This window comes from Pseudonocardia kongjuensis (assembly GCF_039526905.1).
GTDB classification, from domain to species: domain Bacteria; phylum Actinomycetota; class Actinomycetes; order Mycobacteriales; family Pseudonocardiaceae; genus Pseudonocardia; species Pseudonocardia kongjuensis.
Window position 1 is genome coordinate 1 of the sequence record NZ_BAAAJK010000022.1, and the last position, 44146, is coordinate 44146.

42 protein-coding genes are annotated in these 44146 nt (G+C 74.8%); 16 read left to right on the forward strand and 26 right to left on the reverse strand.

Features of this window, described 5'->3' with window-relative positions:
- Positions 1-360: 360 nt before the first annotated feature.
- Entirely contained in the window at positions 361-1284 is a 924-nt protein-coding gene (locus tag ABD160_RS19825) for an intradiol ring-cleavage dioxygenase (protein WP_344024621.1), read from the reverse strand.
- A gap of 84 nt (positions 1285-1368) precedes the next feature.
- Between ABD160_RS19825 and ABD160_RS19830 the strand changes: the two genes are divergently transcribed.
- Positions 1369-1914 carry a GNAT family N-acetyltransferase gene (locus ABD160_RS19830; RefSeq protein WP_344024623.1) on the forward strand — a complete coding sequence of 182 codons (546 nt, stop codon included), beginning with the start codon at positions 1369-1371 and terminating at the stop codon, positions 1912-1914.
- Between the two features lie 34 nt (positions 1915-1948).
- Here the strand turns inward: ABD160_RS19830 and dapB are convergent, their stop codons facing one another.
- The gene (dapB, locus tag ABD160_RS19835; RefSeq protein WP_344024625.1) at positions 1949-2698 is read right to left on the reverse strand and encodes a 4-hydroxy-tetrahydrodipicolinate reductase; all 750 of its coding nucleotides are present in this window, start codon (positions 2696-2698) and stop codon (positions 1949-1951) included.
- 68 nt (positions 2699-2766) lie between these two features.
- A complete protein-coding gene (locus ABD160_RS19840; protein WP_344024627.1) occupies positions 2767-3246 on the reverse strand; it encodes a DUF456 domain-containing protein in 480 nt (159 codons plus the stop codon).
- A 224-nt stretch (positions 3247-3470) separates the two neighbouring features.
- Between ABD160_RS19840 and ABD160_RS19845 the strand changes: the two genes are divergently transcribed.
- From ABD160_RS19845 to ABD160_RS19865, 5 genes are all read left to right on the forward strand, one after another.
- Entirely contained in the window at positions 3471-5150 is a 1680-nt protein-coding gene (locus ABD160_RS19845) for an ABC transporter family substrate-binding protein (protein WP_344024629.1), read from the forward strand.
- Between the two features lie 66 nt (positions 5151-5216).
- Positions 5217-6200 (forward strand): ABC transporter permease, encoded by a 984-nt coding sequence (locus ABD160_RS19850; RefSeq protein WP_344024631.1) that lies wholly within the window; start codon positions 5217-5219, stop codon positions 6198-6200.
- Between the two features lies 1 nt (position 6201).
- Complete coding sequence (locus tag ABD160_RS19855; protein ID WP_344024633.1) at positions 6202-7098, forward strand: ABC transporter permease; 897 nt, start codon at positions 6202-6204, stop codon at positions 7096-7098.
- Positions 7095-9185, forward strand: a complete 2091-nt coding sequence (locus ABD160_RS19860) for an ABC transporter ATP-binding protein (protein ID WP_344024635.1) — start codon at positions 7095-7097, stop codon at positions 9183-9185. Before ABD160_RS19855 ends, ABD160_RS19860 begins: the two co-directional genes overlap by 4 nt.
- Before the next feature lie 15 nt (positions 9186-9200).
- Complete coding sequence (locus ABD160_RS19865; protein ID WP_344024637.1) at positions 9201-10895, forward strand: ABC transporter family substrate-binding protein; 1695 nt, start codon at positions 9201-9203, stop codon at positions 10893-10895.
- Positions 10896-10926: 31 nt separating this feature from the next.
- Here the strand turns inward: ABD160_RS19865 and ABD160_RS19870 are convergent, their stop codons facing one another.
- The 4 genes from ABD160_RS19870 to ABD160_RS19885 all read right to left on the reverse strand — a co-directional run bounded on the left by ABD160_RS19870 (position 10927) and on the right by ABD160_RS19885 (position 15866).
- Positions 10927-12237 (reverse strand): M16 family metallopeptidase, encoded by a 1311-nt coding sequence (locus ABD160_RS19870; protein ID WP_344024701.1) that lies wholly within the window; start codon positions 12235-12237, stop codon positions 10927-10929.
- 70 nt (positions 12238-12307) lie between these two features.
- Positions 12308-14614, reverse strand: a complete 2307-nt coding sequence (locus ABD160_RS19875) for a polyribonucleotide nucleotidyltransferase (RefSeq protein WP_344024639.1) — start codon at positions 14612-14614, stop codon at positions 12308-12310.
- A gap of 228 nt (positions 14615-14842) precedes the next feature.
- Positions 14843-15112 carry a 30S ribosomal protein S15 gene (rpsO, locus tag ABD160_RS19880; RefSeq protein ID WP_093337181.1) on the reverse strand — a complete coding sequence of 90 codons (270 nt, stop codon included), beginning with the start codon at positions 15110-15112 and terminating at the stop codon, positions 14843-14845.
- Positions 15113-15269: 157 nt separating this feature from the next.
- Positions 15270-15866 carry a hypothetical protein gene (locus ABD160_RS19885; RefSeq protein WP_344024643.1) on the reverse strand — a complete coding sequence of 199 codons (597 nt, stop codon included), beginning with the start codon at positions 15864-15866 and terminating at the stop codon, positions 15270-15272.
- A gap of 110 nt (positions 15867-15976) precedes the next feature.
- On the opposite strand from ABD160_RS19885, the gene ABD160_RS19890 reads away from it, so the two are divergent.
- Entirely contained in the window at positions 15977-16981 is a 1005-nt protein-coding gene (locus tag ABD160_RS19890; protein WP_344024645.1) for an ABC transporter substrate-binding protein, read from the forward strand.
- A gap of 3 nt (positions 16982-16984) precedes the next feature.
- On the opposite strand, the gene ABD160_RS19895 is transcribed toward ABD160_RS19890, so the two are convergent.
- The 5 genes from ABD160_RS19895 to ABD160_RS19915 all read right to left on the reverse strand — a co-directional run bounded on the left by ABD160_RS19895 (position 16985) and on the right by ABD160_RS19915 (position 20765).
- The gene (locus tag ABD160_RS19895) at positions 16985-17521 is read right to left on the reverse strand and encodes a 2'-5' RNA ligase family protein (RefSeq protein ID WP_344024647.1); all 537 of its coding nucleotides are present in this window, start codon (positions 17519-17521) and stop codon (positions 16985-16987) included.
- A gap of 39 nt (positions 17522-17560) precedes the next feature.
- Positions 17561-18094, reverse strand: coding sequence for a helix-turn-helix domain-containing protein (locus ABD160_RS19900; RefSeq protein WP_344024649.1), 534 nt, complete (start codon positions 18092-18094; stop codon positions 17561-17563).
- A gap of 88 nt (positions 18095-18182) precedes the next feature.
- Complete coding sequence (locus ABD160_RS19905; RefSeq protein WP_344024651.1) at positions 18183-19145, reverse strand: bifunctional riboflavin kinase/FAD synthetase; 963 nt, start codon at positions 19143-19145, stop codon at positions 18183-18185.
- Between the two features lie 38 nt (positions 19146-19183).
- Positions 19184-20080: a tRNA pseudouridine(55) synthase TruB gene (gene truB / locus ABD160_RS19910; protein ID WP_344024653.1), complete on the reverse strand. Its 897-nt coding sequence runs from the start codon at positions 20078-20080 to the stop codon at positions 19184-19186.
- A gap of 25 nt (positions 20081-20105) precedes the next feature.
- Positions 20106-20765, reverse strand: coding sequence for a response regulator transcription factor (locus tag ABD160_RS19915; RefSeq protein WP_344024655.1), 660 nt, complete (start codon positions 20763-20765; stop codon positions 20106-20108).
- A gap of 116 nt (positions 20766-20881) precedes the next feature.
- On the opposite strand from ABD160_RS19915, the gene ABD160_RS19920 reads away from it, so the two are divergent.
- Both ABD160_RS19920 and ABD160_RS19925 read left to right on the forward strand, forming a co-directional pair.
- Positions 20882-22324, forward strand: coding sequence for a cation:dicarboxylate symporter family transporter (locus tag ABD160_RS19920; protein ID WP_344024657.1), 1443 nt, complete (start codon positions 20882-20884; stop codon positions 22322-22324).
- Between the two features lie 70 nt (positions 22325-22394).
- Positions 22395-24086: a sensor histidine kinase gene (locus tag ABD160_RS19925; protein WP_344024659.1), complete on the forward strand. Its 1692-nt coding sequence runs from the start codon at positions 22395-22397 to the stop codon at positions 24084-24086.
- Between the two features lie 46 nt (positions 24087-24132).
- Here the strand turns inward: ABD160_RS19925 and ABD160_RS19930 are convergent, their stop codons facing one another.
- The 9 genes from ABD160_RS19930 to rimP form a co-directional block, all read right to left on the reverse strand.
- Positions 24133-25497 (reverse strand): MATE family efflux transporter, encoded by a 1365-nt coding sequence (locus ABD160_RS19930; protein WP_344024661.1) that lies wholly within the window; start codon positions 25495-25497, stop codon positions 24133-24135.
- Positions 25498-25500: 3 nt separating this feature from the next.
- The gene (locus tag ABD160_RS19935) at positions 25501-26130 is read right to left on the reverse strand and encodes a class I SAM-dependent methyltransferase (RefSeq protein WP_344024662.1); all 630 of its coding nucleotides are present in this window, start codon (positions 26128-26130) and stop codon (positions 25501-25503) included.
- 119 nt (positions 26131-26249) lie between these two features.
- The gene (locus ABD160_RS19940) at positions 26250-27257 is read right to left on the reverse strand and encodes a DHH family phosphoesterase (RefSeq protein WP_344024664.1); all 1008 of its coding nucleotides are present in this window, start codon (positions 27255-27257) and stop codon (positions 26250-26252) included.
- Positions 27254-27700 carry a 30S ribosome-binding factor RbfA gene (gene rbfA, locus ABD160_RS19945; RefSeq protein ID WP_344024666.1) on the reverse strand — a complete coding sequence of 149 codons (447 nt, stop codon included), beginning with the start codon at positions 27698-27700 and terminating at the stop codon, positions 27254-27256. Before rbfA ends, ABD160_RS19940 begins: the two co-directional genes overlap by 4 nt.
- Before the next feature lie 211 nt (positions 27701-27911).
- The gene (locus ABD160_RS19950; RefSeq protein ID WP_344024668.1) at positions 27912-28202 is read right to left on the reverse strand and encodes a DUF503 domain-containing protein; all 291 of its coding nucleotides are present in this window, start codon (positions 28200-28202) and stop codon (positions 27912-27914) included.
- 77 nt (positions 28203-28279) lie between these two features.
- Positions 28280-31324: a translation initiation factor IF-2 gene (gene infB / locus ABD160_RS19955; RefSeq protein WP_344024670.1), complete on the reverse strand. Its 3045-nt coding sequence runs from the start codon at positions 31322-31324 to the stop codon at positions 28280-28282.
- A gap of 97 nt (positions 31325-31421) precedes the next feature.
- Positions 31422-31799: a YlxR family protein gene (locus ABD160_RS19960; protein WP_344024671.1), complete on the reverse strand. Its 378-nt coding sequence runs from the start codon at positions 31797-31799 to the stop codon at positions 31422-31424.
- A gap of 29 nt (positions 31800-31828) precedes the next feature.
- Positions 31829-32869 carry a transcription termination factor NusA gene (gene nusA, locus ABD160_RS19965; RefSeq protein ID WP_344024673.1) on the reverse strand — a complete coding sequence of 347 codons (1041 nt, stop codon included), beginning with the start codon at positions 32867-32869 and terminating at the stop codon, positions 31829-31831.
- Positions 32866-33429, reverse strand: a complete 564-nt coding sequence (rimP, locus tag ABD160_RS19970; protein WP_344024675.1) for a ribosome maturation factor RimP — start codon at positions 33427-33429, stop codon at positions 32866-32868. The genes nusA and rimP overlap by 4 nt, the downstream gene beginning before the upstream one ends.
- A gap of 275 nt (positions 33430-33704) precedes the next feature.
- Here rimP and ABD160_RS19975 point away from each other — a divergent pair, with 275 nt between their 5' ends.
- On the forward strand, positions 33705-34187 hold the full coding sequence (locus tag ABD160_RS19975; protein WP_344024678.1) for a hypothetical protein: 483 nt from the start codon (positions 33705-33707) through the stop codon (positions 34185-34187).
- Between the two features lie 55 nt (positions 34188-34242).
- Positions 34243-34725 carry a ferritin-like domain-containing protein gene (locus tag ABD160_RS19980; protein WP_344024680.1) on the forward strand — a complete coding sequence of 161 codons (483 nt, stop codon included), beginning with the start codon at positions 34243-34245 and terminating at the stop codon, positions 34723-34725.
- A 69-nt stretch (positions 34726-34794) separates the two neighbouring features.
- On the opposite strand, the gene ABD160_RS19985 is transcribed toward ABD160_RS19980, so the two are convergent.
- Positions 34795-35859, reverse strand: coding sequence for an aminotransferase class V-fold PLP-dependent enzyme (locus tag ABD160_RS19985; RefSeq protein ID WP_344024682.1), 1065 nt, complete (start codon positions 35857-35859; stop codon positions 34795-34797).
- Positions 35860-35896: 37 nt separating this feature from the next.
- Between ABD160_RS19985 and ABD160_RS19990 the strand changes: the two genes are divergently transcribed.
- Both ABD160_RS19990 and ABD160_RS19995 read left to right on the forward strand, forming a co-directional pair.
- Entirely contained in the window at positions 35897-36307 is a 411-nt protein-coding gene (locus tag ABD160_RS19990) for a secondary thiamine-phosphate synthase enzyme YjbQ (RefSeq protein WP_344024684.1), read from the forward strand.
- A gap of 81 nt (positions 36308-36388) precedes the next feature.
- Complete coding sequence (locus tag ABD160_RS19995) at positions 36389-37159, forward strand: hypothetical protein (protein WP_344024686.1); 771 nt, start codon at positions 36389-36391, stop codon at positions 37157-37159.
- Positions 37160-37270: 111 nt separating this feature from the next.
- Here ABD160_RS19995 and ABD160_RS20000 read toward each other — a convergent pair whose 3' ends face one another.
- Complete coding sequence (locus tag ABD160_RS20000; RefSeq protein ID WP_344024688.1) at positions 37271-39016, reverse strand: proline--tRNA ligase; 1746 nt, start codon at positions 39014-39016, stop codon at positions 37271-37273.
- A 98-nt stretch (positions 39017-39114) separates the two neighbouring features.
- On the opposite strand from ABD160_RS20000, the gene ABD160_RS20005 reads away from it, so the two are divergent.
- Positions 39115-39534 carry a PPOX class F420-dependent oxidoreductase gene (locus ABD160_RS20005; protein WP_344024690.1) on the forward strand — a complete coding sequence of 140 codons (420 nt, stop codon included), beginning with the start codon at positions 39115-39117 and terminating at the stop codon, positions 39532-39534.
- A 33-nt stretch (positions 39535-39567) separates the two neighbouring features.
- On the opposite strand, the gene metX is transcribed toward ABD160_RS20005, so the two are convergent.
- Together metX and ABD160_RS20015 are read right to left on the reverse strand one after the other, a co-directional pair.
- Positions 39568-40698 (reverse strand): homoserine O-acetyltransferase MetX, encoded by a 1131-nt coding sequence (gene metX, locus ABD160_RS20010; protein ID WP_344024692.1) that lies wholly within the window; start codon positions 40696-40698, stop codon positions 39568-39570.
- Between the two features lie 13 nt (positions 40699-40711).
- A complete protein-coding gene (locus tag ABD160_RS20015) occupies positions 40712-42022 on the reverse strand; it encodes a bifunctional o-acetylhomoserine/o-acetylserine sulfhydrylase (protein WP_344024693.1) in 1311 nt (436 codons plus the stop codon).
- A 418-nt stretch (positions 42023-42440) separates the two neighbouring features.
- Between ABD160_RS20015 and yaaA the strand changes: the two genes are divergently transcribed.
- Positions 42441-43190 (forward strand): peroxide stress protein YaaA, encoded by a 750-nt coding sequence (yaaA, locus tag ABD160_RS20020; protein WP_344024695.1) that lies wholly within the window; start codon positions 42441-42443, stop codon positions 43188-43190.
- Between the two features lie 12 nt (positions 43191-43202).
- On the opposite strand, the gene ABD160_RS20025 is transcribed toward yaaA, so the two are convergent.
- Positions 43203-43673 (reverse strand): hypothetical protein, encoded by a 471-nt coding sequence (locus tag ABD160_RS20025; RefSeq protein WP_344024697.1) that lies wholly within the window; start codon positions 43671-43673, stop codon positions 43203-43205.
- Positions 43674-43966: 293 nt separating this feature from the next.
- Between ABD160_RS20025 and ABD160_RS20030 the strand changes: the two genes are divergently transcribed.
- Positions 43967-44146 (forward strand): hypothetical protein (locus ABD160_RS20030; protein WP_344024699.1); only part of this gene is annotated, 180 nt, incomplete at its 3' end.

The window sequence follows — 44146 nt, forward strand, 5'->3', positions numbered from 1 at the left end:
CCGAGCCGGGGTGCGGGGAACCAGCCAGGGTGCGACACCGCACCCCGAGGCCGACGCCGCACCCCGGGGACGACTTCGCACCAGCTCGAAGTGGTGCGGGGACCGAGCCGGGGTGCGGCAACCCAGCCGGAGGGCGGCAACGGAGCCGGGGGGCGGCGACCGAGCCGGGCTGCGGGGAACCAGCCAGGGTGCGACACCGCACCCCGAGGCCACCGCCGCACCCCGGGAGCGACGCCGCACCCGCTCGAAGCGGTGCGGCGACCGAGCCGGGGTGCGGCGACCGAGCCGGGGTGCGGCAACGGAGCCGGGGTGCGGCGACCGAGCCGGGGTGCGGCGACCGAGCCGGAGGGAGCGGACGGGTCAGTTCCGGGCCGGCGGCCCACCCTGCCCCCCACCGGGCGGCGCACCACCCCCACCCCCGGCCGGCGCCGATCCGCCGGACGGCTCGGTGCGGGTGTCCACCGGCGCGGTCAGCGCGACCGTGAAGCCGGAGGTCACGTCGCCGGTGACGGTCGCGAGCTGGGAGACCCCGCCGTCGTCGCCGAAGACGTTGTCGCTGTCCAGGGTGACCTGGGACAGCGTCCGCACGGACGACTCGTAGCCGGTGGTGGCGTAGACCGCGGTGCAGGTGTCCTCGGGCAGCGCGACCTGCGAGGTCGCGATCGCGTTCGCCGAGTCGGTGATCGACGCCTGGTCCGGGTAGACCTCGAAGTGGATGTGCGGCCAGCGCCCGGAGTAGCAGGCCGGGACGATGCTGGTGAACCGGACGAGCCCGGAGGCGTCGGCGATCTGGACGCCGCGCAGGTAGTTCTCGCCCTCCAGGCCGTCGGCGTACATCGAGTAGTTGCCGTCGCGGTCGCAGTGCCACACGTAGACGGCGGTCCCGGCGAACGGGATCCCGCCGTTCGCGAGATCGGTGATCGTCAGCTCCAGGGTCATCGGGACGCCCTGCGCGACCGCGCTGCCGGTGCCGAAGCTGGAGCGGATGTCGCTGCGGACGATCCCGCTGTCGGCGAGCGCGTTCGGCCCGTTGGACCCGTCGCCCGGGTAGGGGCCCGCGGTCTCGTCCGGGATCTCCCCCTCCGACGTCGTGGCCGCCGCGCTCGACGTCGTGCCGGACGAGCAGGCGGCCAGCCCGACCGTGACGGCGCCGAGGCCGAGCGCGGTGAGCATCCGGCGGCGGGACAGCAGGGTGCCGAGGTCGAAGCCGAGGCCCTGGTCGACCAGCTCGTCGTCGGGGCGGGGCAGCGAGCGGCCCTGGTAGCGATTGCGTGGTTCGGTCACGGACACCAGGTTCGTCCGCCCGGCTGGGCGGGACCCCGGAACCCGCTGTGCGTCCGCTGTGCGTGCACAGGGTAGGCATGGACCATGGCCACCGCGACCGTCCGCCCCGCCACCGACGACGACGTCGACGCCATCGTGGGCATCCAGGACCGGACCTGGCGCACCGCGTACGCCGGGCTGCTGCCCGAGGAGGCGTTCGCGAGCCTCACCTCGGACGCGGCCCGCGGCCACTGGACGGACGCGGTGCACGCCGGCGACGACTTCCATCTGCTGGTCGCACAGGAGGGCGGCGAGATCGTCGGGTTCGCCGCGGCCGCCCGCTATCCGGGCGCCGACGGGCTGTCGATCGCCGAGATCTCGACGTTGCTGGTCGAGCCGCGGTGGGGGCGCCGCGGGCACGGCGGGCGGCTGCTGGCCACCGCGGCGGCAGCACTGCGCGCCGCGGGAGAGGAGACCGGCCGGGCCTGGGTGCCGGAGACCGATCCGGCGTCGCGCGGGTTCTACGCCCGTGCCGGCTGGCAGCCCGACGGCGCGGTCCGCACCCTGGACACCGGCAGCGGCACCCTGCGGGAGGTCCGGATGTCGGGCTCCCTGGACCTGCGGCTGATCGGCCTCGACGACGACAGCTGAGGACCCCCGGCCGGGCGCGAGCGACCCGGGCCACTCAGGCCAGGCCGAGCAGCGGTTCGAGCCCGATCGTCAGTCCGGGCCGCTCCCGCACCGCGCGCACGGCGAGCAGCACGCCGGGCATGAACGACGTCCGGTTCATCGAGTCGTGGCGCAGCGTCAGGACCTCGCCGTCGGTGCCGAGGATGACCTCCTGGTGGGCGATCAGCCCGGGCATCCGGACGGCGTGCACGTGCACCCCGTCGACGACGGCGCCGCGGGCCCCGCCGGGATCGGTGGTGGTGGCGTCCGGGACCGGGCCGAGCCCGGCGTCGGCGCGCGCGGCGGCGACCACCGACGCGGTGCGCGCCGCGGTGCCGGACGGGGCGTCGACCTTCCCCGGGTGGTGCAGCTCGACGATCTCGGCGGAGTCGAAGAACCGCGCCGCCTGCGCGGCGAAGTGCATCATCAGCACCGCGCCGACGCCGAAGTTCGGGGCGACGAGCACGCTGCCCGAGCCGCGCTCGTCGAGCAGCGCGCGGACCTCGTCGAACCGGGCCTCGTCGAACCCGCTGGTCCCGACGACCGGGGCGACCCCGCGGCCGAGGCACTCGCGGATGTTGTCCAGCGCCGCACCGGGATGGGTGAAGTCGACGGCGACGTCGGCGCCGTCCAGCGCGGACAGGTCGTCGCCGGCGTCGAGGGCGGCCACCAGCTCGGTGTCCGGCGCCTGCTCCACCGCCCGGCAGACCTCGCTGCCCATCCGGCCCTTCGCACCGAGCACCGCCACCCGGATCGTCCCGCTCACCAGCACACCCCGTTCCGCCGTCGTCGTGACCGGGCGAGTCTAGGCGCCGGGCGCACCGGCCGCCCCGATCACCCGACGACCAGGCCGCCGATCCACACCGCGGTCGCGAGCAGCCCCGCGGCGAGCTCGATCAGGATGCTCCACCCGACGGCGGTGAGCGCCTCGCGGGCCGACCGCCAGGCCGTCGCCGCGTCCGGCAGCCGGACCAGCTCGGCCAGCCAGACCCCCAGCACGAAGCCGATGAACAGGCCGATCACCGGGATCACGAAGAACCCGACCACGCCGAGCACCAGACCGGCGAGCAGGGTGCGGGTCGGCACGCCGGACGCCTTGAGCCGCCGGCCCGGCAGCAGGTACTTCGCGACCTGCCCGATCACCGTCACCGCGACCGCGATGCCGAGCACCCACCAGCCGACGGCGTCACCGCGCGGTACCGCCCACACGGCCACCCCGCCGACGATCAGCAGCGGACCGGGCAGCACCGGGAGCACGATCCCGGCCAGCCCGACGGCGATCATCAACCCGGCCAGTACCGCGAGCCCCGTCATGGGCACAGCCTGCCAGACCAGCAGATCCCGCTCTGCGTGGTCGGCACGTCACGCAAAGATCATCACGACTGTGTAAAACACTGGAACAGCATCTGGCTGCGGGACGGGCCCGGGTGTCAGCCTCTGGGCTCCCGGCCGATCCACCCCCGTCGTCGTGCCGGGATCGGGTGCGTCGCCGCACCCGGACTCCCCTGCCCCCATCCGGGGCCCCCTGAAGGAGCACGATGTACAGATCCGCCCGCAGCGGGGCACTGACCGTGTCCGCCGCGGCCCTCACCCTCGTCCTCGCCGCCTGTGGGAGCGGCCAGGCACTCGGGATCGGGACCGGCGCCGAGCTGTCCACCCAGCCGTCGTTCAACGAACAGCCCTACGAGAACCTGCGCGACGGTGGCACCCTGCGCACCCCGATCGGTGCCCTCAACCCGCAGTTCAACCTCTTCCACACCAGCGCGACGGGCGAGACCCGGGACCTGTGGGAGTGGTACAACCCGCGCCTGGTCACCTTCACCCCGGCCGGTGAGGCGGAGATCAACCCGGACTACCTCACCGACGCGACCGCCGAGCTCGTCGGCGGGGCCACCCGGGTCACCTACACGATCAACCCGCGTGCCGTGTTCAACGACGGCACGCCGATCGACTGGCGGGCGTTCGAGGCCACCTGGCGGGCGAACGACGGTTCCGACCCGGCCCGGACCTCGCGCTCGGTCGCCACGTTCGGCCGGATCGCCTCGGTCACCCGCGGCGCCGACGACCGGCAGGCCGTCGTCACCTACGACGGCGTGGACGTCTGGTGGCAGGGCACCTTCACCACCCTGCTGCACCCGTCGGCGGCCGCGGTCGACGCGTTCAACACCGGCTACGTGAACAACCCGCGACCGGAGTGGGGGGCCGGCCCCTACACGGTCGCCGCGACCGACCTGGAGACCGGGAGCATCACCTTCGAGCGCAATCCCGCCTGGTGGGGTCGCCCCGGCCGGCTGGACAGCCGCACGTTCACCGTGATGGAGCCGCAGGCCGCGGTGAACGCCTTCCGCAACGGCGAGCTGGACGCCACCCGGGTCGCCGGCGCCGAGCTGCTCACCCAGGCAGGTTCGGTGCCCGAGGCCGAGATCCGGATCAGCGGCACGACGGCCGTCTCGCTGTTCACCCTGAACAGCACCGCCCCGGCGCTGCGCGATCCCGCCGTGCGGCGCTCGGTGCTGGAGGGCATCGACCGCGAGCAGCTCATCGAGATCGCCTTCCAGGGCATGGGCTACACCGAGGAGCTGCCCGGGTCGCTGGTCCTGCAGCCCAACCAGCCGGGCTACCGGGACAACCTGGCCGAGGTGCTGCAGTTCGACCCGGCGGCCGCCCGCGCCGGGCTGGACGCCGCGGGCTGGGCCCCCGGGCCGGACGGCATCCGAGTCTCCGGCGGGGAGCGGCTGACGCTGTCCTACGTCCGGTTCGCCGACACCCCGACCAGCCGGGCCTTCGGGATGGCGCTGACCGCGATGATGCGCGAGATCGGCGTCGAGCTGCAGGACCGCCAGGTCCCGATGAGCGAGTACCCCGCCGTCCTGGCCGAACGCGACTTCGACATCGTGACGAGCGGCTTCGGCGCCGAGACCCCCTACGGCGTCGCGACGCTCTGCCAGCTGTACTGCTCAGACAGCCAGCTGAACAAGTCCGGCACCGGCAACTCCGGGCTGGACGCCGAGCTGCAGGCGGTCGGCGGGCTGCCCACCGCGGAGGAGCAGCTGGCCGCCGCCAACGAGGTGGAACGGGTCGCGCTGGCCAACTACGGCGTGCTCCCGCTCGGGTCCGGCCCGACCGCCTGGGCCGCCCGGCAGGGGCTGGCGAACGTCGGTGCCTCGCTGTTCGCCCGTCCGCTGCCCGAGACGGTCGGCTGGCAGTCCGGTAGCTGACATCACCCGGCCCCGGCGACCGGTGGGTCGCCGGGGCCCGGGCACCACCACCAGAAAGGGAGCACCGTGCTCCGCTACCTCCTGCGCCGGGGCGCGGGCTGGCTGGCGATGATCGTCGTCGCCACCAACCTCACCTACCTCCTGGCGAACACCTTCCTCGACCCGCGGGTCAACTACTTCCAGCTGCGCCCGCCGCGCACCGACGAGGAGATCGCCCGCGCGCTGGCGCAGTACAACCTCGATCCGGGCACCCCGCTGGCGCAGCGCTGGTGGACCTGGATCACCGGGATCCTCACCCGCTGGGACTGGGGCTCCTCCCCCGTCGGGGACAGCGTCAACGACCAGGTCGCGTTCCGGGTGGTGATGTCGGGCCAGCTGGTGTTCGGGGCGCTGGTGCTCTCGATCCTGGTCGGGGTGGCGCTGGGGGTGTACTCGGCGCAGCGGCAGTACCGGCTCGGCGACCGGGTCGCCCAGCTCGTCTCGGTGATCACCCTGAACACCCCGGTCGCGGTGGCTGGTCTGGTGGTGGTCGTCGCGGCCATCACGGTCAACCAGGCCGTCGGCAGCACGCTGTTCTCGGTGGCCGGGGCGCAGACGCCGGGCGTCACCGGGTTCTGGCCGGTGCTGGTCGACCGGGTGCAGCACCTGGTCCTGCCGACGATCTCGCTGCTCGTCACCAGCTACGCCGGCTACCACATGCTGCAGCGCGCGATGCTGCTCGACGTCGTCGGCTCCGACTTCGTCCGCACCGCACGCGCCAAGGGGCTCACCCGCGACCAGGCGATCCGCCGGCACGGCCTGCGCAGCTCGCTGATCCCGGTCGCCACCCAGGTCGCGTTCGCCATCCCGGCGCTGTTCACCGGCTCGGTGCTCACCGAGAAGATCTTCGCCTGGCAGGGCATGGGCGACTACCTGGTGCGGACGGTCTCCGAGAACGACGTGCACGGCGTCGTCGCGACGGCGGCCTTCGCCGCGCTGGCCACCGCGATCGGCGCGATCCTGGCCGACGTCGCCGTGGTCGCCCTCGACCCGAGGGTGCGGGTGAGCTGAGATGACCACGATCCGCACCGCACCGCGCCGCGGGCGGGCCGCCCTGCTGTGGCGCCGGTACCGGCGCAGCACGCCCGCCGTGGCCGGGCTCGCGATCTTCGCGACGCTCGTCTCGTTCACGCTGGTCGGCGGCCTGTTCACGCCCTACGACCACACCGACGTCGACTTCACCGCGCTCACCCAGGGACCGTCCGCGGAGCACCCGTTCGGCACGACCGCCGGCGGGAACGACGTCTACGCCCAGGCCGTGCACGGGCTGCAGCGCTCGCTGCTGATCGCCGTCTCGGTGTCCCTGCTGACCACGCTGACCGCGGCGGTCGTCGGCTCGACGGCCGCCTACCTCGGCGGCGGTGGTACCTGGGGCCGGCGCGGCGAGCGCGCCGTGCTCGGCGTCGTGCACTTCCTGATGGTGGTGCCCGCGTTCCTGATCCTCTCGCTGGCCTCGCAGTGGGGCTCCGGCGACTACCGGATCCTGATCCTGGCGCTGTCCGCGCTCGGCTGGATGACCGGCGCCCGGGTGGTGTGGACGGTCGTCACCGCGTTGCGCGAGCGCGAGTACGTGCAGGCCGCACGGTTCATGGGTGTGCGCGGCCCGGTGATCGTGCTCCGCCACCTGATCCCGAACATCGGCTCGCTGCTGATCGTCAGCTTCACGATCACCGTCGTCTCCGTCGTCCAGGCCGAGACCGCGCTGTCGTTCATCGGCTTCGGCGTGCAGGTCCCGGACGTCTCGCTGGGCACGATGCTCGCCGACGGCGCCTCCTCGATGACGACGGCGCCGTGGCTGCTCACCGTCCCCGCGACGCTGCTGGTGCTCACCACGGTCTCGCTGGCGCTGGTCGGCGACGGCCTGCGCGACGCCCTCGATCCCACCTCGCAGGCCGGAGGCCGTGCATGAACCCGGTGCTGTCGGTCCGCGACCTGCACGTCACGTTCCCCTCCGAGGCGGGCCCGGTCCGGGCGGTCCGCGGTGTCGACTTCGACCTGCTCCCGGGGCGGACCCTCGGTGTCGTCGGCGAGTCCGGTTCCGGCAAGTCGGTCACCTCGCTGGCGGTGATGGGCCTGCTGCCGGGCACCGCGGACGTCACCGGGTCGATCCGGCTCGGCGGTGACGAGCTCGTCGGGCTCGGCGACCGCGCCCTCTCCCGAGTCCGCGGCCGGGACATCGGCATGGTCTTCCAGGACCCGCTGTCCTCGCTCACCCCGATCTTCACCGTCGGCGACCAGCTGGTCGAGGCGATCCGCACGCACCGCGGCCTGAGCCGCCCGGCGGCCCGCTCGCGCGCCGCCGAGCTGCTCGACATGGTGGGCATCCCGGATCCGGAGCGGCGGTTGCGCTCGTTCCCGCACGAGTTCTCCGGCGGGATGCGGCAGCGCGTGATGATCGCGACGGCGATCGCCAACGACCCGAAGGTGATCATCGCCGACGAGCCGACGACGGCCCTGGACGTCACCGTGCAGGCCCAGGTGCTCGACGTCCTGAAGCTCGCCCGGGACGAGACCGGCGCCGCCGTCGTGCTCATCACGCACGATCTCGGCGTCGTCGCGGGCACCGCCGACGACGTGCTCGTCATGTACGCCGGCCGCCCGGTCGAGACGGCGCCGGTGCAGGACCTGTTCGACGCGCCCCGGATGCCCTACACGCTGGGCCTGCTCGGCGCGGTGCCGCGGGTCGACTCGGTGGACCGCAGGCCGCTCGTCCCGGTGCCGGGCAGCCCGCCGACCCCGGTGGCGCTGCCCGCCGGCTGCGCGTTCGCGGACCGCTGCCCGGTCGCCGTCGACGCCTGCCGGGGCGCCGAGCCGCCGCTGCTGCCGCTGCCCGGCTCCCCGGCGCACGCCGCCGCCTGCGTCCGCACCGGCGAGATCGTCGACGGCGCGATCGGCGGGCGGCCCGTCTTCGGGGTCCCGGAGGCGCCCGCCGCCGGTCCGGACGACCGGGACCGGCGGGAGCCGGTGCTGTCGGTGCAGCACCTGCGCCGCAGCTACCCGCTGATGACCGGCTCGCTGATCCGGCGCCGGATCGGCACCGTGCACGCGGTGTCCGACGTGGACCTCGACATCCGGCGCGGCGAGACGCTCGGGCTGGTCGGCGAGTCCGGCTGCGGCAAGACGACGACGCTGCTGGAGCTGATGAACCTGCGGCCGCCGGAGGGCGGGCGGATCGAGATCGCCGGCACCGACGTCGCCACGGTGCGGCGCAGCGCGGACCGCGCCGCGCTGCGCCGGGAGATCCAGATCGTGTTCCAGGACCCGATGGGCGCGCTGGACCCGCGGATGACCGTCGCCGACATCCTCGCCGAGCCGCTGCGGGCCGCCGGACGGCCGGGCCGGGACCGGATCGCCGCCCGGGTGGACGAGCTGATGGCGATGGTCGGGCTCGATCCGGCGCACGCCGAGCGGTTCCCGGCGGCGTTTTCCGGCGGGCAGCGGCAGCGGATCGGCATCGCCAGGGCGCTGGCCTGCGAGCCGTCGCTGCTGGTGCTCGACGAGCCGGTGTCCGCGCTGGACGTGTCGGTGCAGGCCGGGGTGCTGAACCTGCTCGCCGGGCTGCAGCGGGAGCTCGGGCTGAGCTACCTGTTCGTCGCGCACGACCTGTCGGTGGTCCGCCACGTCGCCGACCGGGTCGCGGTGATGTACCTGGGCCGGATCGTCGAGTCCGGCTCGGTCGCGGACGTGTTCGGAAACCCGCGGCACCCGTACACCCAGGCGCTGCTGTCCGCGGTCCCGGTGCCGGACCCGCGGGTCGAGCGCAGCCGCGAGCGGATCGTGCTGACCGGGGACCTGCCGAGCCCGACCGGGGAGCCGGCCGGGTGCGCGTTCGTCGGCCGGTGCCCGCTGGCCCGCACCCTGTCCGGCGCCGAGCTCGACCGCTGCCGGACCGAGATCCCGCTGCTCGCCGCGAAGGACGACGGCGGCGACCACACCGGCGGCGTCCCCGCCAGGGGCGACCACCGCAACGCCTGTCACCACGCCAACGGCTCCTGACCCCCGAGGAGAACCATGCCCGGACCCCTGCCCGGACCGCGACCCGGACCGATGCTGACCGCGGCGCTGTCCGCACTCGCCCTGGTGCTGACCGCCTGCGGTGCCGGGGCGGGCACCGGTGAGGTCCGCACCGGGGCGGAGCTGTCGGCCGTCCCCGCGTTCAACGAACAGCCCTACGAGAACGTCCGCGACGGCGGCACGGTCACGCTGCCGCTGCGCTCCGACCTGAACCCGCAGTTCAACCGGCACCAGGGCGACACGACGCTGGACACGCTGACCGTGTGGCGCTGGTACAACCCGGTGCTGGTCACCTTCACGCCGCAGGGCGAGCCGCGGTTCAATCCCGACTACCTGGTCTCCGCGGTCGACGAGCGGATCGGCGACGACACCCGGATCACCTACACGATCAACCCGCGGGCGGTGTTCAACGACGGCACGCCGATCGACTGGCGGGCCTTCGAGGCCACCTGGCGGGCCCGCAACGGCCGGGACACCGCCTACATCGCCCAGTCCACCGACGGGTACGACCGGATCGCCTCGGTCACCCGGGGCGCCGACGACCGGCAGGTCGTCGTCACCTTCGACGGCGTGCACGCCTGGTGGCCCGGGCTGTTCCCCGAGCTGGTGCATCCGGCGGTGGCCGCCGATCCGGCCGTGTTCAACCAGGGCTACCTGAACGAGCCGCATCCGGAGTGGGGCGCCGGGCCGTACACGGTCGCCGCGCACGACCGGCAGAACTCGACGATCACCTTCGAGCGCAACCCGGCGTGGTGGGGCCGCCCCGGGAAGCTGGACCGGGTCACCCTGGTCCAGATGGAGCCGACGGCGAAGATCAACGCCTTCCGCAACGGCCAGCTCGACGCCACCGAGGCGGAGAGCGCCGACCTGCTCGCCCAGGCCCGGTCCGCGCCCGGCGCCGACGTCCGGATCAGCGCCCGGACGGCGTCGTTCCTGCTCACCGTCAACAGCGCGGCACCGCTGCTGGGCGACCCGGGCGTGCGCCGGGCGATCATGCAGGGCGTCGACCGCGGGCAGCTCGTGGACATCGCCTTCCAGGGGATGGACTACACCGAGGAGCCGCTGGGCTCGCTGATGCTCAAGCCCTACCAGGAGGGGTACCGGGACAACCTGTCCGCCGTCGTCGACGGCGGGCCGGAGGCCGCCGCCGAAGGACTCGACGCGCTCGGCTGGGTCCCCGGCCCGGACGGGATCCGGGTCAAGGACGGCACCCCGCTGTCGATCACCTTCGTGCAGACCGGGGACACCCCGGCCAGCCGGGCCGCCGCAGGGGCACTGGTCGCGATGATGCGGGCCATCGGCGTCGACCTGCAGGTGCGCCAGGTGCCGGCCGCGGACTTCTCGAGCGTCCTCGCGAACAAGGAGTTCGACCTGCTCATCTCCGGCTTCATGTCGGTCGACCCGTACGGGATCGCCGGCATCTGCCAGCTGTACTGCTCCACCTCGCAGCTGAACAACTCCGGCACCGGCACCCCGGAGCTCGACGCGCAGCTGCAGCGGGTCGCGACCCTGGCCACCCCCGCCGAGCAGTTCGCCGCCGCCAACGCCGCCGAGCAGAAGGCCCTCGGCAGCTACGGGCTGCTGCCGCTCTACTCCGGCCCGGAGACCTGGGTGACCCGGGCCGACCTGGCGAACTTCGGCGCGTCGCTGTTCCACCGGGCGCTGCCCGAGACCATCGGCCGGACCGGCTGACCCGGTGGGTGGCCGCCCTCGCGGCGGCCACTCACAGGTCGCGCAGCGACGCCGGGAGCGCGTCCACGTCGTCGAACGGCCCGACGACGGCCGCCGTGAGCGGCTGGTCCAGCAGCTCGGCGGCGGCGGCCGCGACCTCGTCCGCGGTGACCGCGGCGATCCGGGCGAGGCTGTCCCCCACCGACCGCTGCCGGCCGTGGTCGAGCTCCGCCCGGCCCAGCCGGTTCATCCGGGACGCGGTGTCCTCGCAGCCCAGCACCAGCCCGCCGCGCAGCGATCCCTTCGCCCGGGTCACCTCGGCCTCGGTCAGGCCGTCGGTGGCGACCTCGCCGAGCACGTCGCGCACCACGGCGACGACCTCACCGAGCCGCTCGGGGGCGCACCCGGCGTACACCGAGAGCGCACCGGCGTCGGCGTACCGGACGGTCGACGAGTACACCTGGTAGGCCAGTCCGCGCTGCTCGCGGACCTGCTGGAACAGCCGTGACGACAGTCCGCCGCCGAGCGCGGCGTTCAGCACCGCCAGCACCGGCCGGGTGTGCGCGTGCCGGCCGGCGGTCGGCACACCGAGCATGACGTGCGCCTGCTCGGACTCGTCGGGCTGCAGGCCGAGCGCGCCGGTGCGGTCCGGCCGCACCCCGGTCGAGGTGCGCGGCGGCACCGCCCGGGCGCCGGCCCGGGCGCGGCTCGCGGACGCCAGCGCGGCGCCGACGAGCTCGACGATCCGGTCGTGCTCCAGGTTCCCTGCGGCGGCGACGACCATCCGCGGCGTCGTGTACTCGCCCTGCCAGAAGGTGTGCAGGGTGTCCCGGCTCATCGCCCGGATCGACTCCTCGGTGCCGATCACCGGGCGGCCGAGCGGATGGTCCCCGAACAGGGTCTGGTCGAACAGGTCGCCGAGCAGGTCCTCCGGGTCGTCGTCGCGCATCGAGATCTCCTCGAGCACGACGCCCCGTTCCAGCTCGACGTCGGTGTGCGCCAGCTCGGCGTCGGTGACGACGTCGGCCAGCAGGTCCACCGCCAGCGCGACGTCGGTGTCGAGCACGTGCGCGTAGTAGCAGGTGTGCTCCTTGGCGGTGAACGCGTTGAGCTCACCGCCGACCGCGTCCATCTCCTCGGCGATCCCGGCCGCGGTGCGCCGCCGGGTGCCCTTGAAGAGCAGGTGCTCCAGGAAGTGCGCGGCACCGGCCTGGGCCGGTGACTCGTCGACCGAGCCGATGCCGATCCAGATGCCGAGCGCCACCGAGCGGACGCCCGGCACCGACTCGGTCACCAGCCGGACCCCGCCGGGCAGCTCGCTGCGCCGCACGGTGTCCGGCGGCCCGCCGATGTCGGCGGGCACGCGGGCGGCGGCCCGGGAACCCTCGGGTCCCCGGGCCGCCGTCACGTCGCCGTTCGTCTCGGCCAACTGATCAGCTCTGGTCGGCCGTGGCCTCGGCCGGCTCGTCGGCCGGGGCCTCCGCGGGGGCGTCCGCCGCGTCCGCGGCCGCAGCGCCCTCCTCCTGCACCGGCACCAGGCTGATCTTGCCCCGGTTGTCGATGTCGGTGACCTCGACGCGCAGCTTGTCGCCGACCTTGACGACGTCCTCGACCTTGGCGATCCGCTTCCCGTTGCCGAGCTTCGAGATGTGGACCAGGCCGTCCTTGCCGGGGACCAGCGAGACGAAGGCACCGAACGCGGCGGCCTTGACCACCGTGCCCAGGAACCGCTCGCCGACCTTCGGCAGCTGCGGGTTGGCGATCGCGTTGATCATGCCGATCGCCTCCTCCGCGGAGGGGCCGTCGTTCGCACCGACGTAGATCGTGCCGTCGTCCTCGATCGAGATGTCGGCGCCGGTCTTCTCGGTGATCGAGTTGATCATCTTGCCCTTCGGGCCGATGACCTCGCCGATCTTGTCGACCGGGACCTTCACCGCGGTGACCCGCGGCGCGTACCTGCTCATCTCGTCCGGGCCGTCGATGGCCTCGCCGATCACCTCGAGGATGGTCAGGCGGGCGTCCTTGGCCTGGTTCAGCGCGGCGGCGAGCACCTCGGACGGGATGCCGTCGAGCTTGGTGTCCAGCTGCAGCGCCGTGACGAACTCCTTGGTGCCGGCGACCTTGAAGTCCATGTCGCCGAACGCGTCCTCGGCACCGAGGATGTCGGTCAGCGCGACGTACTTCGTCTCGGGCTGCCCGGCTGCGTTCTCCACCTGGTCGGACACCAGGCCCATCGCGATGCCCGCGACCGGCGCCTTGAGCGGCACACCGGCGTTGAGCAGCGACATCGTGGACGCGCAGACCGAGCCCATCGAGGTCGAGCCGTTCGAGCCCAGGGCCTCGGAGACCTGCCGGATCGCGTACGGGAACTCGTCGCGCGAGGGCAGCACCGGGAGCAGGGCCCGCTCGGCGAGCGCGCCGTGCCCGATCTCGCGGCGCTTCGGCGAGCCGACCCGGCCGGTCTCACCGGTCGAGTACGGCGGGAAGTTGTAGTGGTGCAGGTAGCGCTTGCGCGTCTCCGGCCCCAGCTGGTCGATCTGCTGCTCCATCCGGAGCATGTTCAGCGTGGTGACACCCATGATCTGGGTCTCGCCGCGCTCGAACAGCGCCGAGCCGTGCGCCCGCGGGACGACCTCGACCTCGGCCGACAGCGGCCGGATGTCGGTCAGCCCGCGGCCGTCGATCCGGACCTGGTCGGTCAGGATCCGGCGGCGGATCAGCTTCTTGTTCAGCGCCCGGAAGGCGTTGCCCAGCTCGGACTCGCGCCCGGTGAAGCGCTCGCCCAGCTTGTCCAGCACCGACGCCTTGATCTCGTCGGTGCGGGTCTCCCGCTCCTGCTTGCCGGCGATGGTCAGCGCCTGCGCCAGCTCCTGCTCGACGGCCTCGGAGACGGCCTCGAAGGCGTCCGGCTGGTAGGCCGGGAACACCGGGTAGTCGGCGGTCGGCTTGGCCGCGACGTCGGCCAGCTGCTGCTGGGCGACGCACAGGCTGCGGATGAACGGCTTGGCCGCCTCCAGCCCGTCCGCGACGACGGCCTCGGTCGGGGCGGCGGCGCCGCCGGCGACGAGATCGATCGTGTTCTCGGTGGCCTCGGCCTCGACCATCATGATCGCGACGTCGTCACCGACGATCCGGCCCGCGACGACCATGTCGAACGCGGCCCGCTCGAGCTGGTCGTGGGTCGGGAAGGCGACCCACTGGGACGACGGCGCGGCGTCGGTGCCGTCGCCCGCGATCAGCGCGACCCGGACGCCGCCGACCGGGCCGGAGAACGGCAGGCCGGCGAGCTGGGTGGACGCCGACGCGGCGTTGATCGCCACGACGTCGTAGGGGTCCTTCGGGTCGAGCGACATGACCGTCACGACGACCTGGATCTCGTTGCGCAGGCCGTCCACGAAGGACGGGCGCAGCGGGCGGTCGATCAGGCGGCAGGTCAGGATCGCGTCGGTGCCCGGGCGGCCCTCGCGGCGGAAGAACGAGCCGGGGATCCGGCCCGCGGCGTACATCCGCTCCTCGACGTCCACCGTCAGCGGGAAGAAGTCGAACTGGTCCTTCGGCCGCTTGGAGGCGGTCGTCGCGGACAGCAGCATGGTCTCGTCGTCCAGGTAGGCGACGACGGATCCGGCGGCCTGCCGGGCGAGCCGGCCGGTCTCGAACCGGACGGTGCGGGTGCCGTGGGCACCGTTGTCGATGACGGCGGTGCTCTCGTGCACGCCGTCCTCAGAGATGACGTCAGTCATACGGGGATGTCTCTCCTCGTCGTTGGGAGTGTGTCTCGGCTCCCCACCACCGACGACGTCCGGCTCGATCCCCTGCTGGGCCGGTCTTCGATCGAAGCCCCCGGCAACGCGTGTTCCCGGGAGCCACTACCGAGGACCGGCGGATGCCCGGTCGTCCCGCGGTGGGTGGGGTTTCAGTTGTGGAACGACCCGGCACCGGGGATCCGGTGCCGGGTCGACGGTGCGGGTCTAGCGGCGCAGACCCAGCTTCTCGATCAGTGCGCGGTACCGCGCGACGTCGACCGCACGCAGGTACTTGAGCAGCCGGCGACGACGACCGACCAGCAGCAGCAGGCCGCGCCGGCTGTGGTGGTCGTGCTTGTGCTGCTTCAGGTGCTCGGTCAGACCGATGATGCGCTGCGTCAGCAGCGCCACCTGGGCCTCGGGGGACCCGGTGTCGGTGGCGTGGGTGCCGTACTTCTCGAGCGTGCTCTTCTTCTCGGCCGTGGACAGGGCCACTGCAACTCCTTCATCGTGTCGACGGTCCGTGGTGCCGTACCACCTCGGAACGGGTGGCAGGTAGTCGGTCGCGGCCGCCACGGACTGCAGCCGGACCCGGGTGAAACGGTACCAGCGCCCCACTTCCGGACCGTCGCCGACCCGCGGGGCGGGCGGCTCAGCGGGGCAGCCGGGCGGCCAGGCCGTCCAGCACGATCGCCAGCTTGACCGGATAGGCGCCGCGCGGCGCGGCGATCAGCCCGCGCATGCCGGGATCGTCCCGCCAGGCCCGGTCCTGCGCGGCCCGGTCGAGCCCCTCCAGCGCGGCCGCGGTGTCCAGCGCCAGGTCGGCCACCATGTCCAGGGCGACCAGCGCGTCCGCCGGGGCGAACCCGTGGCCTTCGAGATCCGCCCGGACCCGCCCGACCTCGGCGACCACCGCGGCCGGCGGCGCCGGCAGGCTCCTGATCAGCCCGGCCGCCCCCGGCCGGCGCCCGGCCAGCTCCCAGAAGGTGTCCCCCCAGGCGGTGAGCAGCTCCCGCCAGCCGGTCCCGGCCCGGGGCCAGTCGGCCTCCCGGGCGAGCCGGTCGGCGGCCGCGGCGAGCAGGTCGTCCCGGTCGCGGACGTGCCCGTAGAGCGTCGAGTGGTGCACGCCCAGGTGGGCGGCGACGGCGGTGAGCGTGAGCGAGCCGGGCCCGACCTCCAGCGCCGCGACGGCGATCCGGTCCCGGTCGACGACCGCCGGCCGGCCGCGGCGACGCCCGGGAGGAGGCATGCCGTCATCGTCGCACGGTGGCCGGTTGACCTTCCGGCACATTTTCCCACAGACTGTGAATTAGCTGAGCCTCACCTCATCACCGGCTCCCCGAACCGAGGATCGGACCCATGCGCCCCCTCCCCCGCGCGGCCGCCGCGCTCGTCCTCCTGCTGCTCGCCGGGTGCTCGGGCGGGACCGTCGCCGCCGCGCCGGAACCCGCCGGCACCCGCACCGTCACCCACGAGCGCGGCACCGTCGAGGTCCCGGCCGACGCCCGGTCGGTCGTCGCGCTCGACGAGTACGCCGGGCTCAACCTGCTCACCGTCGGCGTCCGGCCGGCCGCCGTGTTCGGCGGCCTGTCCTCCGAGCTCGCGGCGACCGTCCTGGGCGACGCCGGGATCGCCGTCACCCCGGCCCCGACGATGATCACCAGCCCGGACCTGGAGGCGATCGCCGCCGCCGCGCCGGACGTCATCGTCCTGACCTCCCCCGGATCGCTGCTCGACACCACCTACCCGCAGCTGTCCGCCGTCGCACCGACCGTCGTGCTGCCGTTCGAGGGCGACTGGCGGGAACCGGTCCGGGTGGCCGGGGCCGCGTTCGGCGTCGAGGACCGGGCCGCGGCCGTGGTCGGCGTCCTGGAGGACCGGCTGGCCGCGCTGCGCGAGGTGACCGCGCGGCAGCCGCTGGAGCTGTCGGTGCTCGGCTCGTTCCAGGACATGCTCTACTCCCCGGCGCCGGCGAACCCGGGCTCCCGGCTGGTCGCCGACGCCGGCATCACCCGGCCGGAACCGGAGCTCGCGGCCGCCGCGGGGGCCTCGGCGTCGACCGTCCCGGTGTCCGCCGAGACCCTCCCCGGGCACGACGCGGACGTCGTCGTCGTGCTCGGCGGGTCGATCTACGACGCCGACGCGGTCACCGGGCTGCCCACCTTCGCCGCGCTGACCGCGGCCCGGGCCGGGCGGACCACCGTCGCGGTCGGCGAGATGTGGGCGGGCGGCACCGCGCTGGCGACCTGGTGGGTGCTCGACGACCTCATCGCGCTGACCGGCGGTGAGCTCGCGCTGGGCACCGTCGGCGACGGCCCGGCCCGGGCGGCCGCGCTGCAGGCGGCGGCGGACACCGCGGGCTGATCCTCACCGGCCCAGCGGGACCCGGTGCACGACGCGGTACACCGGGGCACCCGCCGGATCACCGCCCGCCGGGGCACCGTGCGCCGGATCGCTGCGCACCAGCAGCGCCTCGGCAGGCGTCCACCACGGCCCCGGGGCCGGGTCCGGGTCCGTCCGCTCCCCCGGCGGCGCGGCCCGCTCCGCGGTGCGGGAGCGGCGGGCCAGGGTCAGGTGCGCCCGGAACCCGGCCGGCCCGGCCCCGGCCCGGGCCGCCAGGCCGGCCAGGGCGCCCGCGGGCTGCACCCCCGCCCACAGCACGCCAGGGAAGCGGCCGGTCCCGGCGAGCCGCAGCCGCGGCGCCGCGGCCCCGGCCAGTGCCGTGTCGAGCGCACCGGCGAGCCGCGCCGGATCGTCCTCGCCGTGGAAGCACAGCGTGACGTGCCAGTTCTCCGGGGGCACCGGCCGCCATCCGCCCCCCGGCGGCCAGGGCCGCTGCGCCAGGGCCGCCCGGAGGGCCGCCACCACCGGGGCCGGCGGCCACAGCGCCGTGAACAACCGCATCGTCCCTCCAGGGTCGCCGTCCGCTGATCGTCGCACCGCTCAGCGCCGGGACGCGGCCCGGCGCAGCACCTCGGCCAGCTCCGGGAACGAGGTCGCCAGCTCCGCCGCCGCGGCGACCAGCCGGGCCGGGCTGCTCACCCCGCGCAGCGCGTCGTCCGGGTGCGGGGCCGCGTCCCGGCCCGGGGTGCGGGCCCGGGCCGGTGACGGCGACGGATCGGCGCCGCAGCAGCAGCCGGCGTCGGCACCCCACGGGGTGGCCGTGGCCCGGACCCGGTCCAGCAGACCGGCCACCTCGCCGGGCGGCACCGGTCCCCGGGAGACCCGCCGGTCCAGCGCCACCATCCGGCCCAGCACCGCCGGATCGCCGATCTTCACCCGGCGCGCGCCGGACAGCTGGCTGAGCATCGCCGGGCTCAGCCCCAGCGCCGTCGCGAGCCGGGCCTGGGTGATCCCCAGTGCGGTCGTGAGCCGGTGCACCCGCTCCCCCAGCGGCTCGCCGTAGAGCTCGCGCTGCCGGGCGCGGTTCTCCGCCAGCGGGTCGCGATCGGGCCGGTCGGCGGGCACGTCGTCCATGCCCCGATCCTCGGGCCGCAGCCGCCCCCGGCGGAGCGCTTCGAGCCGGGGAGGGGGTTTCCACTCAACGCCCGCCCGGCACGGTGGATCAGGCCGGTTCGTCGTCCGGGCCGAGCGCGCCGCCGGAGGCGGTGAGGATCGTCCGGGTGTCCGCGACGTCCTTGCCCATCTGCGCGATCAGCGGCTCGACGCCGTCGAAGTGCTCCTGACCGCGCAGCCGCTCGACGAACTCGACGCCGACCTCGTGCCCGTAGAAGTTCTCGTCGACGTCGAGCACGTAGGCCTCGACGGTGCGCACCCGGCCGGAGAACGTCGGGTTGGTGCCGACCGAGATCGCGGTCATCAGCCTGCGGTCGCCGATCCGGAACCAGCCGGCGTAGACGCCGTCCGCGGGGATCGCGGTGTGCGGCGGGCAGGCCACGTTGGCGGTCGGGAAGCCCAGGTCGCGGCCGCGCTTGTGGCCGTGCACGATCACCCCGTCCACCCGGTGCCAGCGGCCCAGCGCGTGCGCGGCGTCCCGCACGGCCCCGGCGTCGATGCAGGACCGGATGTAGGTGGAGGAGAAGGTCACGTCGTTCTCCGAGATCAGGTCCAGTGCCTCGCAGGAGAACCCGAACCGGCGGCCCAGCTCCTCCAGCGCAGGCACGTCGCCGGCCGCCCGGTAGCCGAAGGTGAAGTTGCTGCCCACCACGACGACCGCGGTGTGCAGCCGGTCCACCAGGATCTCGTGCACGAACCCGGCGGGCTCGGTCCGGGAGAGCTGCTCGGTGAACGGGATGACGCAGAACACGTCGGCGCCGCGCTCGGCGACCAGCTCGGCGCGCCGGTCCAGGGTGGACAGCCGGGCCGGGTGGGTGCCCGGCCGGATCAGCTCCGCCGGGTGCGGGTCGAAGGTCACCACGACGGCCGGCAGGTCGCGCTCGCGGGCCCGCCGCACGGCCCGGTCGATCAGCTCGCGGTGCCCGCGGTGTACCCCGTCGAACACGCCGATGGTGACGACGCACCGCCCCCAGCCGGGCGGAACGGCCTCCAGACCACGCCAGCGCTGCACGGCCGCGAGCCTACGGAACGGCTCCCCGGCCCCCGCGGTCAGCCCGCCGGTGCCAGCACCACGACCGGGCGGGCGGAGCTGCCGCGGTCGGCCATCAGGGCGAGCGCGGCACCGTCCGGCCCGAACACGCCGTAGGTGCCGGGGATCCCGGCGGCGGGCAGCGACCGGCCGATCCGGACGTCGGTGGCGGCGGTGTCGTCGACGTCCACCCGGGGGAACGCCGTCGTGACCGCGGCCGCGAGGTCCAGCGACAGCCCGGGCGCGGCGGCCAGCTCCTCGACGGTGCGGGCGTGCTCCAGGGTGAAGGGCCCGACCCGGGTGCGGCGCAGCGCCGTCAGGTGCCCGCCGGTCCCGAGCGCGGCACCGAGATCGCGGGCGAGCGCCCGGACGTAGGTGCCCGAGGAGCACTCGACGGTCACGTCGAGATCCAGGAACGGCCCGTCCCGGCGGAGGGCCAGCAGCTCGAAGGCCGACACGGTGACCGGCCGGGCCGGGATCACCACGGTCTCGCCGTCGCGCACCCGCTGGTAGGCCCGCTTGCCGTCGATCTTGACCGCGGACACCGCGCTCGGGACCTGCTCGATGTCCCCGGTCAGCCGGGCCATCTCCGCGCGGACCTCGTCCGCGCCGGCGTCGACCGGCACCGGTTCGCCCAGCGGGTCGCCCTCGGCGTCGTCGGTGTCGGTGCCGAGGCCCAGCCGGACCGTCGCGGTGTAGGCCTTGGTGTCCAGCGACAGGTGGCCGAGCAGCTTGGTCGCCCGCTCGATCCCGACGACGAGCACGCCGGTCGCCATCGGGTCCAGGGTGCCGGCGTGCCCGACCTTGCGGGTGCCCATGATCCGGCGCAGCTTCCCGACGACGTCGTGGCTGGTGGGCCCACGATCCTTGTCGACGATCACGAGGCCGGGCGGCGGGGGCGGGACGCGGGGTGGCACGGGCGACGATCGTAGGAGCAGGCGCTCAGCGCGCCAGCCGGTACCCGACCCCGCGGACGGTCAGCACCACGTCGCGCTCGCCGAGCTTGGACCGCAGCGACGCCACGTGCGCCTCCAGCGTGCGGGCCGCGGAGGCGTCGGCGATCCCCCAGACCTGCTCGAGCAGCTCGGTGCGCGGCAGCACCGCGCCCTCCCGGCGGGCGAGCGCGGCGAGCAGGTCGAACTCCTTGCGGGTCAGCGCGATCTCGGCGCCGCCCGCGGTGACCGCGCGACGGTCCAGGTCGACGATCACGTCGCCGACGGTCACGGTGGCCGCGACCGCCGCACCGGTGGCGCGGCGGAGCACAGCGTCGATCCGGGCCAGCAGCTCCTCGGTGGAGATCGGCTTCACCAGGTAGTCGTCGGCGCCGGAGCGCAGGCCCTGCACCCGGGCCGCGACGTCGCCGCGGCCGGTGATCGCCAGGATCGGCACCCGGGAGCGCTCCCGGATCTCCCGGCAGACGCCGAGACCGTCGCGGTCGGGCAGTCCCATGTCGAGCAGGACCACGTCCGGTTCCCGCTCGGCGACCGCGGCCAGCGCGGCCGTGCCGCTGCCGACCAGCTCGGTCGGGAACCCGTTCCGGACCAGGCTGCGCCGCAGCGCATCGCCCAGGATCGGGTCGTCCTCGACCAGGAGCACGCGCACGTCACCAGCCTAACCGTGCTTCCTCAAGGGTTCCTCAAACCCGGTGCCCGTTCCGTTGCAGCGGCTCACGGTCGGCCCGCAGTGTTCTCGCACCGAACGCGTCGAGGAGGACGGACATGGCCGAGGTTGGCACTGCAGCCGGCTCACCCGGGCAGGGGGCCACCCCCACCCGCCGGAAGAAGAAGGTCTACACCCAGCTCTGGTTCTGGGTGATCATCGGTATCGCCGCGGGCATCGCGCTGGGCCTCGTCGCCCCGGACGCGGCGAAGCAGTTCAAGTGGCTCGCGGACACCTTCATCCAGATGATCAAGGTGATCGTCGGCCCGGTGATCTTCTGCACGGTCGTCGTGGGCATCGCCTCGCTCGGCAACCTGGCCCGGGCCGGCGGGCTGGCGCTGCGGGCGCTGGCCTACTTCCTGCTGATGACGGTGATCGCCCTGTCGATGGGCCTGATCGCCGCGAACGTCTTCCAGCCCGGCGCCGGTTTCGAGGCCGCGCCGACGCCGGAGCAGCTCGAGCAGGCCTCCGAGCAGTTCCAGACCGGCAGCTCGGAGTCCGGCGTCATCCCCTTCATCCAGGACTCGCTGCTCCCGCAGAGCTTCTTCGGCCCGTTCGTCGACAACTCGGTGCTGCAGGTGCTGGTGCTGGCGATCCTGACCGCCTGCGCCATCTCGTCGCTGAACGACGGCCTGCGCACCCGCCTGGTCGGCGGCATCGAGTCGATCGCCCAGGTCATCTTCGGCATCATCAAGATCATCATGTGGGCGGCGCCGGTCGCCGCGTTCGGCGGCATGGCCTACACGGTCGGCCAGTTCGGTTCGGCGTCGCTGGCCAACCTGGCGCTGCTGATGGCGGTCTTCTGGGGCACCTGCGCGGTGTTCGTCGTGGTGGTGCTGGGGATCGTGTCCCGGATCGCCGGGTTCAGCATCTTCAAGGTCATCCGGCTGGTGAAGGACGAGCTGCTGATCATCGTCGGCACCTCGTCGTCGGAGTCGGTGCTGCCGCGGCTGCTCACCAAGCTGCAGTCGGCGGGCGCGTCCAAGCAGACCGTCGGCATGGTCATCCCGACCGGCTACTCGTTCAACCTCGACGGCACCTGCATCTACCTGACCCTGGGTGCGCTGTTCATCATCCAGGCCGGCGGCGCGTCGCTGCCGATCGGCGTGCAGATCGGCCTGGCCGTGCTGATGGTGCTCACCTCGAAGGGCGCCGCCGGCGTCACCGGTGCCGGCCTGGTCACCCTGGCCGCGTCGCTGCAGGCGTTCGGCGGTGAGTTCTTCACCCCGGAGGCGATCGTCGTCGGGCTGGCCCTGATCGTCGGCATCGACCGCGTGATGTCCGAGGGCCGGGCGCTGACCAACTGCATCGGCAACGTCGTCGCGACCCTGGTCGTCGCCCGCTGGAACGGCGAGCTGGACCGCGAGCGGCTCACCGCGGTGCTCGACGACCCGACGCTGGTCGAGGCCGACATGGAGGCCGCGCACGGCAGCTCGCCGGCGCCGGTGGAGCCCGCCGCCGGGGACGAGGAGCCCCGCGAGAAGGTCGGCGCGAACGCCTGACCCGGCGGCCCGCCTCCCCGTGACCGGCTCCCGGACCACCCTGCCACCCCCGCGGTGGCAGGGTGGTCCCGTGCGCCGGCCATCGCGTCCCTCCCTGCGCCGGTCCCGGCTGGTGCGACGGCTGTTCGTGCTGCAGGTGGTGACGGTGCTGCTGACCGTCGGGAGCCTCACCGCGCTCGGCGTCGTCGGGGCCCGGGAGCTGGAGCACGACGCCGCGGCCCGGCTCACCACCGCCACCGCGCTGAGCGTGGCCGCGGACCCGGAGGTCGTCGAGGCGCTGCGGGCCGGCGGCGACGTGGACGCGCTGTCCGCGCGGCTGCAGCCGGTCGCCGAGCGGATCCGGATCGCGACCGGCACCAGCTTCATCGTCGTCATGTCCCCGGACGGCATCCGGTACAGCCACTACGACCCGACCCGGATCGGCGGCCCCTACCAGGGCAACATCGCCCCGGCGCTGGCCGGGCGCACCGACACCGAGATCTACCCGGGCACCCTGGGCCCGTCGGTCCGCACCGTCACACCGGTCGTCATGGACGGGCGGATCGCCGCCGTCGTCTCGGTGGGGGTGCTGCAGACCCGGATCTCAGACCTGGCACTGCGCTGGCTGCCCGCGATCGTCGTCGCCGCCGGGACCGCCCTGCTGCTCGGGCTCGGGCTCGCCGCGCTGCTGGCCCGGCGGCTGCGCCGGCAGACCCTCGGCCTGGAACCCGAGGAGATCACCGCCGCCTACACCCATCACGAGGCGGTGCTGCACGCCGTCGGCGAGGGCCTGCTGGTCGTCGACGGCGACGGCCGGCTGGTCGTGGTGAACGCCGAGGCGCTGCGGCTGCTCGCCCCGGCGGACCCCCGCGACGCCGCCCCGGGGCGGCCGCTGTCCGGGCTCGGGATCGATCCCGCGGTGCTGTCCGTGCTCCGGCGCGGGCTGCGCGAGAACCTGCACGACGCGACCGCGCTCGCCGGGGAGCGGATGCTGCTGGTCAACAGCAGGCACGCCGGTCCGGCCGCAGGCCCCGGCACCCGGGTGTTCACCCTGCGCGACCGCACCGAGCTCGCCGGGGTGCTGCGCGAGCGGGATCTCGCCCGGGACAAGGTCGCCGCGCTGTCCGGTCAGGCACACGAGTTCGCGAACCGGCTGCAGACCGTGCTCACCCTGATCGAGCTCGGCGACACCTCGGACGCCGCCGCCGCGGGTTCCGCGGCGCTCGACCGGACCCGCGGCCCCGGGGCACGGGTCACCGCCGAGGTCCACGACCCGGTGCTCGCCGCCCTGCTCGCCGACAAGGCCTGGCAGGCCGCCGAGTACGACGTCGCCTTCGAGGTCACCGACGCCTGCGATCCCGGCGTGCTGCCCGACCAGCGGCTCCCGTTCGCCGCCGACGATCTCGTCTCGCTGGTCGGGAACCTCGTCGACAACGCCATCGAGGTGGTCGCCGAGCTCCCCCGCGACACCGAGCGCCGGGTCTCGGTCACCCTCCGCACCACCGGCGACGAGCTGCTCGCCGAGGTCGCCGACAGCGGTCCCGGGGTGCCCGAGGAGACCGCGAGCGAGCTGTTCACCTTCGGGTTCAGCACCCGCGCGACGCCGGAGGGCCGGCCGCGCGGGATCGGGCTCGCCCTGGTCGACCGGATCACCCGGCGGCTCGGGGGGACGGCCGCCGTCGGGACCCGGGACGACGGCAGCGGCGCCGTCTTCACCGTCCGGCTCCCGCTGGTGGGGCGGGCCCCGGCGCCCGGTCCCACGGGCTCGCCCTCCGTGCACTGACCGCCGGGTGCGACACCCCGACCGGCCGCCCGGGCCTCCGGTTCGCTCAGCCCCGCACCGCGCCGGGCACCGCCCACCGCCCCGACCAGGTCCGCCACCCCACCGCGACCAGCCGGATCACCATGAAGGCGGCGAGCCCGGTCCAGATCCCGACCAGCCCCCAGCCGAGGAGCAGCGACAGCCAGATCAGCGGCAGGAACCCGCCCAGCGCGGCGAGCAGCGTCGTCGTGCGCAGGAAGGCGGCGTCCCCGGCGCCGAGGAGCACGCCGTCGAGGGCGAAGACCACCCCGGCGATCGGCTGCAGCGCGGTGAAGAACCACCACGCCGCCGGGATCGTCGCGAGCACCAGCGGGTCGGTCGTGAACACCCCCGGCAGTACCGGGTAGAGCGCGGCGAACACGACCGCGAAGACGCAGCCCAGAAGCAGCCCGTAGCGGGTCACCCGGGCGGCGACGGCGCGGGCCCGCACCGTGTCGGCGGCGGTCCGGGCGGCGCCGAGGGCGGATCCGACGAGCGCCTGGGCGGCGATCGCGACGGCGTCGAGCACCAGCGCCTGGAACACCCACAGCTGCAGCACGATCTGGTGCGCGGCGACCGATCCGGCCCCGAACCGGGCGGCCACCGCGGTCGCGGACAGGAAGCACGCCTGGAAGCCGAGCGAGCGGATCACCAGGTCGCGGCCCATCGTGGCCTGGGCGCGCAGCACCGCGGTGTCCGGGGCGAGCCGGACCGGATCGGACGCAGGCGCCCGGCGCCGCTCGACGGCCAGCGCCCGCAGGAAGAACGACGCCGACACGGTCTGGGCGACGACGTTCGCGACCGCCGAGCCCTCCAGCCCCCAGCCGTCCCAGTCCCCGGCGCCGTGCACCAGGAACGGGCACAGCACCGCGGACAGCGCGTTGCCGGCGATCACGTAGCGCATCGGGCGCACGGTGTCCTGCACGCCGCGCATCCAGCCGTTCCCGGCGAGGGTGATCAGCACCATCGGTGCGCCGAACAGCGCGATCCGCAGCCAGCCTGCGGCCCCGTCGGCGATCTCACCGCTGCCGGCGAGCGCCCGGGTGACCGGCCCGGCGACCAGCTGCCCGATCCCGATCACGAGCAGCCCGACGGCGACCGCCAGCCACGTCGCCTGCATCCCCTCGGTGACGGCGGCGGACCGGCGCCCGGCGCCGTAGAAGCGCGACGCGCGGGCCGTCGTCCCGTAGGACAGGAACGTCAGCTGGGTGGTGACCTGTGCGAACAGCACACCGGCGACGGCCAGGCCGGCCAGCGGGACCGCCCCGAGCCGGCCGACGACGGCGGTGTCGACGAGCAGGTACAGCGGCTCGGCGGCCAGCACCGGCAGCGCCGGGACGGCGAGCCGCAGGATGTCCCGCGCCCCGCCGGGGGTGCGGGTGCGTCCGGGCACCGGTCAGCGTCGGGGACGGCGGCAGAGGAAGCAGAACGCCGGTGGGACGTTGCGCCACACCGTCCGGGTCATCACGACCTCGTCGAACGTCTCGGTCAGGGTCGCCCGGAACCGGCGGGCCGAGGACATCGGCAGGGTGTGCGAGTAGGCGAAGGTGGTGAAGGCGCCGGTGTCGCCGATCACGTCGACCACCTGGCCGAGGATCTCCCGCTGGCCCTCCCGGTCGAACAGCGACCAGGGCAGCCCGGAGATCACCGCGTCGACCCGCTCGATGCCGCGCTCGGCCAGCAGCTCCCCCAGCTTGCGGGCGTCACCGTTGATCACCTCGACGTCCGGGTGCCTGCGCTGCAGGTAGCCGGCCATGCCCGGGTCCAGTTCGACGGCCAGGTGCCGCCCCTCCGGGGACAGCCGGCGGGCCACCTCCCCGGTCACCGCCCCGGTGCCGGGACCCAGCTCGACGACGACGGGCCTGCCGTGCCCGGGCGCGACCCGGGCCAGCTTCTCGGACAGACGCCGCGAGCTCGGCCAGACGGCGCCGACGCGCACCGGGTTGCGGACCCATGCACCGAGGAACTCCCGCCACCCGCTGCTGTCTCCGTGGCCGTCCGGGGCCGGAACGGGCTGCGAACTCACACGAACCTCCTGAGGTGATCGGCGGACACGCTACGGCGCGCAGGGACCGCGCGCGGGACCGGCCCGGTTCCTACCGCGCCCGGATGGCGTACCGGTGTACGCCGGTGGGCGGGCGGTGGTCAGCCGGTCGCGCTCGCCAGCTCGGCGCGCAGCAGGGTGAGGAGCTCGTCGCGGGTGCCGCCGCGCTCGAACCCGGCCGCGGCCGGGTGCCCGCCGCCGCCGAGCGCGGTCGCCACCCGGGACAGGTCCGGGGAGCCGGTGCCGCGCAACGACACCGACCACATGTCCGGCTCGCTCTCGGTGAGCAGTGCGGCCACCCCGTCGCCCGCCGTCGCGAGCAGCTGCCCGACGACGGTGAGGGTCTGGTCCCGGAACCGGGTGGCGGTGTCGACGTCGACGGCCGCCCACACCAGCCCGGCACCGCCGGCCGCGGCGGGCTCCCGCCGCGCCCCGGCGAGCACCGCGGCCTGGGCGGCCAGCCAGCCGAACGGGCGGGTCCCGGTGAGCTCGCGCATCAACCCGCGCGGTTCGGCGCCGGCGTCGACCAGTTCCGCGCCGAGGCGCAGCGCCTCCGAGCCGCCCCAGCGGAACCCGCCGGTGTCGGTGTAGAGCCCGGCGAACAGCGCGCGGGCCAGCACCGGATCGAGCTCGGTGCCGAGCTCGCCGAGGACGGCCCGGACCAGCAGCACGGTGGCCGGCGCCGCCGGATCGACCAGGTGCCGGGTGGCGAACGGGGTGAACGACGCGTGATGGTCGACCGCGAGGGACTCCCGGGCGGTGTCCAGCCGGCCGGCCAGGTCACCGAGCCGGTGCGCCGACGACACGTCGCAGGTCACCAGCAGGTCGGGCGCGGCGGGCGCGCTCGTCGACGGGACGACCAGGCCGTCCGGATCGAGGACGGCGAGGCTCGCCGACACCGGATCCGGCCCGCCGAAGGAGACGGTGGCCGGTACGCCCGCCCGGTGCAGCGCGGTGGCGAGCGCGATCGCGCTGCCCGCGGCGTCGGCGTCCGGCCGGACGTGCCCGACGACGAGCACGTCGCGGGCCGCCCGCAGCACCGCCGCGGCCCCGGCCGGGTCGACCGGGCCGGGACCGGGCAGCGGCTGGTCCGATCCGGGCCCGCTCACTCCGACTCGGAGTCGCGCGGGGCCCGGTAGGGATCGGCGTCACCGGCCGGCGACGCCGACGCGGCCAGCCGGGCCACCTCGGCGTCCGAGGCGCGGGTGCGGGCCAGCAGCTCCTCCATCCGCCGGGCCTCGTCCGGGACCTGGTCCAGGACGAAGGCGAGGCTGGGGGTGTGCCGGACCCCGGTCTGCTGGCCGACCCGGCTGCGCAGCACGCCGGTCGCGCTGTCCAGCGCGGCCGCGGCGCCCGCGGTGTCCGGTGCCTCGTCCAGCGACGCCCCCATCACGGTGTAGTAGACGGTCGCCTCCCGCAGGTCGCCGGTGACCCGGGTGTCGGTGATCGTGACCATCGACAGCCGCGGGTCCTTGACCTCGTGTTCCAGCGCCTCGGCGACGATCTGCGAGATCCGCTTGGCGAGCTTGCGTGCGCGCGCGTGGTCGACCATGTCGTGCTCCTTCCACCGGCATTTCCGCGGCAGAGTCTATGCGCGGCGGCCGGTCGGGTGGCGCGCGCGCAGCGTCGGTTCAGTCGTCGGTTCGGTCGTCGGCCCAGCGATCGGCCCGGTCGTCGGCCCAGCGATCGGCCCAGGCATCGGCCCGGTCGTCGGCCCGGTCATCGGCCCGGTCATCGGCCCGGTCGCAGGTTCGGTCATCGGCTCAGTCGTCCGGGCCGATCAGCCGGGTCCGGGCGGACAGCAGTTCGAGTTCGGGACGGCCCGCGACCAGCCGCTCGCAGCGCTCCAGCAGGGCCCGCGCGTGCGCCGGGTCGCCGGACACACAGCTGACCCCGATCAGCGCCCTGCGGTACAGCTCCTGGTGGCCGGCCTCGGCGGCCGCCACCTCGAACCTGCGCAGCTCGGCCAGCAGCGGGCGCACCACCGACCGCTTCTGCTTCAGCGACCGGACGTCGCCGAGCAGCACGTCGCACTCCAGCGCGCCGACGTACATCGGACCTCCACGACGGGTGGACGGGAAACAGGCGGGGCGGCCGGTGTACACCGACCGCCCCGCCTGGCTGACCTGGGTCAGGCCCGCGGCTTCTCCCGCATCTCGAACGTCTCGATGACGTCGTCGACCTTGATGTCGGAGTAGCTGCCGAGCGTCAGACCGCACTCGTAGCCCTCACGGACCTCGACCACGTCGTCCTTGAACCGGCGCAGCGAGGACACCGGGAGGTTCTCGTGGATCACCCGCGAGTCGCGCAGCAGGCGCGCCCGGGCGTTCCGGCGGATCTCCCCGGAGGTGACGAGGCAACCGGCGATCGTGCCGAACTTGGAGGACTTGAAGACCTCGCGGACCTCCGCGCGGCCCAGCTCGACCTCCTCGTACTCCGGCTTCAGCATGCCCTTGAGGGCCGCCTCGATCTCGTCGATCGCCTGGTAGATCACCGAGTAGTAGCGGATCTCGACGCCCTCGCGGTTGGCCAGCTCGGTGGCCTTGCCCTCGGCACGGACGTTGAAGCCCATGACGATGACGTTGTCCGCGATGGCGAGGTTGATGTCGCCCTCGGTGATACCGCCGACGCCGCGGTGGATGACCCGCAGCTCGACCTCCTCACCCACGTCCAGCTTCATCAGGGCTTCCTCGAGCGCCTCGACGGTGCCCGAGTTGTCACCCTTGATGATCAGGTTGAGGGTGTTCGTCTCCTTCAGCGCGGCGTCCAGGTCCTCCAGGCTGACGCGCTTGCGACGGGACGCCAGCTCGGCGTTCCGCTCGCGGGCACGCCGCCGGTCGGCGATCTGGCGCGCCACCCGGTCCTCGTCGACGACGAGGAACGTGTCGCCCGCACCCGGGACCGACGTCAGGCCGATGACCTGCACCGGACGCGACGGGAGCGCCTCGGTGACGTCCGCGCCGTGCTCGTCGATCATCCGCCGGACGCGCCCGGAGGCGTCGCCCGCGACGACCGAGTCGCCGACCCGGAGCGTGCCGCGCTGGACCAGCACCGTGGCGACCGGGCCGCGGCCGCGGTCCAGGTGACCCTCGATGGTGACGCCCTGGGCGTCCATGTCGGGATTGGCCCGCAGGTCGAGCGCCGCGTCGGCGGTCAGCAGGATCGCCTCGAGCAGGGCCTCGATGTTGGTGCCCTGCTTCGCGGAGATGTCGACGAACATGGTGTCGCCGCCGTACTCCTCGGCCACCAGGTTGTACTCGGTGAGCTGCTGACGGATCTTGTCCGGGTTGGCGCCCTCGACGTCGATCTTGTTGACCGCGACCACGATCGGCAGGTCCGCCGCCTGGGCGTGGTTGATCGACTCGACGGTCTGCGGCATCACACCGTCGTCCGCCGCCACCACGATCACCGCGATGTCGGTGGACTTCGCACCACGGGCACGCATGGCGGTGAACGCCTCGTGACCCGGGGTGTCGATGAAGGTGATGAGCCGCTCCTCGCCCTCCAGCTCGGCCGGCACCTGGTACGCGCCGATGTGCTGGGTGATGCCGCCGGCCTCGCCCTCGCGGACGTTGGCCTTGCGGACCGTGTCCAGCAGGCGCGTCTTGCCGTGGTCGACGTGACCCATGACGGTGACCACCGGCGGCCGGGCCGCCAGCGCGTCCTCGTCGCCGAGGTCGCCGAACTCGATGTCGAACGACTCGAGCAGCTCGCGGTCCTCCTCCTCGGGGGACACGACCTGGACCCGGTAGTTCATCTCCTGGCCGAGCAGCTCCAGGACCTCGTCCGACACCGACGCCGTGGCGGTGACCATCTCACCGAGGTGGAACAACACCTGTACCAGCGATGCCGGGTTGGCGTTGATCTTCTCCGCGAAGTCGGTCAGCGACGCACCGCGGGGCAGCCGGATCGTCTCGCCGTTGCCCTTGGGCAGGCGGACGCCGCCCACCGAGGGCGCGGCCATCGAGTCGAACTCCTGGCGCTTCTGCCGCTTCGACTTGCGACCCCGCCGGGCGGGACCGCCGGGACGGCCGAACGCACCCGCGGCACCGCCGCGGCCACGACCGCCGCCACCACCGGGACGGCCACGGAAGCCGCCACCGGGAGGGGGTCCACCGGGACCGCCGCCGCCGGGACGGAAACCGCCACCGCCGCCGCCGCCACCGGGACCGCCGCGACCGCCACCGGGGCCACCACGACCGCCACCGGGACCGCCGGGGCCACCACGGCCGCCGCCGGGGCCACCACGGCCACCGGCGCCGGGCCGGCCCGCGGCCGGACGCGCGGGCATCATGCCCGGGTTCGGACGGGGCGGCATGCTGTTCGGCGACGGACGCGGGCCACCGGCACCGGGGGCACCGCCACCGGGACGCGGCGGACGCGGCGGGGCCTCACCGGAGCGTGCGGCCGGCGCGCTCGCGCCACCGCCGCCCTGCTGACCACCCTGCTGCGGCGCGGCCGGACGCGGGCCGGGCTTCGGCGAGCCCTGCCCGACACCGAACGGGTTGTTGCCGACCCGCGGCTGGCGCGGACCGGGCTTCGGCTGGCGGGCTCCGCCGTCACCACCCTGGCGCGGGCCGCCCTGGCCCTCGCCGGGACGACCGCCCTGCGGCGCCTGCCGGGGGCCGGGACGCGGACCCGGCTGACCGGTGCGCGGAGCGGCCGGGACCGACGCGTCGGCGGCCGGGGCCTGCGGCTGCGGGCCGGGCTTCGGCGCGGCCGGGCCGGGGCGCGGTGCGTCGGTCCGGGCGGCGGGCTGCTCGGGCCGGGCCGCCGGAGCGTCCTGGGCCGGGCCGGCCGGCCCGGCCGCGCCGGGGCGCCGGCCGGCCTTCGGCGCCGGACGCGAGGGCGAGGACGCCCCCGGGGTCGGGCCGGGCTTCGGGGCGCTCGGGCGGGACGGCGACGGGGCGCCGGAACCGCCGCGCGGCGCTGCGGCGCCGGGGCCACCGGCACGCGGGCGACCGGCGCCGGGGGCACCGGAGCCGCGGCGCTGACCGCCACCGGCGTTGCCGCCGCCTGCGGCCATCGCGTCGCGCAGCTTGCGCACGACGGGGGCCTCGACGGTGGATGAGGGGGACTTCACGTACTCCCCGAGGTCCTGCAGCTTGCTGAGGACCTGCTTACTGCTGATTCCGAGCTCTTTCGCGAGCTCGTGCACGCGGGCCTTGCCTGCCACTGCTCTCCTTGTCCTGACCGGAGGCCGGGCGGCAGCATCCCGCTCGACCTCGAACCTAGTGTCGAAGCACGTTCATGGTGCGATCTTCACTGCTGGCTCATGACTGGTCGACCTTGCTTCCTTCCGATGACGGGCCGGGGAGGCTCCCTGACCCCTGCTGATCCTGGATCCGGATCCGTACGGCCGTGGCGTCCAGTGGAGCTCGGACGCGCAACGCCCGGCTGAACGCCGAGCGGCGCTCGGCGCGGTCCAGGCACCCCGTCGCGGGGTGCAACCAGGCACCCCGGCCGGGGAGGCGGCGGCGAGGATCCGGGACGAGATGTCCGTTCTCCGCGACCACCCGCAACAGTGCGTCGGCCCGTTCCCGGGTCCGGCACCCCACACAGGTCCGGATCGGGATCGACCGGGGACGTGCGGGCGACGGACCGCGACCGCGGACCGTCTGTGAGTGTAGCGCAGAGGACGGACCGGGCATTCCCTCGCCCGCCCCTGCCGCACACCCGGCTACGACGACACCTCGACCGGGTCACCGCCCGGGCCGACCGGGTCGCGCGGGTCCGCGTCGCTCCGGATGTCGATCTTCCAGCCGGTCAGCCGGGCGGCCAGGCGGGCGTTCTGCCCCTCCTTGCCGATCGCCAGCGACAGCTGGAAGTCCGGGACGACGACGCGGGCGATCCGGGCGCGCTCGTCCAGCACCGTGACCGAGACCACCTTGGACGGTGAGAGCGCGTTGCCGACGAACTCGGCGGGGTCCTCGGACCAGTCGATGATGTCGATCTTCTCGCCGGCCAGCTCGGCCATCACGCCGCGGACCCGGGCGCCCATCGGACCGATGCACGCGCCCTTCGCGTTGAGCCCCGGGCGGGTGGAGCGGACCGCGATCTTGGACCGGAAGCCGGCCTCGCGGGCCACCGACACGATCTCGACGGTCCCGTCGACGAGCTCGGGGACCTCCAGCGCGAACAGCTTGCGGACCAGGTTCGGATGGGTGCGCGACAGCGTGATCGAGGTCCCGCGCGGGCCGCGGTTCACGCCGATCACGTAGCAGCGGATCCGGTCCCCGTGCCGGTAGACCTCGCCCGGCACCTGCTCGGCCGCGGGCAGCACGGCCTCCGTCCCGCCGGACCCGCCGAGCGCCACGACGACCATGCCGCGGGCGTTCGCCCGGGCGTCGCGCTGCACGACCCCGGCGACGATCTCGCCCTCCTTGGTGGCGAACTCGCCGTAGGTGCGCTCGTGCTCGGCGTCCCGCAGCCGCTGGACGATCACCTGGCGGGCGGTGGTCGCGGCGACCCGGCCGAAGCCGTCCGGGGTGTCGTCGAACTCGGGACCGGGGGTGCCGTCCTCGGCCCGGTCGGCGGCGTCGCGGGCGAGCACCCGGACGACCCCGGTCTTGCGGTCGATCTCGACCCGGGCGTCCGGATGGTGGCCGTCGGTGTGCTTGTAGGCGGTCAGCAGCGCCGTCTCGATGGCGTCGAGCACCGTCTCGAACGGGATCTCCTTGTCCCGCTCGATGGCCCGCAGCGCAGGGATGTCGACGTTCACCGGTTCTCCTCGTTCGCGCTGTCCGTACTTCCCTCGCCGGCGCCGAGCAGCGCGGCCTCGCCCGCCGGGGCGGGCTTGAACTCGATCTGCACCTGGGCGTGCTCCACGTCGGCGTAGGCGATCTCGCGCAGCTCCGGCTTCCGGCCGGGCACCGCGACCTCGACCCGGTCGTCCCCGGCCCGGCCGATCCTGGCCTCCAGGGTGTCCCCGCCGGTCAGAGTGATCCGCGCCAGGCGCAGGAAGTTCCGCTGCCAGTGTCGGGGACGGGTGAGCGGCCGGTCCACCCCGGGCGAGGTGACCTCGAGGGTGTAGGAGCCCTCGATGAGGTGCTCGTGCGGGTCCAGCTCGGCGGCGGCGGTCCGGCTGAGCCGGGCGATGACGTCCAGGTCGATGCCGGTGGCCGGGGAGCTCTCCGGCAGGTCGACGACGAGCTTCACCGCGTGCCGCCTCCCGGCGGTGCGGACCTCGACGGCGTCGATCTCCAGCCCGGCCTCCAGGACCACCGGCTCGAGCACGCCGCGCAGCTGGTCTGCCAGCGCTGCGGGGTCCGGACTGCGCATCGGGTGACTCTCCTCGTGATCGCGTCGGTCGGCGGCCGTCGGGATGCCGACCCGGCCCGCACCGTCGCGACCGCAGCCGGGCACCCCGCTGCGCGGCGTGTCTCGGGTACGGGCACCGTCCGGCTCGGGCGGACGCGGACGACGGCAGGGGACGGCCGATGAGCCTAGCGCGTTCGATCGGGGCGCCCGCGGTCGCGGTGCGGTCCTCCGATCCCCCGTCCGCACCACCCGGTCGGTGACGGGCGGGCGCACCCCGGCTGGCAGCATGACCGTTCGTGAGGGACCGGAGACGTGCGGTGGCGGGTGCGGCCGGACCGGTGCTCGACCGCCGCCGGGTGCTGGCCTCGGTGGCCGCGGTCGTGGCGCTGCCGCCGGTGCTCGCGGCCTGCTCGCCCGGCACCGACCGGCGGGCCGACGCGAGCGAGGCGCTGCTGGCGATGGCCGACGCCGCCCGGCGGGACGCCGCGCTGGCCGCGGCCGCCGTCACCTCGGACCCGGCGCTGGCCGGCCGGCTGGAGCCGCTGCGCGCGGCCCGGCTGGAGCACGCCGCCGCGCTGGACCAGGCGGGCGGGCGGCCGCCCGGGTCGGCGCCGGTCCCGGCGACCCCGCCGTCCGCGGACGTCGCCGCCGTCCGGGACTCGGTCGACGGCTCCGCCCGCACCGCGGGCGAGGTGGTGATCGAGGCGTCCGCGCTGCAGGCCGGGCTGGTCGCCGAGGTGGCCGCCTGCTGCGCCGCGTACGTGGTGGCCCTGCAGTGAGCCGCACAGCAGTGATTCGCACAGCGCCGGGCCGCACGGGGACAGGAGGCAGCCGGTGAACCGCCATCTCGCGCCCGCCCAGGACGGCGGCGCCGAGCAGCCGTCCGCCCAGGTGGCGAAGGAGGCGCTGCAGCGTTCGCTGGCCGGTGAGCACGCCGCGATCTGGGCGTACTCGACGGCGTTGGCGTTCCTCCCGCCGGATCTCGCGGGCCGGGCCCGCGCCGAGCTGGAGGCGCACCGGACGCTGCGCCGCGAGGTCAGCGAGGCGCTCACCGAGCTGGGCGAGCGGCCGGTGTCGGCGCAGCCGGCGTACACCCCGCCGCAGCCGGTGGTCGACGAGCTGTCGGCCAGCGCGCTGCTGGTCACCGCGGAGACCGACACCGCGGCGGCCTGGCGGTCGCTGGTCGAGCGGGCGCCCAGCCGGGAGATGCGCCAGGCCGGGCTCACCCGCATGATCGAGTCGACGGTGCGGTGCGCGTTCTGGCGCGGCGCGACCGAGCAGAGCCCGGCGATCCCGGTGTTCCCCGGCCGGGGCTGACCCGCCGGACGGATCAGGCTCCGGCAGAGCCGCAGACAAGCCGCCGACAAGCCGCCGACCGGCCGCGGATCAGCCGCGCAGCGCCGCCGCGGCGAGCTCGACGTCGTCGGTGGTGTTCGTCAGGTGGAACGCCAGCCGGGCCGCGCCGTCCCGCACCGCGGCGGTGATCCCGGCCCGGGCCAGCCGCTCGGCGGCGCCCTCGGTGCGGACCGCGACGATCGCCGAGCCGGCGGGCGGCATGCCCAGCCGCTCGCGCAGCGCGTCGGCCAGCCCGGCGCAGTGCTCGCGCAGCGGCTGCGGATCGAGCGCGGCCAGCCAGGGGACCGTGACGGCGGACCCGACGTGCGCGAACCACACCGGCGCCTCCTCACCGCCCGCCGGACCGGGCCGCCCCGGCGGATCGGGGGTGTACAGACCGCTTCCCCACCGGTCCTGGGCGCCGTACCAGCCCGCGCCGTGCCGGACGACGTCCGGCCAGCGCCCGCCCGGACCGTCCACCCAGGACGGTCGCTGGGCCAGCCAGGCGGTGCCGCGCGGGCCGAGCAGCCACTTGTACCCGGCGCCGACCACGGCGTCCGCCCGGTGCAGCCGCAGCGGCAGCCAGCCGGCGGCCTGGGTGACGTCGAGCAGCAGCCGGAACCCGGACCGCTCGCGGGCCGCGAACAGCGCGTCCAGGTCGGCGATCCGGCCGTCCGCGGACTGCACCACCGACACCGCGACCAGATCGTGCCCCGGCGCCCGCCCGGCCAGCTCCTCGAGCGGCGCCTCGGTGATCCGGACGCCGCGGTGCGCCTGCATCGCGAACGGCCGGGTGACGCTGGCGAACTCGCCCCTCGCGACCAGCACCCGGGCGCCGTCCGGGACGGCGGCGGCGAGCGGCCCGAGCAGCCCGGACACCGTCGCGCCCTGGGCGACGTCGGCGACCGGCACCCCGGTGATCGCGGCGAACCCGGCCCGGGCGGTCGCCACGGCGTCGTCGAAGTCGCGGGGTGCGGACCTGCCCTCGGCCCAGGCCCGGACCGCGTCGGCGACCGCGGCGGACGCGTCCAGCGGCGGGATGCCGATGCTCGCCGTGTTGAGGTAGCCGGGGCGGAGCGGCAGCTCGCGCCCGAACACCGTCGTCGTGCGTTCCACGCTGCCCGACTCTAACGAGGGTCCTAGGGTCCGGAGGGTGCACAGCGAGCTGATCGACATCCGTACCGGTTCCGAGGAGGCCGTGGTCGACCTGACGACCCGGATCGAGCGATTCCTGGCCGACGCCGGCGCCGGTGACGGGCTGCTCAACGTCTTCGTCCCGCACGCCACGGCCGGGATCGCCGTGATCGAGACCGGCGCCGGCAGCGACGCCGACCTGCTCGCCCAGCTGCGCGAGCTGCTGCCGGCCGACGACCGCTGGCGGCACCGGCACGGCAGCGCCGGGCACGGCCGGGACCACGTGCTGCCCGCGTTCGTGCCGCCGTCCACGACGATCCCGGTGATCGGCGGGCGGCCGGCGCTGGGGACCTGGCAATCGGTCTGCCTGGTCGACACCAACGTCGACAACCCGACCCGGTCGGTGCGCCTGACGCTGCTCCCGGGCTGACGACGACCGCCGGACGACCCGGTGCCGCCGCCCGGCGGTGAGCCGTCGGTCCGCCGGCGCGGTCGGTCGTAGGCTGCGCCGGTGAACTCCGGCCGGACGTCGACGACCGGCCGTCCGGGTGCGGCCGCACAGGCCCGCCCGGGCGAGCCCGCTCCCCCTTCCGGTGTACGCCGGCTCCGTCCGGTGCTCGCCGCGCTGGTCGCGGTGCTGCTCGTCGCGGGCACGGTCGCGGCGCTGACCGGGATCGGCGACGCCCCCGCGGCGCCGGCCGCGGCGCCCCCGGCACCGGCCGCCCCGGCACCGCCGGACACGTTCGCGGTGACACCGCCGGACGGCTGGACGGCCGCCCCGGCGGGTGCGCCGCCGCTGGAGGTGTTCGGGGTGCCGTTCACCCGGCTCGCCGAGGTGCCGCCGTTCGCGGCCGGGCAGTGCCCGGCCGATCCGGCGCCGCGCGGGGTGGCCGCGGCCGCGCTGGTCGCCGTCCCGGCCGGGACGAGCGTCGAGGAGGCGGCCATGGCGTTCGCCCGCGGCGCCGGCGAGGCCGCCTACGCGGGCGCCACCCCGCAGGTCGCGGTCGGCCCGGCCGGTCCGCGCCCGGGGCCCGACGGCGCCGAGGACGGCGTGTGGGTCGAGGCGACCGTGCGCACCGACGGGACGGCCGCCGGGCAGGCCGGCTGCCGCGCGACCGACGGCACCGTCGGGGTGCTCGCGGTGCCGCGCACCCGGGCCAGGGACGGCTCGACCGGGGTGGCGATGCTGGTCGTCGCCGCCGACGCCGCGGGCGGGCCGGGCGATCCGGTGAGCCGGGCGGCGCCCGGCGAGCTGGCGGCGTCGGCGGTCCGCCCGGGCTGAGCCCGGGCGGAGGGCCGCATCCGGCCCCACGCCCGCCCGCCCCGGCGGCCGGACCGGGTGACCCGGCGGCCGGACCGCCGCGTCCGGTGTGTCCGGGGTGTCCGGTGCGGGTCAGGCGCCCCGGACGATCCCGGCGACGTGCTCGGCGACGCCCGCGCGGGCGATCTCGGTGCGCTCGCCGCTCGCCCGGTCCTTCAGCTCGACCTTCCCGTCGGCCAGCCCGCGCCCGACGACCACGATCGTCGGGACGCCGACCAGCTCGGCGTCGGCGAACTTCACGCCCGGCGACGCCTTGCGGTCGTCGAGCAGCACGTCCAGGCCCTGCCGCTCCAGCTCGGCGGCGATCTCCTCGCCACCGGCCAGCAGCTCCGCGGACTTGCCCGCGACGACCACGTGCACGTCGTAGGGCGCGACCGTGCGCGGCCAGACCAGGCCGTGCTCGTCGTGGCTCTGCTCGGCGATCACCGCGACCAGCCGGGAGACGCCGACGCCGTAGGAGCCCATCGTGATCCGGACCGGCTTCGAGTCCGGGCCGAGCGCGTCCAGCCCGAACGCGTCGGCGTACTTGCGGCCGAGCTGGAAGATGTGCCCGATCTCGATGCCGCGGGCCGCCTCCAGCACGCCCTCGCCGTCCGGCGACGGATCACCGGCGCGCACCTCGGCGGCCTCGATCGTGCCGTCCGGGGTGAAGTCCCGCCCGCACACCAGGTCGACGACGTGGTGGTCGGCCTTGTCGGCGCCGGTCACCCACGCGGTGCCGGTCACGATCCGCGGGTCGACGAGGTAGCGGACGCCGTTCGCGGCCAGCGCGCCCGGCCCGATGTAGCCCTTGACCAGGAAGGCGTTGCGGGCGAAGTCGGCCTCGTCGAGCAGCGCCACCTCGGCGGGCTCCAGCGACGCCCCGAGCCGCTTCAGGTCGACCTCGCGGTCCCCGGGGACGCCGACGCCGAGCAGCTCCCAGTCCTTCGCCCCCGGTGCGCGGGTCTTGACCAGCACGTTCTTCAGGGTGTCCGCGGCGGTGAAGCGGCGCTCCCCGGCGGCGTTGAGGAAGTCGACCAGGGTGTCGATGGTCGGGGTGTCCGGGGTGTGGTGCACCTGCGCGGCGGGCAGCCCGTCGAGCGGGATCGCCGGGGGCGCAGGCGTCGTCACGGCCTCGACGTTCGCCGCGTACCCGCCGGGCCCGCGGACGAAGGTGTCCTCCCCGGTGGGCGACTCCGCCAGGAACTCCTCGGAGGCCGAGCCGCCCATCGCGCCGGAGGTGGCCGCGACGATCACGTAGTCCAGCCCGAGCCGGTCGAAGATCCGCACGTAGGTGTCGCGGTGCCGCCGGTAGGACTCGGCCAGGCCGTCGTCGGACAGGTCGAACGAGTAGGAGTCCTTCATCAGGAACTCGCGGCCGCGCAGGATGCCGGCGCGCGGCCGCTCCTCGTCGCGGTACTTGGTCTGGATCTGGTAGAGCACGACCGGGAAGTCCTTGTAGGACGAGTACTCGCCCTTCACCGCGAGCGTGAACAGCTCCTCGTGGGTGGGGCCGAGCAGGTAGTCGCCGCCCTTGCGGTCCTGGAGCCGGAACAGGTTCGGGCCGTACTCGGTCCACCGGTTCGTCGTCTCGTACGGCTCGCGCGGCAGCAGCGCCGGGAACTGGATCTCCTGGGCGCCCATCGCGTCCATCTCCTCGCGCACGACGGCCTCGATGCGGCGGAGCACCTTGAGGCCGAGCGGCAGCCAGGAGTAGACGCCCGGGGCGACGCGACGGACGTAGCCGGCGCGGACCAGCAGCTTGTGGCTGGGCACCTCCGCGTCGGCCGGGTCCTCGCGCAGGGTCCGCAGGAACAGCGACGACATCCGGGTCAACACCCGCAGCAGCGTAGCGACGACCCCGGTGCCGCTTCACCCCGGTTCTCCCCCGGGTCCGTGAGCGGGAACACGCCGGGCCGCCCGCGGGTTGCCCGGACATGGGTGAGGAACAGCACGAGCTGCTCGAGAAGGCGGCACAGGGCACGCTGGCGACGATCAAGCGCAGCGGCATGCCGCAGCTGTCGCCGGTCACGCCGCACTACGACCGGGCGGCCGGGACGATCCGGATCTCGATGACCGAGGGCCGGGCGAAGACCGCGAACCTGCGCCGGGACCCGCGCGCGGCGCTGTCCGTGGAGAGCGCGGACGGCCGGGCCTGGGCGACCGCCGAGGGCCCGGTCGAGATCGCCGGCCCGGACGACTCCCCCGACGGCCCGGCCGTGCAGGCGCTCGTCGACTGGTACCGGGACGCCGCCGGCGAGCACCCGGACTGGGACGAGTACCGCCAGGTCATGGTCGCCGACCGGCGAGTGCTGGTGACGATCCGGGTGCAGCGCGTCTACGGCGAGCGGGTCTGAGCGGGCCCGAGCCGGCCTGAGCGGGCCTGACGCTCAGGAGTCCAGGAGCTCGGCGAGCAGCCGGGCCACCGTCGGGGTCTCGACCAGGAAGCCGTCGTGGCCGTACGGCGAGTCGATCACCTTGAGCGGATCGGCGTTCGGGATCCCGGCGGCCAGCTCCTCCTGCTCGGCGAGCGGGTACAGCCGGTCCGAGGTCACCCCGGCGACGAAGGTCCTGGCCCGCACCCGGGCCAGCGCGGAGGCGACGCCGCCGCGGTCCCGGCCGACGTCGTGGTGGTTCATCAGCTGGGTCAGCCGCACGTAGGACGCGGCGTCGAACCGGTGCACCAGCTTGGCCGCGTGATGGTCCAGGTAGGACTCGACGGCGTAGCGGCCGCCGTCGAACGGGTCCTCGGCGGCCTGCGGGTCGCGGCCGAACCGGGTCGCCAGCTCGTAGCCCGAGCGGTAGCTGAGGTGCGCGATCCGGCGGGCGATCCCGAGCCCGCGCCACGGCCCCTCCGGCAGCTCGTGGTAGTCGCCGCCGTGCCAGTGCGGGTCGGCCCGGATCGCCTCGATCTGCGGGTTCGCCCAGCCGATCTGGTCCGCCGACGACGCGGCGGGCCCGGCCAGCAGGAACAGCCGCGCCACCCGGTCCGGCTCGGTGGCCGCCCACTCCAGCGAGCGCATCGACCCCATCGAGCCGCCGATCACGCAGGCGAACGCGTCGATGCCGAGCGCGTCGGCCAGGTACTGCTCGGCGGCCACCGTGTCCCGCACGGTGACCACCGGGAACCGGCTCCCCCACGGCCGGCCGTCCGGCGCCGCCGACGCCGGCCCGGTGCTGCCCTGGCAGCCGCCGATCGCGTTGGGTGCGACGACGAACCAGCGCGCCGGGTCCAGCGGGCCGCCGGGCTCGATCAGCCCGGGCCACCAGCCCGCCGTCGGGTGCCCGGGGCCGGCCGGGCCCTCCAGGTGGGTGTCCCCGGTCAGCGCGTGCAGCACGAGGACGGCGTTCGACCGGTCCGGGGCGAGCTCGCCCCAGGTCTCGTAGGACAGCCGCACCGCGGGCAGCTCACCGCCCGCCTCCAGCTTCAGCGGGGCGGGCAGGTCCAGGAACCGTCGTCGGCCGGGGTCGTCCCCCTCCCGCCACGCACCGGTGGCGGGAGGGGGCGGTGTGGTTCTCACGTCCAACAGAAGATCAGGCGCCCTTCGACGCCCGGAAACCGGCGTCCAGGTCCGCCTTGATGTCCTCGATGCCCTCCAGGCCGACCGAGAGCCGGACCAGGCCCGGGGTGACGCCGGAGGCCAGCTGCTCCTCGGCGGACAGCTGGCTGTGCGTGGTGGACGCCGGGTGGATCACCAGGCTGCGGACGTCGCCGATGTTGGCGAGGTGGCTGTGCAGCTCCAGCGCGTCGACGAACTTCTTGCCCGCCTCGACGCCGCCCTGCAGCTCGAAGGCCACGATCGCGCCGCCGCCGCGGGGCAGGTACTTCTGCTGCGCGGCGTGCCAGGGCGAGGACTCCAGGCCGGCGTAGTGCACCTTCTCGACCTCGTCGCGCGCCTCCAGCCACTCGGCGAGGGCCTGCGCGTTCTGGTTGTGCCGCTCGATCCGCAGGGACAGCGTCTCGATGCCCTGGATGATCAGGAAGGCGTTCTGCGGGGAGATCGCCGGGCCGAGGTCGCGCAGCAGCTGCACCCGGGCCTTGATGATGTAGGCGATCGGCCCGACGGCGTCGGTGAACACGGCGCCGTGGTAGCTCGGGTCCGGGGTGGTGAGCCCGGGGAACTTGTCGGCGTTGCCGACCCAGTCGAACTTCCCGGAGTCGACGATGATGCCGCCGATCGAGGTGCCGTGGCCGCCGAGGAACTTGGTCAGCGAGTGCACCACGATGTCGGCGCCGTGCTCGATCGGGCGGACCAGGTACGGGGTCGGGACCGTGTTGTCGACGATCAGCGGCAGCCCGGCCGCGTGCGCGACGTCGGCGACGCCGCGGATGTCGAGCACGTTGCCGCGCGGGTTGCCCAGGGTCTCGGCGTAGAGCGCCTTGGTGTTCGGCCGGATCGCGGCCTTCCACTCCTCGAGGTCGTCCGGGTTCTCGACGAAGGAGACCTCGATCCCGAGCTTCGGGAACGTGTAGTGGAACTGGTTGTAGGTGCCGCCGTAGAGCGAGGCGCTGGAGACGATGTGGTCCCCGACCTCGGCGATGTTCTGCACCGCGAGGTGCTGCGCGGCCTGCCCGGAGGCGACGGCGAGCGCGGCGGCGCCGCCCTCCAGCGCGGCGACGCGCTGCTCCAGCACGTCCTGCGTGGGGTTCATGATCCGGGTGTAGATGTTGCCGAACTCGGCGAGCCCGAACAGGTTCGCGGCGTGCTCGGTGTCCCGGAACGCGTACGACGTCGTCTGGTAGATCGGGGTCGCCCGGGCACCCGTCGTGGGGTCCGGGGCGGCGCCGGCGTGCACCTGCTTGGTCTCGAAGGACCAGGATGCGGTCTTGTCGGGGTCGGTCATGAGGAACTCCTCGGTATCGGCCGTCACCGTCGGCGGTCGGATGCCGGTCCGTGCGGGACCGGCGGGAGGACGCCTGCGGCGTCGGCGGTCGGGTCGGCGGAGGGATGCGGCCGGTGCGGTCGCCGCACCGGCCGGGTCGAGCACGAGGTCAGCGACAGGGGCGACAGGTCGCGCTCGTGATCCGCATGAAGTCGACGTGGAGGCGCGCCACGAGGCAGGTCACGCCCGGAAACCTAGTCCGGTACTCCGTCCGGCACAACGCCCCGGTCGGGCGCGACGACACAGCCCCGGTAGGGCGCGACGACACAGCCCCGGCCGGGCGCGATGACACGGCCCCGGCCGGGCGGGGTGACAGGGCCCCGGCGGCGGTGTCCGGTGCGCGCCGGGGCCGTCCGCCGGGCCACTAGGGTGGCGACCCGTGCTCGTGCTGCTTCCGCCCTCGGAGACCAAGCGCCCCGGCGGGGACGGCGCCCCGCTGGATCTGGCCGCGCTGTCCCACGACGCCGAGCTGGGCGCGGCCCGCAAGGAGCTGTGCGACGAGCTGGTCGCGCTGGCCGCGGACGTCCCGGCCGCCCGGGCCGCGCTGGGCGTGTCCCAGCGCCAGGACGCCGAGATCGGGCGCAACGCCGCGCTGTGGAGCTCGCCGACGCTGCCCGCGCTGGACCGCTACACCGGGGTGCTCTACGACGCGCTCGACGCCGGCTCGCTGACCCGGGCGACCCGGGACCGGGCCCGAGCCCGGCTGGCGGTCTGTTCGGCGCTGTTCGGGCTGCTCGGCGCCGACGACCCGATCCCGGCCTACCGGCTCTCGGCGGGCTCGAAGCTGCCCGGTGCGGGGACGCTCGCCGCGCGCTGGCGGCCGGTGCTGGATCCGCTGCTCGGCCGGATCGCGGGCGGTGAGCTGGTGGTCGATCTGCGTTCCGGCGGCTACGCGGCACTCGGGGCGGTGCCGGGCGCGGTGACGGTGAACGTGCTGGCCGAGCGCCCGGACGGCTCGCGGTCGGTGGTCAGCCACCACAACAAGTCGCACAAGGGCGGGCTGGCGCGGCTGCTGGCGACGTCGCGGGCCGAGCCGGCCGATGCCGGGGCCGTCGCCCGGATCGCCCGCCGGGCCGGGCACGTCGTGGAACGCACCGGCGACCACCTGGACCTGGTGATCCCGGCCTGAGACCGGCCCCGGTCAGCTGAGCGCGTTGACCGCGCCGAGCGCGAGCGCGCCGAACGCGATCCCCCAGACGACGACGGTGACCACCTGCCAGATGATCACCTGCTGCCGGTTCAGCCCGGCCGCGACCATCGCGAACGCGGTGATCGAGATGGCCAGCAGGCTCGGGGCGGCGAGCGAGGCGATCGGCACGCCGTAGCGGTCGACGCGGGCGAGCAGCTTGCGGCGCCGCTCGCTCTGCGGCTTCGCCGTGCCGCTCGTGAGGCCCCGCCGGGCCCGGTCCCCCAGCCAGACCGCGACGGCCAGTGCGATCAGGTTGCCGACCACCGCCGCCGTCACCGCGAGCGCCACCGGCATCCCCGCCACGACCCCGATACCGGCGCCCGCGTAGGACTCCAGGAACGGCACGATCCCGATCACCAGCACGGCGAGCACCTGCACCAGCGGGTGCAGGGTGTCGACGAACGCGTTCAGCTGCTCGATCATGACACCATCGTGCCGGGCGTCGCGTTCACCCGGAACGTCCGGTTGTCACCCGTTCACCGCAGCGTTGCACGGGGTAGCCGTGACAGATGTCAGATGTCCTGCGGCACCGCCGGATGCGGAGCGCGGCACGGGGCGTACGCTGATCTCACGAGTGCCCGGCCACCCAGCTGCCGGGCCGAGCCTTCCCATCACGGAGCGCGCGCAGCGAGGACGCCCAGCCGCGCCCGGGCCCGTCGGCCGAGCACCCGCTTCCGAGGTCTCCGCAGGACGTGCCACGTCACGCGAGGAGACCTGTGACCAGGCCCCAGTTCCGCCCGCCGTCGTCCGACGCGGGTCACACCACCGACGCACGGCCGTCCCGCCGCCGGGCCACCCGGCCCGCCGGGGCGACCGCATCGGCGGCCCCGGCCGGCGAGCGGCCCCGTGCCGACCGCGCCGAGGCCGGCGGCGGGCAGCCCGGCCGCGGTCCGCGC

What these genes read in the sequence shown, in the direction of transcription:
- ABD160_RS20005 (WP_344024690.1), top strand. Translation starts at nt 39,115, where the DNA reads ATGGGTGAGGAACAGCACGAGCTGCTCGAGAAGGCGGCACAGGGCACG.
- ABD160_RS20025 (WP_344024697.1), bottom strand. Translation starts at nt 43,673, where the DNA reads ATGATCGAGCAGCTGAACGCGTTCGTCGACACCCTGCACCCGCTGGTG.
- ABD160_RS19920 (WP_344024657.1), top strand. Translation starts at nt 20,882, where the DNA reads ATGGCCGAGGTTGGCACTGCAGCCGGCTCACCCGGGCAGGGGGCCACC.
- rbfA (WP_344024666.1), bottom strand. Translation starts at nt 27,700, where the DNA reads ATGGTCGACCACGCGCGCGCACGCAAGCTCGCCAAGCGGATCTCGCAG.
- ABD160_RS19890 (WP_344024645.1), top strand. Translation starts at nt 15,977, where the DNA reads ATGCGCCCCCTCCCCCGCGCGGCCGCCGCGCTCGTCCTCCTGCTGCTC.
- rimP (WP_344024675.1), bottom strand. Translation starts at nt 33,429, where the DNA reads ATGCGCAGTCCGGACCCCGCAGCGCTGGCAGACCAGCTGCGCGGCGTG.
- ABD160_RS19840 (WP_344024627.1), bottom strand. Translation starts at nt 3,246, where the DNA reads ATGACGGGGCTCGCGGTACTGGCCGGGTTGATGATCGCCGTCGGGCTG.
- ABD160_RS19895 (WP_344024647.1), bottom strand. Translation starts at nt 17,521, where the DNA reads ATGCGGTTGTTCACGGCGCTGTGGCCGCCGGCCCCGGTGGTGGCGGCC.
- ABD160_RS19830 (WP_344024623.1), top strand. Translation starts at nt 1,369, where the DNA reads ATGGCCACCGCGACCGTCCGCCCCGCCACCGACGACGACGTCGACGCC.
- ABD160_RS19950 (WP_344024668.1), bottom strand. Translation starts at nt 28,202, where the DNA reads ATGTACGTCGGCGCGCTGGAGTGCGACGTGCTGCTCGGCGACGTCCGG.
- ABD160_RS19845 (WP_344024629.1), top strand. Translation starts at nt 3,471, where the DNA reads ATGTACAGATCCGCCCGCAGCGGGGCACTGACCGTGTCCGCCGCGGCC.
- ABD160_RS20015 (WP_344024693.1), bottom strand. Translation starts at nt 42,022, where the DNA reads ATGACCGACCCCGACAAGACCGCATCCTGGTCCTTCGAGACCAAGCAG.
- ABD160_RS19855 (WP_344024633.1), top strand. Translation starts at nt 6,202, where the DNA reads ATGACCACGATCCGCACCGCACCGCGCCGCGGGCGGGCCGCCCTGCTG.
- ABD160_RS19885 (WP_344024643.1), bottom strand. Translation starts at nt 15,866, where the DNA reads ATGCCTCCTCCCGGGCGTCGCCGCGGCCGGCCGGCGGTCGTCGACCGG.
- ABD160_RS19900 (WP_344024649.1), bottom strand. Translation starts at nt 18,094, where the DNA reads ATGGACGACGTGCCCGCCGACCGGCCCGATCGCGACCCGCTGGCGGAG.
- ABD160_RS19865 (WP_344024637.1), top strand. Translation starts at nt 9,201, where the DNA reads ATGCCCGGACCCCTGCCCGGACCGCGACCCGGACCGATGCTGACCGCG.
- ABD160_RS19860 (WP_344024635.1), top strand. Translation starts at nt 7,095, where the DNA reads ATGAACCCGGTGCTGTCGGTCCGCGACCTGCACGTCACGTTCCCCTCC.
- ABD160_RS19960 (WP_344024671.1), bottom strand. Translation starts at nt 31,799, where the DNA reads ATGCCCGGTCCGTCCTCTGCGCTACACTCACAGACGGTCCGCGGTCGC.
- ABD160_RS19875 (WP_344024639.1), bottom strand. Translation starts at nt 14,614, where the DNA reads ATGACTGACGTCATCTCTGAGGACGGCGTGCACGAGAGCACCGCCGTC.